The sequence below is a fragment of the Providencia sp. PROV205 genome (assembly GCF_028479505.1).
Taxonomy (GTDB): domain Bacteria; phylum Pseudomonadota; class Gammaproteobacteria; order Enterobacterales; family Enterobacteriaceae; genus Providencia; species Providencia huaxiensis.
The window spans coordinates 1-57671 of the sequence record NZ_JAMPNU010000027.1; the positions used below are offsets into that span (position 1 = coordinate 1).

The 57671-nt window shown below is 41.3% G+C and carries 48 protein-coding genes (1 of these 48 running past the window's edge); 12 read left to right on the top strand and 36 right to left on the bottom strand.

What is annotated here, in order from left to right; translation table 11 throughout:
• Positions 1-376 precede the first annotated feature (376 nt).
• Complete coding sequence (yfbR, locus tag PR800_RS15680) at positions 377-958, top strand: 5'-deoxynucleotidase (RefSeq protein ID WP_102137639.1); 582 nt, start codon at positions 377-379, stop codon at positions 956-958.
• Positions 959-1008: 50 nt separating this feature from the next.
• Here yfbR and PR800_RS15685 read toward each other — a convergent pair whose 3' ends face one another.
• The 5 genes from PR800_RS15685 to yfbV form a co-directional block, all read right to left on the bottom strand.
• A complete protein-coding gene (locus PR800_RS15685; protein WP_229597463.1) occupies positions 1009-1425 on the bottom strand; it encodes a hypothetical protein in 417 nt (138 codons plus the stop codon).
• A gap of 166 nt (positions 1426-1591) precedes the next feature.
• Complete coding sequence (locus PR800_RS15690; RefSeq protein ID WP_102137638.1) at positions 1592-3424, bottom strand: SLC13 family permease; 1833 nt, start codon at positions 3422-3424, stop codon at positions 1592-1594.
• 88 nt (positions 3425-3512) lie between these two features.
• Positions 3513-4187 (bottom strand): sugar phosphatase, encoded by a 675-nt coding sequence (locus tag PR800_RS15695; protein ID WP_166264563.1) that lies wholly within the window; start codon positions 4185-4187, stop codon positions 3513-3515.
• 392 nt (positions 4188-4579) lie between these two features.
• A complete protein-coding gene (locus PR800_RS15700) occupies positions 4580-5074 on the bottom strand; it encodes a YfbU family protein (protein ID WP_102137636.1) in 495 nt (164 codons plus the stop codon).
• A gap of 139 nt (positions 5075-5213) precedes the next feature.
• Positions 5214-5669 carry a terminus macrodomain insulation protein YfbV gene (yfbV, locus tag PR800_RS15705; protein ID WP_102137635.1) on the bottom strand — a complete coding sequence of 152 codons (456 nt, stop codon included), beginning with the start codon at positions 5667-5669 and terminating at the stop codon, positions 5214-5216.
• 594 nt (positions 5670-6263) lie between these two features.
• Here yfbV and ackA point away from each other — a divergent pair.
• From ackA to PR800_RS15720, 3 genes are all read left to right on the top strand, one after another.
• Positions 6264-7466 (top strand): acetate kinase, encoded by a 1203-nt coding sequence (gene ackA / locus PR800_RS15710; protein WP_272531124.1) that lies wholly within the window; start codon positions 6264-6266, stop codon positions 7464-7466.
• A gap of 87 nt (positions 7467-7553) precedes the next feature.
• Positions 7554-9683 carry a phosphate acetyltransferase gene (gene pta, locus PR800_RS15715; protein ID WP_272531135.1) on the top strand — a complete coding sequence of 710 codons (2130 nt, stop codon included), beginning with the start codon at positions 7554-7556 and terminating at the stop codon, positions 9681-9683.
• Positions 9684-10043: 360 nt separating this feature from the next.
• A complete protein-coding gene (locus PR800_RS15720; protein WP_272531125.1) occupies positions 10044-10694 on the top strand; it encodes a DUF3313 domain-containing protein in 651 nt (216 codons plus the stop codon).
• Positions 10695-10742: 48 nt separating this feature from the next.
• Here PR800_RS15720 and PR800_RS15725 read toward each other — a convergent pair whose 3' ends face one another.
• The 4 genes from PR800_RS15725 to yfcD all read right to left on the bottom strand — a co-directional run bounded on the left by PR800_RS15725 (position 10743) and on the right by yfcD (position 14414).
• Positions 10743-12185 carry a sodium:solute symporter family protein gene (locus PR800_RS15725; protein WP_102137631.1) on the bottom strand — a complete coding sequence of 481 codons (1443 nt, stop codon included), beginning with the start codon at positions 12183-12185 and terminating at the stop codon, positions 10743-10745.
• Entirely contained in the window at positions 12182-12379 is a 198-nt protein-coding gene (locus tag PR800_RS15730; protein ID WP_102137630.1) for a DUF3311 domain-containing protein, read from the bottom strand. Before PR800_RS15730 ends, PR800_RS15725 begins: the two co-directional genes overlap by 4 nt.
• 18 nt (positions 12380-12397) lie before the next feature.
• Positions 12398-13627, bottom strand: a complete 1230-nt coding sequence (locus PR800_RS15735) for a M24 family metallopeptidase (protein WP_181490111.1) — start codon at positions 13625-13627, stop codon at positions 12398-12400.
• A 244-nt stretch (positions 13628-13871) separates the two neighbouring features.
• Positions 13872-14414: an NUDIX hydrolase YfcD gene (yfcD, locus tag PR800_RS15740; protein WP_102137628.1), complete on the bottom strand. Its 543-nt coding sequence runs from the start codon at positions 14412-14414 to the stop codon at positions 13872-13874.
• A gap of 482 nt (positions 14415-14896) precedes the next feature.
• Between yfcD and PR800_RS15745 the strand changes: the two genes are divergently transcribed.
• Complete coding sequence (locus PR800_RS15745; protein WP_272531126.1) at positions 14897-15808, top strand: TIGR01777 family oxidoreductase; 912 nt, start codon at positions 14897-14899, stop codon at positions 15806-15808.
• Positions 15809-15811: 3 nt separating this feature from the next.
• Here the strand turns inward: PR800_RS15745 and PR800_RS15750 are convergent, their stop codons facing one another.
• The 12 genes from PR800_RS15750 to PR800_RS15805 form a co-directional block, all read right to left on the bottom strand.
• Complete coding sequence (locus PR800_RS15750) at positions 15812-16384, bottom strand: UbiX family flavin prenyltransferase (RefSeq protein ID WP_102137626.1); 573 nt, start codon at positions 16382-16384, stop codon at positions 15812-15814.
• A gap of 104 nt (positions 16385-16488) precedes the next feature.
• Entirely contained in the window at positions 16489-17313 is an 825-nt protein-coding gene (locus PR800_RS15755) for a YwqG family protein (RefSeq protein ID WP_272531127.1), read from the bottom strand.
• A gap of 266 nt (positions 17314-17579) precedes the next feature.
• Positions 17580-19097 (bottom strand): amidophosphoribosyltransferase, encoded by a 1518-nt coding sequence (purF, locus tag PR800_RS15760; protein ID WP_102137624.1) that lies wholly within the window; start codon positions 19095-19097, stop codon positions 17580-17582.
• Positions 19098-19111: 14 nt separating this feature from the next.
• The gene (gene cvpA, locus PR800_RS15765; protein ID WP_004912301.1) at positions 19112-19615 is read right to left on the bottom strand and encodes a colicin V production protein; all 504 of its coding nucleotides are present in this window, start codon (positions 19613-19615) and stop codon (positions 19112-19114) included.
• A gap of 179 nt (positions 19616-19794) precedes the next feature.
• A complete protein-coding gene (gene dedD, locus PR800_RS15770) occupies positions 19795-20436 on the bottom strand; it encodes a cell division protein DedD (protein WP_102137623.1) in 642 nt (213 codons plus the stop codon).
• A 5-nt stretch (positions 20437-20441) separates the two neighbouring features.
• Complete coding sequence (gene folC, locus PR800_RS15775) at positions 20442-21731, bottom strand: bifunctional tetrahydrofolate synthase/dihydrofolate synthase (RefSeq protein ID WP_210842785.1); 1290 nt, start codon at positions 21729-21731, stop codon at positions 20442-20444.
• Positions 21721-22692 carry an acetyl-CoA carboxylase, carboxyltransferase subunit beta gene (accD, locus tag PR800_RS15780; RefSeq protein WP_102137621.1) on the bottom strand — a complete coding sequence of 324 codons (972 nt, stop codon included), beginning with the start codon at positions 22690-22692 and terminating at the stop codon, positions 21721-21723. Before accD ends, folC begins: the two co-directional genes overlap by 11 nt.
• A gap of 117 nt (positions 22693-22809) precedes the next feature.
• Complete coding sequence (locus PR800_RS15785) at positions 22810-23496, bottom strand: DedA family protein (protein WP_042851864.1); 687 nt, start codon at positions 23494-23496, stop codon at positions 22810-22812.
• Between the two features lie 65 nt (positions 23497-23561).
• On the bottom strand, positions 23562-24377 hold the full coding sequence (gene truA, locus PR800_RS15790) for a tRNA pseudouridine(38-40) synthase TruA (RefSeq protein WP_166264557.1): 816 nt from the start codon (positions 24375-24377) through the stop codon (positions 23562-23564).
• Positions 24377-25387, bottom strand: coding sequence for an aspartate-semialdehyde dehydrogenase (locus PR800_RS15795; protein ID WP_166264556.1), 1011 nt, complete (start codon positions 25385-25387; stop codon positions 24377-24379). The genes truA and PR800_RS15795 overlap by 1 nt, the downstream gene beginning before the upstream one ends.
• A gap of 86 nt (positions 25388-25473) precedes the next feature.
• On the bottom strand, positions 25474-26607 hold the full coding sequence (pdxB, locus tag PR800_RS15800) for a 4-phosphoerythronate dehydrogenase PdxB (RefSeq protein ID WP_210842783.1): 1134 nt from the start codon (positions 26605-26607) through the stop codon (positions 25474-25476).
• A 93-nt stretch (positions 26608-26700) separates the two neighbouring features.
• Positions 26701-27510 (bottom strand): AraC family transcriptional regulator, encoded by an 810-nt coding sequence (locus PR800_RS15805; protein WP_195697404.1) that lies wholly within the window; start codon positions 27508-27510, stop codon positions 26701-26703.
• A 100-nt stretch (positions 27511-27610) separates the two neighbouring features.
• On the opposite strand from PR800_RS15805, the gene PR800_RS15810 reads away from it, so the two are divergent.
• From PR800_RS15810 to PR800_RS15820, 3 genes are all read left to right on the top strand, one after another.
• On the top strand, positions 27611-28531 hold the full coding sequence (locus tag PR800_RS15810; RefSeq protein WP_102137616.1) for a DMT family transporter: 921 nt from the start codon (positions 27611-27613) through the stop codon (positions 28529-28531).
• Between the two features lie 355 nt (positions 28532-28886).
• On the top strand, positions 28887-33551 hold the full coding sequence (locus tag PR800_RS15815) for an SEL1-like repeat protein (protein WP_246501172.1): 4665 nt from the start codon (positions 28887-28889) through the stop codon (positions 33549-33551).
• Between the two features lie 253 nt (positions 33552-33804).
• The gene (locus PR800_RS15820) at positions 33805-35847 is read left to right on the top strand and encodes a hypothetical protein (RefSeq protein ID WP_210842782.1); all 2043 of its coding nucleotides are present in this window, start codon (positions 33805-33807) and stop codon (positions 35845-35847) included.
• Positions 35848-35917: 70 nt separating this feature from the next.
• Here PR800_RS15820 and PR800_RS15825 read toward each other — a convergent pair whose 3' ends face one another.
• Positions 35918-37345 (bottom strand): sensor histidine kinase, encoded by a 1428-nt coding sequence (locus PR800_RS15825; protein WP_210842781.1) that lies wholly within the window; start codon positions 37343-37345, stop codon positions 35918-35920.
• Positions 37342-38010: a transcriptional regulator TctD gene (gene tctD / locus PR800_RS15830; RefSeq protein ID WP_210842780.1), complete on the bottom strand. Its 669-nt coding sequence runs from the start codon at positions 38008-38010 to the stop codon at positions 37342-37344. The genes PR800_RS15825 and tctD overlap by 4 nt, the downstream gene beginning before the upstream one ends.
• Before the next feature lie 311 nt (positions 38011-38321).
• Between tctD and PR800_RS15835 the strand changes: the two genes are divergently transcribed.
• Genes PR800_RS15835 through PR800_RS15845 form a run of 3 tightly spaced genes read left to right on the top strand, consistent with a single transcriptional unit; the run spans position 38322 to position 41259 of the window.
• On the top strand, positions 38322-39296 hold the full coding sequence (locus PR800_RS15835; RefSeq protein WP_094962690.1) for a Bug family tripartite tricarboxylate transporter substrate binding protein: 975 nt from the start codon (positions 38322-38324) through the stop codon (positions 39294-39296).
• Between the two features lie 11 nt (positions 39297-39307).
• Positions 39308-39739 (top strand): tripartite tricarboxylate transporter TctB family protein, encoded by a 432-nt coding sequence (locus tag PR800_RS15840; RefSeq protein ID WP_102137613.1) that lies wholly within the window; start codon positions 39308-39310, stop codon positions 39737-39739.
• A gap of 11 nt (positions 39740-39750) precedes the next feature.
• A complete protein-coding gene (locus PR800_RS15845) occupies positions 39751-41259 on the top strand; it encodes a tripartite tricarboxylate transporter permease (protein ID WP_102137612.1) in 1509 nt (502 codons plus the stop codon).
• Positions 41260-41319: 60 nt separating this feature from the next.
• Here the strand turns inward: PR800_RS15845 and PR800_RS15850 are convergent, their stop codons facing one another.
• Both PR800_RS15850 and fabB read right to left on the bottom strand, forming a co-directional pair.
• Complete coding sequence (locus tag PR800_RS15850) at positions 41320-42147, bottom strand: hypothetical protein (RefSeq protein ID WP_102137611.1); 828 nt, start codon at positions 42145-42147, stop codon at positions 41320-41322.
• A gap of 157 nt (positions 42148-42304) precedes the next feature.
• Positions 42305-43519 (bottom strand): beta-ketoacyl-ACP synthase I, encoded by a 1215-nt coding sequence (gene fabB / locus PR800_RS15855; protein ID WP_102137610.1) that lies wholly within the window; start codon positions 43517-43519, stop codon positions 42305-42307.
• A 201-nt stretch (positions 43520-43720) separates the two neighbouring features.
• Between fabB and mnmC the strand changes: the two genes are divergently transcribed.
• Complete coding sequence (mnmC, locus tag PR800_RS15860; protein ID WP_210842778.1) at positions 43721-45760, top strand: bifunctional tRNA (5-methylaminomethyl-2-thiouridine)(34)-methyltransferase MnmD/FAD-dependent 5-carboxymethylaminomethyl-2-thiouridine(34) oxidoreductase MnmC; 2040 nt, start codon at positions 43721-43723, stop codon at positions 45758-45760.
• 18 nt (positions 45761-45778) lie between these two features.
• Here the strand turns inward: mnmC and PR800_RS15865 are convergent, their stop codons facing one another.
• The 11 genes from PR800_RS15865 to hutI all read right to left on the bottom strand — a co-directional run.
• Positions 45779-46294, bottom strand: a complete 516-nt coding sequence (locus tag PR800_RS15865; RefSeq protein ID WP_102137608.1) for a GNAT family N-acetyltransferase — start codon at positions 46292-46294, stop codon at positions 45779-45781.
• A gap of 91 nt (positions 46295-46385) precedes the next feature.
• Complete coding sequence (locus PR800_RS15870; protein ID WP_102137607.1) at positions 46386-46658, bottom strand: YfcL family protein; 273 nt, start codon at positions 46656-46658, stop codon at positions 46386-46388.
• A 28-nt stretch (positions 46659-46686) separates the two neighbouring features.
• Positions 46687-47235: an elongation factor P hydroxylase gene (locus PR800_RS15875; RefSeq protein WP_102137606.1), complete on the bottom strand. Its 549-nt coding sequence runs from the start codon at positions 47233-47235 to the stop codon at positions 46687-46689.
• A 17-nt stretch (positions 47236-47252) separates the two neighbouring features.
• Positions 47253-48056, bottom strand: coding sequence for a TSUP family transporter (locus tag PR800_RS15880; RefSeq protein ID WP_004912371.1), 804 nt, complete (start codon positions 48054-48056; stop codon positions 47253-47255).
• Positions 48057-48231: 175 nt separating this feature from the next.
• Entirely contained in the window at positions 48232-49320 is a 1089-nt protein-coding gene (gene aroC / locus PR800_RS15885; protein WP_272531128.1) for a chorismate synthase, read from the bottom strand.
• Between the two features lie 115 nt (positions 49321-49435).
• Positions 49436-50368 (bottom strand): 50S ribosomal protein L3 N(5)-glutamine methyltransferase, encoded by a 933-nt coding sequence (gene prmB / locus PR800_RS15890; RefSeq protein ID WP_004257202.1) that lies wholly within the window; start codon positions 50366-50368, stop codon positions 49436-49438.
• 211 nt (positions 50369-50579) lie between these two features.
• Complete coding sequence (locus tag PR800_RS15895) at positions 50580-51971, bottom strand: amino acid permease (protein WP_272531129.1); 1392 nt, start codon at positions 51969-51971, stop codon at positions 50580-50582.
• A gap of 89 nt (positions 51972-52060) precedes the next feature.
• Positions 52061-53593 carry a histidine ammonia-lyase gene (gene hutH / locus PR800_RS15900; RefSeq protein WP_272531130.1) on the bottom strand — a complete coding sequence of 511 codons (1533 nt, stop codon included), beginning with the start codon at positions 53591-53593 and terminating at the stop codon, positions 52061-52063.
• Between the two features lie 12 nt (positions 53594-53605).
• Positions 53606-55285: a urocanate hydratase gene (gene hutU / locus PR800_RS15905; protein WP_102137602.1), complete on the bottom strand. Its 1680-nt coding sequence runs from the start codon at positions 55283-55285 to the stop codon at positions 53606-53608.
• Between the two features lie 322 nt (positions 55286-55607).
• Positions 55608-56345 carry a histidine utilization repressor gene (gene hutC, locus PR800_RS15910; protein ID WP_181490110.1) on the bottom strand — a complete coding sequence of 246 codons (738 nt, stop codon included), beginning with the start codon at positions 56343-56345 and terminating at the stop codon, positions 55608-55610.
• Between the two features lie 270 nt (positions 56346-56615).
• Positions 56616-57671 carry the 3' portion of an imidazolonepropionase gene (gene hutI / locus PR800_RS15915; RefSeq protein ID WP_102137600.1) on the bottom strand. 183 nt of this gene lie beyond the right edge of the window, so the window shows 1056 of its 1239 coding nt (coding positions 184-1239); the start codon falls outside the window, past its right edge; the stop codon is at positions 56616-56618.

Consider the following 57671-nt stretch of genomic DNA (forward strand, 5'->3'; position numbering starts at 1 on the left):
ACTCTGGAGGCTTTTTTATTCTAAATCTAGCCATCACTAATAGACTGTATTATTCTGATAATCAAAGAATGGAAATAAAATAAATTGCCACAAGGAAAAAGCCCAATAATATAAATGGAAAATATTTCATACTGCCTCTTTATTTATGAATTGAATATTCATTATATTTTTTTGATTACATAATTCAACACAATTAAAATATCAGTTAATTTATAATCTAAATTAGATAATATTATTAAGACGCTCTTAATTTGACAAAATAACATTAAAATACAGTCACTAAGTAGTAACCAATTAAAAAACAATAAATTTATATCACTGTCACTTTATTTCCGTTATAATTTTTGTTGTTTGTAGACACCATAAAAGAGGACTTATGAGCTACTTTTTCGCCCACCTTGCTAGAATGAAATTAATCCATCGTTGGCCGTTAATGCGTAATGTCCGAACTGAAAACGTTTCGGAACATAGCTTGCAAGTGGCTATGGTTGCCCATGCTCTTGCTATCATCAAGAATCGTCGATTCGGTGGTCAGGTTAATGCAGAACGAATAGCTATGTTAGCCATGTACCATGATGCGAGCGAAGTTATCACTGGGGATTTACCAACTCCGATTAAATATCATAATCAGCAAATTGCTCATGAATATAAAAAAATAGAGAAGTTCGCCCAGCAAAAATTACTCGAAATGCTACCAGAAGAACTGCGAGATGACTTCCGTGAGCTAATTATTGAAGATTTACAAACTGCTGAAGAACATTCATTGGTTAAACAAGCTGATTCACTATGTGCTTATTTAAAATGTTTAGAGGAACTTTCCGCAGGTAATAGTGAATTTAAACTTGCAAAAAAACGCCTAGAGAAAATATTAGAAGAAAGAAAAAGCCCTGAAATGAACTATTTTATGGAAAAATTTGTCCCAGGCTTTAAACTTTCCCTTGATGAAATCAGTAATTAATTTTTTAGTAGGAATAATAAATATTCCTACTCTGCATAAGCAGTTATTAATTATATTTCGTTAAATGCGGTAGAACAGTCAGACGATGACGGGAAATGCACATACAGCCGCTTGGAGTCCCCATTAACCCCCAATACCATTTTTCCTTTATCTTCGAAGGTAATAGAACAATAAAAACTCGATTTTGTACGATATTTTTTGCCACTTTTAGTTGTTATTTCAACAACCCAATAATCATATGAATCATTAACACCGAGCTCATATTTAAATGCAAAAATATCTTTCATAACAGCTTTATTTGCAATATTAGACAACGTTTGTGACCTAGGGTATTTTTTCGCACTGCTATTACTAAGGTTATTAATATAGTGTTCAATGACAACAGAACTTAAATCTTCCCCCCAAAAATTTTCAAATGTTGCCAAGCCCAAATAATATCTTTCTGGTGTAGCAGTTTCTTTATTCATATTAGATATTCCTCACATTAATTTGTCAGAAATAAGCTAGCATTTAGTTTATCAAATGAAAAAACGAATAAATATTAACGCTTACGTTTTTTTAATATAAACCATCAATAACGATTTACTTTTCATTCGTTATTGATGGTAATTTTGAGATTATAAATAACAAGAATTAATTAAAGGGAAATAATACCGGTACGACCAAAATACTAATAAACATCACAATAATAGTGAATGGCACTCCCACTTTCAAAAAGTCAGAAAATTTATAACCCCCTGGCCCTAATACCAAGGTGTTAACAGGTGATGAAACAGGGGTCATAAACGCAGCTGATGCAGCAATACCAACAACCATAGCAAATGGCAGCGGAGAAACCTCCATTTGACGTGCTGCAGCAATGGCAATTGGCGCCATCAATACCGCTGTTGCAGTGTTAGAAATAAACAAACCAATCGTAGCGCAAAGAATAAATAAACACAGCAGCATGACGTGCGGACCTAACCCACCCGCTATCTTCATCAAGGCATCAACTGCAAGTGCTATCCCGCCCGTTTCTTGCAAGGCGAGCGCAAAAGGCATCATCCCAACAATTAATATGATACTCGGCCAGTGAATTGACTTATACGCACTTTCCATGTCGATACAGCGAAATTTTCCCATTAATAAACAGGCAATCAGCGCCGCAATAAAATTAGGAATTTCATTGGTCACCATCATCGCGACCATTAGTGCCAGACAAAATAAAGCATGAGGAGCTTGAGAGGCGGCAGGGGCAACCGCTTCGACTTCAGCAGCTAGATTCAGGACAATAAAGTTCCGTGGCTTAGTCGATAAAACCCGGATTAATTTCCAATCACCAATGACTAATAAAATATCCCCTAATCTAAGCGGTTCATCAACTAGTTTTCCATCCAATGCCTTGCCATCACGACGAATACCAACCACGTTTAAACCATAGCGAGTACGAAATTTAATATCCTTTAACGATTTACCCAATAGTTCGGAATCTGGGTTCATCGATACTTCAGCCATGCCTACGTCTCGTGATTGCTCTGAAAAATAATCACCTCGTAAAATCATGGGTTCAAGGAGTTGTTCGCTACAAAACTGACGTAAGTCGTCATCACTCACAGAAATATCAATTAATAAGACATCTCGCTCGCGTAACTCCGTTCCCCCCGTCGCGCTCACCATCACACGACGGAATTTACGCCAACGCTCAATCCCTACCACGTTAGCTTCGTAGCGAGAGCGAAGATGCAGTTCATCAAGGGTATGGCCAATAAGCGGGGAACCTTTGCGGATAGCAAGACGGCGAGCTCTGCCTGTCAGCTTGTAATCTCGAATTAAATCACGGAAAGTACGCTGATATTTAACTGGTTGTTTATCAGGTTCGTTACTGCCTAGCCAGCGCCTTGTCAGCCACATGTAGGCGATACCCGCGAATAAAATTAAAATACCAATCGGGGTAATAGAGAAAAATTGAAAGCCTTTGATCCCTTCTCGTACCAATTCACTGTTCACCACCATATTAGGTGGCGTGGCCACCAGTGTCATCATCCCACTGATTAGCCCAGCGAAGCCTAATGGCATCATTAACCGGCTAGGGGACGTTTTCATGCGTGATGCGACACTTAAAACGACGGGGATGAAAATCGCCACCACCCCAGTGGAGCTCATAAAAGCCCCTAACCCAGCGACGGTGAGCATTAAGAAAACCAGCATTTTGCTTTCGCTGCTTCCTGCAACGCGAACAAGCCAGTCTCCCATTTGATAGGCTATCCCTGTGCGAACAAGGCCATCACCGATGACAAATAATGCAGCGATTAGCAAGACGTTAGGGTCAGCAAAACCGGCTGTAGCTTGTTCTAGCGTTAAAGTATCGCTCAATACAAACGCGACAATGACAAGTAACGCTACCACATCCATACGGATCTTATTTGTGGTAAATAAAACTATCGCAATTAATAGGAGGGTCAAGACCCACAGCAATTCTCCGTTCAAAATATCCCCTTTCGACGAAAAAAAACATTGCTAAGAATTTTATTCAGTTAAGCATGTTTTACGGAGAATTTCTTTGATTAAATCACCATTAAGTCAAATTAGACACGAAAAGTTCATAATCACCATTATTGTCAGGCCCCGTAACGGAAATTTGTGCCAGTGAACTCACAATTACTTGAATTTCATCACGACGCGGCATGCCTTCTGGCGCATGGACTGCGACCACTTGGCAGCCTGCTGTTAATGCAGAATGGATGCCTGCCTGCGCATCTTCAAAGGCAATGCAGGATTTTGTAGGAAGAGAAAGTGCTTGTGCCCCAAGTAAAAACGGTTCTGGATCTGGCTTACCTTTGGACACTTTTTCAAATGTTATCCAATGTTTAGGCTCTGGTAACCCTGCCGCTTGTTGACGGCCATGGGCAATTGGTACAGTACCAGAGGTGACAATCGCCCACGGCGCGCCAATTTCATTTAAACGCGATAGCAAAGCAATAGCGCCGGGTAAAGCAATAACGCCTTCAGTATCTTCACTTTCCATTTTTTCTAACCAGCGAAAATAACCCATAATTTCTTCATCACTCGCCTCAGGTAAAAAGTGACGCAAACTGGTTAATGCTGGCTTTCCATGAATAAAGTTAATAATTTCTTCAGGGCTTTTTCCTATTCGCTCACCAAATTTACACCAGCAACGCTCAACAACTGCCAGCGAATCCGCCAATGTGCCATCTAAATCAAATAGAAACCCTTTTGCCTTTAACTTCACATCTCCCCCTTTACCCTTTAATTGTGCAATTCGCATAACATAAAAAGTTGAATCGATTCTAGCCCACTAGTTAACGCTAAATAGGCATATATACGCAACCTCAATATTAAAAATAATTAAGAATTGAGCCTAAGACTTAGATTTGAATGCACTAGAGAGTTAAAACAGGAAAGAAATGTTAATTTGAAGTTGAAATTTTATACCTATTAATCCCATTTACTCTAAATAATTTGCCTTGTCTCTAGGCGATAAAGTGAAGTATGACGAGATTGCTCTAAATATTCACGCTGTAGCTAGGCGACTAGAGAAGATATCTCGGGGAACATACAAAAGTATGTAACCCGAGTAGCCGAATGTAGTCAACAACACTACAGCGCGAAGAATGATGAGTACTAAGCGTTGAAGATTTGGGATATCTCTACTGCTGATAAATGATACTGCCTTGGACATGCATGCCAAATCGCTAACATACGATTATATTTTTCCCACATTGGTGTTTGTGAGTTAAACCCATGCGTTCCACTGTCAAAGTGGGTATAACGCCCTTCTGTATTGACCATAAAACGAACATAGCTCAGATAACGCGCTTCTGTTGCCGCATCAAAGCCCAAAAATTGCACACGGCGGCCATCAATGTCTTCTTTATTAGCCATGTTGCTATAAGAGACTTGCAGTGCATGGTACATTTCCATGATATCAATAACAGTACGGCAGGTGTCTTCACTTAAATGGCCAAAGTCTCTGTCTAACTCACGCATTTGTAAACCGAAACCACGTTCAATAATGGTTTGTAAGCGGCGATAACGTTCTGCATTATCGGGGTCAAGCATGGTCATCATTTTATATTGATTAGATAAGATCAAGCGTTGTGCGTTAGTCATTTCCATCATGGTTCTCCCACTAAAAAGTATGGCTTATCTTCGCATTCAACATCAATCATAGACAGTGAAAACATCGCTTTTATTGATCTAAACACGTTTTTTGCATTACTTATTGTTAAATCTACCTTTTAATGGAAATCATCTCTTAGATATCTTCCAAAAAGGAACGATCCAGCTGCTTAAACGCACGTTTTAGTAAATCAGCTAACGCCATATAATCGGGTTGCTGTTCAATCGGTGCCATGACAATACCCGCTTCGGTAAATTTATCACGGATCTCGTGAAACCAGCTCAACAAGCTCGATGGCAGAGGCGTCGCAGCACGTTTTCCTAACCACCATAAACCTTGCATTGGCAAACTACAGGCAAACAGTGCCGTTGCAATGGCGGGACCAAGTTGCCCACCTAATGCGATTTGCCATGCTAATGTGAAAATTGCAATGGGTGGCATAAAACGAATACCAAAGCGAACAGCCTTGTTAATGCGAATTTCGGGGAAGATTGGCGACAGTTTTTTCTCCATAGGAAAAGTCTTCAGATAGTGGTTACCTAATCTAAAGCGTTTAAAAAAACCGGGCGGTGTACTTTGTAATGTACTCATGAAACGTTTCCTATCGACTTCTTAAAAACTGAGGCAATAATTTATAGATTGCACGATGGTAAAATGATAGCACATTTAAGATAACGAAATTATTTCATTACATTTACCTTAAGTTAAGTCATTTTACTAAATATCAGCTATTCTAATAGCAATGTAACCCTGTGCTATAACACCACTTTATACGTCACTTATGATTTTAATCAATCAAAGCCCCTATTTTTAAAAAAAACGTATAAAATATAAAATAATTTTAGTAGAATCTACCGCATTTAGAATTGCTGTTGCATTTGTTACTTTTTAGCTTTATCCATCTTCAAAACGGAAGATAGACAACAGTTATATATTGGGGTTATTGCTCGTTATTTCAACACTAGATGCAAAGATTTACTTTTATAACCCTTTGCTGGAAAGAATAGCGCCTGTTTTATCAACCCCATAAAGGTCTCACGATCTTTAACTTTTTCGCCTTTAACATGATATCAATCATGATGTTTCAGGTCATAAATACGCTAGGCTTTAGCAGTATATTTTTAATCTGAGTCTTTTCATGTTGTTTAAAAGGCTTCACAACAACAATTAACGATAGGTATTTCCATGTCAAGTAAGCTGGTACTGGTTCTAAACTGCGGTAGCTCCTCACTGAAATTCGCCATCATCGACCCAACTAATGGCGATGAATTTTTATCTGGATTAGCTGAGTGCTTTAACCTCCCGGAAGCCCGTATTAAGTGGAAAATGGATGGTGCTAAGAAAGAAGCGCCTTTAGGTGCTGGTGCAGCGCATAGCGAAGCATTGGATTTCATTGTTAACACTATTCTTGCTGAAAAACCTGAGCTATCAGAGCAAATCACCTCCATTGGCCACCGTATTGTTCATGGTGGTGAGAAATTCACCTCTTCTGTATTAATTACAGACGAAGTGATTGAAGGCATCGAAGCGGCTATTCCATTCGCGCCATTACATAACCCTGCTCACCTTATCGGTATTGAAGAAGCAAGAAAATCTTTCCCGCATCTGATCAACAAGAATGTCGCTGTCTTTGATACCGCATTCCATCAGACCATGCCGCAGGAAGCTTATCTGTATGCATTGCCATACGAATTATATTCAGAGCATAGTATCCGCCGTTATGGTGCGCACGGTACAAGCCATTACTATGTTTCCCGTGAAGCCGCGAAAAAACTCAACAAATCTGTTGATGATCTAAACGTTATCACTTGCCACTTAGGCAACGGTGGTTCTGTTACTGCTATTGTTAATGGTAAATGTGTAGATACGTCAATGGGCTTAACGCCATTAGAAGGTCTGGTAATGGGAACTCGTAGTGGTGATATCGACCCTGCAATTATTTTCCATTTACATGATTCTTTAGGCATGAGCGTTGATCAAATCAACAAAATGCTGACCAAAGAGTCTGGTTTATTAGGTTTAACTGGCGTAACTAGCGACTGCCGCTACCTTGAAGACAACTACGGCACTAAAGAAGATGCCACTCGCGCAATGGATGTTTTCTGCCATCGTTTAGCTAAATACGTTGGTGCATACAGTGCACTGATGGAAGGCCGTCTTGACGCTATCATCTTCACAGGTGGTATTGGTGAAAACTCAGCGCAAGTTCGTGAAATTACTTTGAAGAAACTGGCTATCCTTGGTTTCGAATATGACCATGAGCGTAACTTAGCAGCACGCTTCGGTAAAGAAGGTTTAATCACCACCGATAACAGCCGCCCTGCTCTGGTTATCGCAACCAATGAAGAGTTGGTTATCGCCCAAGATACTGCGCGTTTAACCGCATAAGCAACTTCTACCGCCAGCAACATGCTGGCGGTATCGTTTTGTCATTAGAGTAACCGAAATAAAGAGGTTCCCGTGTCCCGTACAATTATGTTAATACCTACTGGCACCAGCGTTGGCTTAACTAGCGTTAGCCTAGGTGTCGTTCGCTCAATGGAACAAAAAGGTGTTCAATTAAGCGTTTTCAAACCTATCGCACAGCCACGCGTCTCTGGCAACAAAGACCAAACCACTGAAGTCCTGCGCTCTCATTCAAGTATTACTACCATTGTTGAACCCTTAACAATGGAATACGTTGAATCGCTACTGACCTCTTCCAAAAAAGATGTGTTAATGGAAGAAATCGTCGCTCGCTATCATGACCACACAAAAAATGCGGAAGTGATTTTAATTGAAGGTTTAGTGCCAACACGTAAACATTCATTTGCTCAATCATTAAACTATGAAATTGCCAAAACATTAGGCGCAGAGATTGTTTTTGTCACTGCACCAGGCAATAGCTCCATTACGCAAATGCAAGAACGTTTAGAGTTAGTACGCAACGAATTCGGCGGCCAACGTAATAAAAATATTATCGGTGTTATTATCAACAAGGTGAATGCGCCTGTTGATGAGCAAGGCCGTACTCGCCCTGATCTGTCTGAAATCTTTGATGATTCAACTAAAGCGACAGTGACTAACCTCGATACCAAGCAACTTTCTGCGCTGAATTTACCTGTACTTGCATCCATTCCATGGAACTTTGATTTAATTGCCACTCGTGCTATGGACATGGCAAGGCACTTAGGTGCAGAAGTTGTTAACGAAGGTGAAATCAAAACCCGTCGCGTTAAATCTGTGACTTTCTGCGCACGTAGCATCCCTCACATGCTTGAGCACTTCCGCCCTGGCTCACTATTAGTGACCTCCGCAGATCGCCCTGATGTGTTAGTTTCTGCATCACTAGCGGCAATGAATGGTGTTGAAATCGGTGCGGTTCTACTTACGGGTGGCTACAACATTGACCCGCCTATTCGCCAACTGTGTGAACAAGCGTTCGAAACAGGCCTGCCGGTGTTTATGGTGAAAAGCAATACATGGCAAACATCACTGAATCTGCAAAGCTTTAGCTTAGAAGTCCCTGCAGATGACCACGAACGTATTGAAAAAATTCAAAACTACGTGGCTCGTCATATTAGTAGCGATTGGATCGAATCACTGGTTGCAGACTCTGAGCGCCCTAACCGCCTCTCACCACCTGCTTTCCGTTATCAGTTAACTGAATTAGCGCGTAAAGCTGGCAAACGTATCGTTCTTCCTGAAGGCGACGAGCCACGTACCGTTAAAGCTGCATCTATCTGTGCAGAACGCGGCATCGCAACTTGTGTACTGTTAGGTAACCCAGAAGACATTCGTCGCGTTGCGGCAGCGCAAGGTATTGAGCTCGGCACTGGCATTGAAATTGTCGACCCAGTTAAAGTACGTGAAGAGTACGTTGCTCGCCTCGTTGAATTACGTAAGAGCAAAGGAATGACTGAGGTTGTTGCTCGCGAGCAATTAGAAGATAACGTCGTATTAGGGACATTAATGCTGGAAAAAGGCGAAGTTGATGGCCTAGTTTCTGGTGCAGTTCATACGACGGCAAATACTATTCGTCCACCGCTACAATTAATTAAAACAGCACCGGGCAGCTCATTAGTTTCTTCTGTTTTCTTTATGCTATTACCTGAGCAAGTGTTTGTTTATGGTGACTGCGCTATCAATCCAGATCCAACTGCAGAGCAATTATCAGAAATCGCTATCCAATCTGCTGATTCCGCAAAAGCGTTTGGTATTGACCCACGTGTTGCGATGATCTCTTATTCTACTGGTGATTCAGGTGCAGGTAGTGACGTTGAGAAAGTGCGTGAAGCAACACGTTTAGCGAAAGAAAAACGCCCAGACTTAATCATCGATGGCCCATTACAATATGATGCGGCAGTGATGGCTGACGTTGCTAAATCTAAAGCGCCTAACTCGCCAGTTGCAGGTAAAGCGACCGTATTTATCTTCCCTGACTTGAATACCGGTAATACCACTTATAAAGCAGTACAACGTTCTGCTGACTTAGTGTCTATTGGTCCAATGCTGCAAGGTATGCGTAAGCCTGTCAATGACTTGTCTCGTGGTGCATTAGTTGATGACATCGTTTATACGGTTGCATTAACTGCAATCCAAGCCGTACAAAACGAAAACGCATAATTCATCTCTATGATGTAAAAAAGCGCTCAGTTGAGCGCTTTGTGGTTGTTGACAAAGCGGGATAAAAGCGTGGTTTTTCCCGCTTTGTGTTATCAGCCGAAAATCAAAAAATTGATTTTCCTAATTTATTTTCAAAACCTATTCGACTTGCAGCCAAACATAATATGTTTGTCAGCAGTCTGAAAGCGCTCAGTTGAGCGCTTTTTTTATATTTGAAACCAATAAGCACAAATAAACAAATTAATTACCATAAAAACTATCATCTAGTTTATTAGTCGCATTTTTTATTAACTATATCAAATTTACAGATGATAGCATTCGCACTAATTTTTTGTGTCGCATCATAGCAATGGTAATAATATGAATCACCTAACTAAAAATCTTATAATCATAATCGGTACTTTATTCCTAGCATCTTGTTCTAGTCGCCTTCCTTCCTCAACAGAACAATCAAATTTTTTGAGTAACTATGACCGTTTATCTGAAGTTAAAACGCCGTCTGGCAATATAATCAAAGCATGGCATTCAGACCAACTAAATACAACTCAAAAAAATAAGCTTATTTTTACCCCTATAAAATTTAAACCGCTTAATGAACATAATAAAATAAATGAAAAATTCGCAACGGTTCTACTTAATTACACGAATCAACAGGTCAAAAAAGAGCTAGAAAAGCACTTTGAATTAACCCAAACACCAGGGCCTAATACATTACAATTTGCAGGTGTCATTACCTCTGTTAGCGCAACTGCTGAAGAACTCAAACCCTATGAAGTTTTACCTGTTATGTTAGTGATAGCAGGAACCCAACTTGCAGTAGGAAGCCGAGATGCTGACACGAATATTTATTTTGAATGGAAAGTCACTGACTCACAAACTGGGTTGCCTTTATATGAAGCCATTAGGAAAAACAGTGGGAACCAATTAAGTAATACTGAACAGATGATAACCTTAGAAGACTTAAAGGATGCTGTTGATATTATCGCGGATGAAGTTGTTCCAAACGCATAATATGTCATTACGGATGGTAAATAAAATTACCATCCGTAATTTAATAGACTATCTTTTACGCGTAAATAATGACACCACTACTGCAACAATAATATTCAGAATAAATGCCGCAATACCGATATTCATGAAACTTAAACTTTCCCCTAACCAAGGGAACAATTGTGCTAACGAAATTTTCTCGATATAGGTTACCGCAAGGAATAAAACTCCCGCAGAAATCCCACAAATAGCACCTGCTGGTGTCATTGGGTTTTGTTGTTTAAAGCTCATCAATAAAGCAGGGAAAAACTGTGCAACAATATTCACGCCGAGTAACATAATCGCTACGAGAGTATCGTTACTGTGGAAAATAAAATACAAGCTGACTAACGCAACCACAGGCACCATAAAGCGTGCATAAACACCAGACTGGCGTTTTTCTTCACTTACACCCATCGCTTTTTGCACAACGCCTGCTAACATATTGGAGGTGGTTAACAACAACATCGATCCTGGAACTAATGCCGTTAGCATACCCGCAGCGCCAATAAAACCGACCACAATAGGTGAGAAGGTGCTTTTAGATATCTCAAACAGCGATAAATCCACCGCGGCCCCTTCAAGATGCGGAATTTGCAATATAGACGCATAGCCGACAAAAAAAGCAAATAGCATAATCAAGCTGTAAGCTGGGATCAAAATACTATTACGTTTCAGAGATTTCTCATCTTTTGCGGTAAACACTGCGGCCATATAGTGTGGCCAACAGAAATAGGCAACCACAGATAAGAATATTGTCGAAATATACCAAGGAATATTAAGCCCTGTTTCGGAGAAGGTTAAAAAGCTTGGCATTGCCGTATCTATCGCTTTAAACATCTCCCCAAAGCTACCGTAATAATGAAGTGGGATATAAATACCGATAAACACCACCACAATTAAAATCATTAGATCTTTCAGAGCTGATGTCCAAGCTGAGCCATGAATACCTGAAATCATCACAAACAACGTCACTGCGATAATTCCAATCCAAATGGCAATATCAGCTGGAATTGCACCATAAGACGCTTGAGAAACAATTATGCCTAATCCTTTGAGCTGCAAAACAAATAAAGGCACCATCGCAGCAATAGAAATTAAGCTAATTAATAACCCTAACCCCGGGCTTTGATATTTCTTGGTAAATAACTCAGAAATCGTTCTGACATCATTATCTTTTGCGAAGCGCCATACTCTTGGGTGTACCCAATATAAAAAGATCCCCATAAACGCATTGACCGCTAAGGTATATAGGATTGCAGGGCCTTTTCCGTAAGCCCAGCCGCTCCCACCGAGGAAGGTAAATGTGGTATATATTTCCCCTGCACTTAATAAGAAAACCAGCAGTGCGCCGTAACTACGTCCACCGACAGACCATCCTTCGTGATCCATCGTTTTTCCTTTTTTAGCGCGGATAGCTAAATAAATACTAAAAAAGAAAAATGCAGTGATGATAATTAATGAGGAACTCATGATGTTTCCTTAGTATTTTTATTATCTAATACATTGATTAGTAACATCACTAAAGCTGTAATAATCACCCATGCCACAATCCAAAACATTAAAAATGGCAAGCCCATCACAAAAGGCTCTACTTGGTTAACGAAATAAATGCCCACGGTTAATGCTAGGATTGGGAAAATAACTAAATAATGATACCACTTCATAGAAAATTCCTTATTCCATTACCCTAAAGAGACCAATTCACGGGGCAGATGACTTAGCATTTCAACACCATCTTCAGTGATGAGTAGCATATCTTCAATCATAATGCCGCCCACACCAATCCCGTAATATGGCGTTTCTAAACTCATGACCATCCCAGCTCGAAAGACTTCTGTCGTCGCAGCACTCACAAAAGGGGCTTCTTCTAACCCGACAAACACGCCATCCCCATGGCCTAAGTGCCCACGGTTATAATAAGGCAATCCCGAGGAACGGATCAGTGCCATTGTTTCATTAAAAACATCACTCAATGCGACACCGGGTGCAACTCGGCTTAACATATATTGATGACCTTTTAAAATGGTTTGATAAATAGCAGCGACTTTTTCATTCGGTTTACCAACCACAAATGTGCGTGCAATATCAGCGCCATAGCCTGCCACATCAACACCACAGTCAAATTTAATTAAATCACCTTCTTTTGCCGGCTGGTCATCTGGGATCATTTTGGGTGAAAAATCACTGCCAACTGAAATTAAATTGAAGCGGCTATAGTTCGTTTCAGGGAATTCCATCACTTTCGCTTTAAAAGCTGCGGTTAATTCTGCTGAAGTACAGCCAACTCTAATTAATTTACTCGCAGCAGCAATACCAGCTTCTGTAATTTGTGCAGACTTTCTGAGGTGAGCGATTTCCCACTCACTTTTAATCATGCGTAATTCATTAAATAACGGTGAAGAGTCAACCAAATTTAGCCCAGGGATAACCTTATCCAGCCATACTTTTCCAGTATGTGTAATTTGGTTTAATTCAATCGCAACCGGTTTTCCATAAACGCCTGCATCTGACAACGCCTCTTTAAGTATATTAAAAATCGTTTCTATTGGGCTATTAATTGGCCTAGCTTTCATTACTTTGCCATTTTCAGGATTGTAAGGGTCGTCTACATCCACCCAAATTGGAAATGTTTTAATCTTTGCATTAGGCATTTGAAGTGACAAATTCGCCGCTTCAAATTCATTCATAATAACCAATGATTCAATAGAGGGATCACGAAAAATAACCGCGATCGCAGAGCCTGTTTGCCTGAAAGTATACATAAAGAAGCTCGCAAAACCGGTTAAGTGATAGAAATTATCACCCACTGTTGCGATTAATGCTTCAATCCCTTCACGCTCCATAATCTCACGAGCTTTGTGGGTTACGTTCTCAAGGTGTTGTTGTTTCAAAAAAGTATTCTGTTTATTCATTATCATTTTTATTCTCTCGAAGCGTCATATCTACATCACGCAGTGCATCATATCGCAAACGATAAATGTTAAGATCTGCCACATTATATCTAGTGTGGAAATGAATACATCGTTTAACATACAAGTTTTTTATAACTAATAGTTATATATTAGCCAGAAATTAACTTTGCTAGAGATTTGATTTTAGGAAAAATAAAGAAAAGGACTAAATAAATTAGCCCTTTAATCATTTAAGTCTGAGTAGTTATAAGTTTTCAGCACAAGTGATGGTTTTTTCTAACTCATTATTACGCGTTAACCATAAAGAAAGCGCTTTGAGTGAATCTGGCGTAAATTCGTCACAGCGTGCACTGATCTCTTTCGGGGTCAACCAACTGACCTCAGCCACTTCAGACTCTTGTAAAGCGAATGGGCCATGGCTTACACAACTAAACAACCCGCCCCATACACGACAATGCGCATCTTCAAAATAAAAATGGCCATGTTCAGCAAAAGGAACACCTGCAATACCCAGCTCTTCTTCCGCTTCGCGCTTTGCAGAATCAAGGATGTTTTCACCTTTTGTAACGACTCCTCCTGCTGTTGCATCAAGGAAGCCGGGGTGAAAATCTTTAATGTCTGTGCGTCGTTGAACCAGTATTTTTCCCATTCCATCATGGACAACGATGTAAGTTGCACGATGGCGTAGGTTTTCTGCTCGCATTTGGCTACGTGTTGCCTGAGCAATCACCGTATTGTCTTCATCAACAATATCGACCCACTCAACGACTTCGGTTGGTTGTTCCATCCTGTAAACCTTTTATTTTTAAGCTAAAACTGCTTATATCATTAGACTGATTATTATTGTGTGCCAAACAATACTAATCTGCATTGATCCACAACTATAGAAACGATCCTAGCTGAATTTGTGATGGGTTGCCATCATAAAAAAACACTTCTTTATTACAATGATAATGAAATCCTGTTTCTTTAAGGTAGCCCAAGCAAATCATACAAATTGTGTTCACAAATGCTATAGTTAAATCATAACGCTGTAGTTTGTGACACTAATGAAAAGTTAATACGCAAAGTTGGTGTATTGTGACTAAGGTGACAGAACGTAGGCAACAACGCTGCGGTTTGAGTATATTGACAGGGGGTATCCCCTAAATAGTTCAAATTGCAGCTAGGCGCTAAGAGATGGCATCCTTAGGAGCATACACAAGTATGTGACTAAGGTGACAGAACGTAGGCAACAACGCTGCGGTTTGAAATATGACGGGGATGGCGATGAAGATACTCATAACAGGCGGCACCGGGCTAATCGGAACACCACTTATCCAAAAACTGATCTCTCTAGAGCATCAGGTTACTGTATTAAGCCGCTCTCCACAAAAAGTTTATAGCCATTTTTGCAAGGCTGTTGAGTGCTGGACGACGCTCAATGATCAAACTCACTTAAATGACTTTGATGCTGTCATTAACCTTGCTGGCGAACCCATCGCGGACAAGCGCTGGACAGAGGAACAAAAAAAATTATTGTGTGACAGCCGCTGGAAATTAACTCAACAGCTTAGTGAATTAATTACGGCCAGTGAAACACCACCTCGCGTATTTTTATCGGGTTCAGCCGTTGGTTATTATGGTAACCAAGGCCAATCAGTCGTCACAGAAGACGAACAGCCCCACGATGAATTTACTCACCAACTCACACAGCATTGGGAAGCTTTAGCCGCTAATGCACAATCAGAAAAAACGCGTGTTTGTTTATTACGCACCGGCTTAGTGTTATCAGCGAATGGCGGTTTACTTGCCAAAATTCTCCCCATTTTTAAAATGGGTGCGGGAGGTCCAATTGGTGACGGGAAACAATACATGCCATGGATACATATCAATGATATGGTTCGTGCGATTTGTTTTCTATTAGAGACCCCAACGCTCTCTGGCCCTTTTAATATGACCTCACCTTATCCAGTTCATAATGACTTATTTTCTGCCACATTAGGTGATGTTCTCAATCGCCCTTCATTTGTGCGAACACCCGCTTTTGTGATTAAGACCATTATGGGTGAATCTGCAGCGCTGGTCTTGGGTGGCCAACAGGCGATCCCCAAACGATTAGAAGAGGCAGGCTTTCAATTTGAACATATCGAATTAAAAGAAGCGCTTACTGACTTGCTTATTCCACATGCTGATCAGTAAATATTATTTCGCCCCCTGCCAGCGGTGAAATAGGTCTTGTTCTAGTTCGATATCAAACTGATCAAGAATGCGGTTAACCGTTTGGTCAATAATATCTTGGATTGTTTCAGGTTGGTGATAAAACGCAGGCATTGGGGGCATGATCACGGCTCCCATTTCTGCAGCTTGAACCATTAATTTCAAATGCCCAACATGCAATGGCGTTTCACGGACACCTAAAAGTAATTTTTTACCTTCTTTCAGTACCACGTCCGCAGCTCTAGTGACCAACGTATCTGTATAACTATGAACAATACCTGATAACGTCTTCATGGTACAAGGCATGATCACCATGCCAGCAGTACGGAACGACCCCGAAGAGATCGCAGCTGCGATATCGCGGCTATCATAGTTATGGTCAGCGAGCTGTTGAACCTCTTTGACACTGTAATCTGTTTCTAATGCTAATGTTTGTCGGGCAGCCGCACTCATCACCAAATGGGTTTCTACCTCTTTGACAGGTTTCAACACTTCAAGCAAGCGGACACCATAAATAGCCCCACTTGCCCCGGTTAACCCAATGATCAGTTTTTTCATTTCGCTGCCCTATTCACGATAACTCACCGTATTATATACAAATCTCACTAGAATGGCAGATATCAACGACGCTGTAGCTCTAGCTATGACGAATTTTTTGGCTATCAGCCGCAATCCCAATTATACACGACTCGACTAAAATCACGTTTTTTCAGATCATCAGGGTGAATAAAGAAATTACCCACACCGATATCCCCCCAAAGGATCCCAATTTCATAATCACTATTGATTTGCAGAAGTAATTCATATTGTTGAATTTTTTCTTCATATTCCCTTGGGTCACTTTGGGTAAAAAATGGATAACCGCCAATGCAGTGAACGCCTGACTCGAATGCATCACTATAAGGTTCAACCCATTCGTCGTAAAAGTCTTCACCTTCAAATTGGTCTTCATAATCGTAGAGGTTGTCGACCCCTAAAATTTTCTGACCAAATTGGAAATCATCGATACTGATGTACTGCTCCGCGAGCGCATATTCAATATGGCATTGACAGTCTATCGGTGTATAATAATCATCGCTGTGCGCTGCAATAACCTCAGAGAAATCTTGGGTTAATTGCTCTTGGTCTTCAATAATATCTTCCCAATAGATAACCCTGAAATCTTCTTGGTTTTGTCTGTCATTGAAATCGGCACCATATAAATCATCACCGCCAATAAAAAATTGCAAAATACCCTTTTCTGGATAATTTTCGAGTTTAGGCATTTGTGCAAAATTAATTTGTGCCAACAACTTTAAAGGAGTTCCTTCACTATTCGTCGGGTATTTTTCATTCAGTGGCAAATATGGCATACCACCGACTCGACTCTCCCATAACACAGTGTTTTCAATTGGGGCTAAGGCCATTGTAACAAGCGGCTTTTTAGTAGCTTTGATTTTATCTGCGAAAGGTTTAATTACATCAGGAAGGGAATTGAAGTCGACCATATAGCATTCCAAATAGACAGTTAATGTCCCTTTAGACTACTTGATTTTTACGTATTTAAAATCAGATATAACTGTAACTTATCCTTTCATTTCAAATCATAGTTATAATCATAGTTATAAAACTATAACTAATTTTCTAAATAGTTTCGGTTACAGCTAGGCGGCGAATGAAGCTATCCCAAGGAGCATACAAAAGTATGTGACTTGGGTAGCTGAATGAAGCCAACAACGCTGTAGCCTACACTATGACGAAAATTGACGAAAATTTAGCCTTCGTTGTAAATTTCCAGATCCTCAACCTCACTCTGGTCCTTCAACTTTAACTCATCGTCTTTCCGTAAGTTTTCTAAGTAGTCTAAATAACTTTGGTCGATATCCTTTGTCACATAAATACCATCAAATACCGAGCATTCAAACTCCGTGATTTCCGGATTTTCTTCTTTAACAGCATCCACCAAATCACTTAAATCTTGGAATATCAGGCCATCTGCACCGATAAGCTTACGAATTTCATCCACTTCACGACCGTGTGCAATCAATTCATTTGCATTTGGCATATCAATACCATACACGTTCGGGAAACGCACTTCGGGTGCCGCTGAGGCAAAATAAACATTTTTTGCTCCAGCTTCGCGCGCTAGCTCAACAATTTGCTCAGATGTTGTTCCGCGCACAATTGAGTCATCGATGAGTAAGACGTTTTTATCACGAAACTCTGCACGGTTCGCATTAAGTTTACGACGTACGGATTTACGACGTTCTTGCTGACCCGGCATGATAAATGTACGGCCTACATAGCGGTTTTTCACAAAACCTTGGCGATAGGGTTTATCAAGAATATGTGCGATTTCTAGCGCAATATCACACGATGTTTCTGGGATAGGGATCACCACATCAATATTTAAATCTTCCCATTCACGGGCAATTTTGGCACCCAGTTTTTGTCCCATACGTAATCTTGCGTTATATACCGACACTTTATCAATAAAAGAGTCTTGGCGAGCAAAATAGACATATTCAAAGATACATGGGGTTAATTGTGGGTTATCAGAGCATTGGCGTGTAAATAATTGCCCTCTTTCTGTCACATATACCGCTTCACCCGGAGCGACATCGCGTAAAAATTCGAAGCCTAAAGTATCAAGCGCGACACTCTCTGAAGCGACCATATATTCATGCTCACCGCTTTCAGTAATGCGGCGCCCTAATACTAACGGACGGATACCATGAGGGTCACGGAAGGCTAACATGCCATGCCCAATAATTAATGCCACGCATGCATATGCACCGCGTATTTTCTTATGCATGGCTGCCACTGCACTGAAAACATTGTCTGGCTCGAGAGGAAAATGGTCAAACCTATCCAGCTCATGCGCTAATACGTTCAGTAGTATTTCAGAATCAGAGGTGGTGTTAACATGGCGGCGAGCAGTTTCAAATAAGCTTCGCGTTAGTTCGTGAGCGTTTGTCAGATTACCATTATGTGCAAGGGTAATACCAAAAGGTGAGTTTACATAGAAAGGCTGTGCTTCTGATGCACTCGAACTGCCTGCTGTAGGATAACGAACATGGCCCAACCCCATACAACCTTGTAGTCTGAGCATATGTCGGGTTTCAAAGACGTCTTTTACAAGGCCATTCGCTTTACGTAAACGAATATTATTTTTGCCATCAATTGTGGCAATACCTGCTGCATCTTGCCCACGATGCTGAAGCACCGTGAGAGCATCATAAATTGATTGGTTTACCGGTGTAACACCGGCGATACCGACAATACCGCACATTTAGTCTTTCCTCATCAGCCAGACGGAGAAATGTTCTCCGGTAGGAAACTTGACGCATTTTGCAGGTAGTCAAAAAACCACCTGATTATATGACTGAACTGCGGAATAAGTTCCGAACGCTGCCAGTCCTCACTTTGAGGTAATGGTGTAAATGTATCGAGAAAAAACAGCAATGCCGAAACAATCAGTACACCACGCAACGCGCCGAAGCAGATCCCCAGAACCCGATCTGTGCCTGATAACCCGGTTTTTTGTACCAACGAGCTAATCACATAGTTCACCACCGCGCCAACAATTAATGTGGCGATAAACAGAGCAGCGATAGCAATGCCATTTCTAACCAGCACATCCTCAAAGCGAGTAAAATAGCCCGCTAAATAAGGATAAAACGTACTCGCAACAAAAAAAGCACAGCCCCATGTAACCAATGAGAGCGCCTCTCGTACAAACCCACGGATCAAGCTAACTAGTGCCGAGAAGCCAATAATGGCGATAATTGTGTAATCTATCCAGACCATATTTTATTCCAAAATTCGCACTCACGACATCAGCGAAGTGCATTCTAACAGAAAACGAAAACGTTTGCGTAACCATTTTTCTATCAATTTTAAAAAAATAGCGGCGAAAAGAAAAAATCATAATCGCCGCAGTAAGTTACTAAATCCCCTTACCTTTTAGGGATTATTGAAATTCTATTTTAAGGTTTATAGCTTTGAATTATTCCTTTTGTTCCCGTAATCTTGTTCAATTCAGGTAAAGCTGCTTCTAAGCGCTGCCTTGAGGCCTCTGGCCCTACGTAAATACGTGTGAGTTTATTATTCACCGGTTTTGCTGGCACCGTATAAACTTGGTAGCCAGACAACCTTAGTTTAGCGACTATCTCCTCAACTTTACTTGCATTGTTCAATGCAATCACTTGTACCACAAATGCTTTGCCCTGTGGCTGAGGTTTTGGCTCGGGCTTAGGTTCAGGCTTCGGTTGTGGCTTCGGTTCAACTTTAGGTTCAGGCTTAGGATCCGGCTTGACTGGTTCAACTACGCTCGGTGCAGGGCTTGTTGTCGATGGCCGTGTTTCAACCTGTTCGTTTTGCTGCTGCGTAATGGCTTCTGACAACATGGCTTCAGAAGCCCCTTCTGAAGAAGCGGTGGTTGTCGTACTCACAATAGGCGCTATTGCCTCAATATCTTCTTCATCACCCGGTTTAGGGATAATAGGAATGGCCGCAAATTCATTTTCATTGTATTTTTTATCGCCATCAAGCAGAGCAGGAAGCACAATGACACCTACTGCTACGAGCACAATGGCGCCAGCAAGTCGATTCTGAAATTTACTAGCCACCGGCACTATCCTTCTTGATTTTCCAATAACATCATGACGTGAGCGACGGTATGAAATGACCCGCACACCACAATCACATCTTGCTCGTTTGCATCGATGCAAGCTTGTTGCCACGCTTTTTCTACACTGCCAAACTGGTTAGCTGCTGGTAAATATTGACTAAGTTGGGCCACATCGGCTCCCCTAAACTCAGTTAATGGCGCAAGGTACCAGTCGGTGACTTGTTGTGATAAGCACTCAAGCGTCCCTTTGATATCTTTATCGCCTAGCATCCCAACCACCGCGCGAATGCGACGGTTTTTAGTTTCCGGTAAGGTGGCTAATTTACTGACTAAGTACCCAGCTGCATGTGGGTTATGAGCGACATCCAATATCATTAACGGTTTTTCACTGACAATTTGGAATCGACCCGGTAATTGAGCCGATTTCAAACCTTGATGAATAGCGGATTCAGTCACTTTCTGGGCAATATCAGTGTCAATTTCCAGTAAGCAACTTACCACACCCAGTGCCGTCGCGGCATTCGCTAAAGGGACATTGGGTAACGGCAAATTATGCCATTCACGCTGTGAACTTTTCCATGACCAACTATTTTCTTGCTCACTGTATTGCCAATCCACACCACGACGAAATAACCGCGTACCTAACTGCTCAGCCACTTGAGCAATTGAAGCTGGCATGTCTGGCTCACCAACGACACCATAGTGATCTTTGCGAAAAATGCCGGCTTTTTCATAACCAATGTGCTCACGGTCTGCGCCTAACCAATCAATATGGTCTAAGGCAATACTGGTGATCGCTGCAATGTCAGCATCAACGATATTTGTCGCATCTAACCGCCCGCCTAAACCGACTTCTAAAATCACAATATCGAGTTTAGCTTGTTTAAATAACTGTAACGCAGCCAAGGTGCCATATTCAAAATAGGTCAGCGAAATATCTGCACGCTGGGCTTCAATTGTGGCAAATGCCTCACAGAAATCAGATTCGGGAAGTTCTTGCCCTTGAATACGAACGCGCTCGGTATAACGGATAAGATGTGGTGAACTGTAAACCCCAACGTTTAGCCCAGAAGCCATAAAAATGGACTCTAGCGTATGACAGGTTGTTCCTTTGCCGTTGGTTCCAGTGACAGTGATAACTTTGGGGGCAGGTTGCGTTAGGTTCATTTTCCTAGCAACTTGACCGACTCGCTCCAACCCCATATCAATATTTTGGCTATGTAGGTCGGTGAGATAAGAAAGCCAAGCCTCCAAAGGAGACTTGGCGTTAGGAATGATTAGATTACTCATCATCTTTTTTATGCTTTTCAGAATCCTTTTTTGGCTCTTGGGCATCAAGTTCATCAACGGCGTTAATGTCGATTTCAACCGTTTCCGCTACGATGATAGGTGTCTCATTAAAGCTTGGTTTATTGGTTAACATTGCCAATATTTCAGCTAAACGGTCACGCATCTCAGGGCGGCGAACTATCATATCAATCGCGCCTTTCTCAAGTAAGAATTCACTGCGTTGGAAGCCTTGTGGTAATTTTTCGCGAACCGTCTGTTCGATAACACGCGGCCCCGCAAAACCGATTAATGCTTTCGGCTCAGCCACGTTAATATCACCTAACATAGCTAAACTTGCAGATACCCCACCCATGGTTGGGTCGGTCAATACTGAAATATAAGGTAAACCACGTTCTTGCATTTTTGCTAATGCGGCACTGGTTTTTGCCATCTGCATCAATGATAACAGTGCTTCTTGCATACGCGCACCGCCACTTGAAGAGAAACAAACCAATGGGCAGTTATCTTCCAGAGCTTGTTCAACCGCACGCACAAAACGCGCACCGACAACAGAGGCCATTGAACCGCCCATAAAGGCGAATTCAAACGCTGCAGCCACAACAGGCATGCCTTTCAATGTGCCTTTTAGCACGATGATCGCATCTTTTTCACCTGTTTCTTTTTGCGCAGCAGCAATACGGTCTTTATATTTTTTTGAATCTTTGAACTTAAGGATATCTTTTGGCTCAAGTTCGCTACCTAATTCCGTTGTTGAGTTTTCATCAAGGAAGGTTTCTAAACGCTGACGTGCGTGAATTCGCATATGGTGGTCACATTTTGGACACACGGATAAATTACGCTCTAATTCAGCACCATATAATACTTGCCCACAGCTATCGCATTTAGTCCAAACCCCTTCTGGGATATTGGCTTTGTGTGATTGGGTCAAGTTACCTTTCTTTAAAATTTTTTCAATCCAGCTCATTAATGGACCTTTTTGTCTGATTCACTCTGGTTATCACCAGTATGTAATTTTTTGCCATTAAACCACAATGATATCTCACTGTAGATAAAAACTTGTTAAACCACCTTGCTAAACGGCTTAGTGGTTATCGATTTTTTGCGCTGCCGCACGCTTTTCTTTTGCAGCGATCCGGCGATGACGAATAATTTCAACCACACCCGGCAAAATTGAAACAAAGATAATCGCGACTATCAGTAATTTCAAATTCTTTTGTACGAACGGTAATTCACCAAAGAAATAACCTGCATAGGTGAATAATAATACCCAAATAAACGCGCCCGTCACATTATAAAACGCAAAGTGACGATAAGACATTTTACCCATTCCTGCAACGAATGGCGCAAAAGTTCTGACTATCGGCACAAAGCGTGCCAGTATAATCGCTTTACCGCCATGTTTTTCATAAAAAGCATGGGTTTTATCTAAATAAACACGACGAAAAATCTTCGAATCTGGATTTTTGAATAGTTTCTCACCAAAAATACGCCCGATTGTGTAGTTCACTGCATCACCAATAATTGCCGCGGTGATCATTAAAGCGACCATTAAATGGACATTCAAGTCATTGCTGTCTAATGACGAAATCGCGCCAGCAACAAATAATAACGAATCTCCAGGTAAAAATGGTGTGACCACTAACCCTGTTTCACAAAATAGGATCAGAAACAGGATACCATAGACCCATGTACCATAATCTCTGACCAGTTCAGCAAGGTGTACATCGATATGTAAAATAAAGTCGATAATAAAAGTGATAAATTCCATATAATCCTCATTAATAATAGCATCCATGCTATTTGCAATAATTATGAGATAGATAAAAATTCGCTTTACATCAGTTCATCTGCCAGAAAAAGAGGCCCCATCACATTCTGAGGTAACTCAAATTTCTCTGGGTAATCGACACTCACTAAATACAACCCTTCCGCTTTGGCGGTTGCAGCTGCCTTCGTGCGATCTTTTAACTCAAGAAGATGTGCCATCCAATCAATATTTTGATTGCCACAGCCAATCTCCAACAGACTTCCGACAATATTTCTTACCATATGGTGAACAAACGCATTGGCTTTGATGTCTACCACCACATAATTACCGTGGCGGCTGACATTCACATGCATCACATTACGCCATGGCGACTTCGACTGACACTGGACTGCTCTGAATGAGGTAAAATCACGCTCACCCAATAGCGCCTGTGCCGCTTCATGCATTCTTTTTTCATCGAGCGGGTAATGAAAATGTGTTACGCCATTCGACAAAATTGCAGGCCGATAACGGTGATTAAAAATCACATAGCGATATCGGCGCGCTGTCGCACTAAAGCGTGCATGAAATTCCTCGGCCACTGGTTTACACCAGCGGACAGCGATATCCGCAGGTAAATGGGTATTCGTCCCCATCGTCCAAGCCGCCTCTTTACGGATGGCCGAGGTTTCAAAATGCACCACTTGCCCTGTGGCATGCACACCTGCATCGGTACGCCCTGCGCAAAACACGCTAATTGGCTCCGCAGCAATTTTTGATAAAGCTTCTTCTAAGCAGCCTTGAACACTTTTAACTTCTTGCTGACGTTGCCAACCAAAATAACGACTGCCGTTGTATTCAATACCTAAGGCGATTCGATACAACTGTGTAGACTCAGACATTAGTAAAACAGCTCCTGAGCCAGTTTTTCTGCTGTTTCTACTGCCATCAATGCCCCACCGAAACGCACGTTATCTGCCACTGACCAAAACTGTAAAATTTCAGGTATGCCGTAATCATTGCGAACACAACCAATGCTTAATTGGTCATGACCTGACGCTTCTGTCACCTGTGTGGGATAATCACCCTCTTCTGAGACCTGAATATCCTCAAAACGTTCAAGTTCGTCGTTAGCTTCTTCTGCACTCATTGGACGCAATGTTTCTAAATGAACGACTTGCGCATTACCATAAAAAACAGGGGATTGAATGAAGCTCACCGCAACTGGCAAGCCATCATCTTGCAATACCTTACGCACTTGCTCAACCAAACGACGTTCGTGAACCACACTGCCTTCCATGTCAGCCAATAATGGCAACATATTGAACGCGAGTTGCTTACTAAAACGACCCTCTTCGGCAGGAATACCATTTAATAAACGCGCACTTTGCCCGGCCAGTTCGTCGACTGCGGCTTTACCATAGCTGGAAACCGACAGCATATTTGTCAAGGTAATACGGCCTAACCCTGCGGCATCCACCAGCGGTTTAATCGCTGTTAATAATTGGCTCACAGAGCTATCTGCCAATGAAATAATATTACGGTTGCGATAATCAGCTAACACTTGCGGATTCACATTTGGGACAATCAATGGCACGTCCGGTTCTTGGGCAAATACACCGCTAGTATCGATGACAATACACCCTTCTTGCGCTGCTAAATCGGCATATTCTCGGCTCACACCTTCATTGGCGGCAAAAAAAGCTATTTGTGCCTGTGACCAATCAAAATCGGCCACATTTTCAACTTGAATACTTTTACCATTAAAGCGCACGCTCTCCCCTGCACTACGCTCGCTGGCAAGTAAATACAATTCGCCGACTGGGAATTCTCTTTCTTGTAACAGTGAAATAATGGCTTCACCTACAGCACCGGTTGCGCCTAATACTGCAATATTCCAACCTTCAGTCATGGCTATTCCTCTAAAAAATAAAAAAAATCAAACAACCCCCAATAATTAGGGGCTATTTAATTAGATGTTCATTTTAACTACATTTATTATGCGTGGGTTAAACGTGCCTTAAAACCCAGCGCATTCAGTTTCGATGCCGTTTGTTCATTATCACAAATAATTTCAAGGGATGACCATTCACGGCGTTCTTGGTAATTTTTGCGCAGTTTATCAAATTCGCCTTTTACCCCTGCAACCGCTCTTAACGCTGCGTCATCTCGGCGCACATCATACACGAGATGCACTAACCTTTTGAGCTGGTTTTGCGTTAATTTACCATTGAAAGTCAATTGATTGATATCTGGCTTAGGCAGTAAGGATGAAAGGCAAACTTGTGACGATTTGCCGAGAAACTGACAGTAAGCTTCATAAACTTGCGTGGTTCCTCGCGCTTTGCCTTCTAGCGTATAACCTGCAATATGCGGCGTGCCGATATCCACTAATGCTAAAAGTGCGGTGTCTAAATCAGGCTCTGGCTCCCACACATCTAAGATAACACTGAGTTTTTTCCCGCGGTTAAGTACAGATAATAGTGCTTTATTATCAACTACCTCACCCCGGCTTGCGTTAATCAAAATGGTGCCAGCCTGTAATTTTGCTAAACGCGCTTCATCCATTAAATGGAAAGTTTGATATTCCCCTGACATATTCAGCGGAGTATGGAAGGTAATGACGTCAGCGCGCTCGAGGACATCGTCAAAAGAAACAAATGGCTCGTCGTCCCCCTTGGCTGCTCTCGGTGGATCACAAAGTAATGTTTTGACGCCCCAAGCCGATAACCTAGCGGCTAAGCGCCCTCCGACATTGCCAACGCCAATAATTCCTACTGTTTTATCACGTAAATCAAAGTTATCGCGCTCCGCTAGCAATAATAGTGAGGAAATAACATATTCAACAACCGCTATCGCATTACAACCCGGCGCTGATGAAAAACCGATATTTGCCGTTGATAACCACTCGGTATCAATATGATCAAAACCAGCAGTCGCGGTTCCAACAAACTTAACCGGGGTATTATTGAGTAGTGATTCATTAACCTTAGTGATAGAACGCACCATTAGTGCATCTGCATCAATTAATTCTTGTTCTGGTATAGGGCGTCCTGGTACCGCTTTTACCTCACCAAGCTCACTAAATAAAGTTTGAGCATAGGGCATATTCTCATCGACTAAAATTTTCACGCTGTTGTCCTAATCAATCACTTTTTTGTTTTGTGTCGTTATTTATATAGATAAGTGGAATAATATTTTGCCACGGTTTAAGCCAGATGCCTATTAGAGGTTGCCTTCTACGGCAAATTCTTTCACTCGAAAACGGTCTGGTGTCACGCCAGATATTTGCTGGAACATTGCAATAAAAGCGGATGCGGAGCTATATCCCACATCCAGTGCGACTTCATGTACACTCTTCCCTTTTTCTAGCCCTGCAACCGCATGTAAATATCGCAAGCGTTGGCGCCATTCACTAAATGACATACCTAGCTCCTGCTGGCAACGTCTTGATAACGTGCGTTCCGATGTGTAATAGCGTTTTGCCCATTGTGCTAATGTCGTGTTATCGGCTGGGTCGCTTTGTAACTCTAATAAAATGGGGGCAAGAAATTTGTCTTTTGAAACAGGCAAATAGGTGTCTTGGCAGGAAGACAATGGAAATTGGTCAATCAACACATGCGCCAAACGCAAGTCTTGCGCGGTTTCAGGTTGAACAATACCGCGTTGATACATGTCCGTCATAATTGATTGAAATATAGGGCTAAGCTTAATCACACAAGGCCGCTGGGCGAGCACTTGGTTGTATTCATGTGCAAAATCTATGATCCGAAATTTGACACTTTCTTTATTAAAGCTAGCATGGGGGATGTTCGCTGGGATCCAAATGCAAAATTCTGGTGGTGCTAAATAATGTTGACCTGCCACCTCCATTTCCATGATGCCACAAACCACATACAGCATTTGTCCAAAGGGGTGCGAATGGGATTTATACTCAGTGAGAGCTGCCGTTTGCTCGTGCCGAAAAGCCACCAATTCGGGTTCTGCAATATTACATTCACTGATTTGCCAAATGTCTGATTTTAAGTTTTCCATAGTCCTGTCTGAAAAGCGTTATCGATTGTCTGGTTATCAGTATATATAAAAAATCGGACAGATGTATACTAGCGCCCATTCAATATGGGAGAATGTTTTAATGAAAAATCTTCTTTTTCCGCTAATCGCGGTTTTATTATGGTCAATTAACGCCATTGTTAACAAAGCGGCATCAACTGCCATTGACCCTGCGGCAATCTCATTTTACCGTTGGGCACTGGCATTTCTTGTCATGACCCCTTTTGTATTACGTTCTGTGCTTCGAAATTTTAAAATGGTCATGAAACATTGGTGGCAACTCGCCATTTTAGGCGCTTTAGGGATGATGTTATACCAAAGCTTGGCTTATTATGCCGCACATAGCGTGAGTGCCACCTTTATGGGAATTATGAACTCGTTGATCCCATTATTGACAGTCATTATTAGTATCTTTGTGCTACGCGTTATTCCTACCGTGGGGATTGTGCTAGGTTCAATCCTCTCATTATGTGGATTAGTGTGGCTAGTGAGCCAAGGAAGCCCAAGTGCGTTGTTCTCTCAAGGCTTAGGCCAAGGGGAAGCCATGATGTTGGTTGCGTCTGCGGCATACGCCCTGTACGGTGTTCTGACTAAGCGTTGGTCAATTCAGTTATCGAGTTGGGATGCCCTTTACGTTCAAATTTTCTTTGGCGTGATCATGCTGCTCCCTAATTTCTTATTAGCTGAAGATGTCTCTCTGAACAGCCAAAATATTGGTTTAGTGGTATTTGCAGGTATTGCAGCTTCTATCATCGCCCCAGCTTTATGGATCAAAGGGGTTATAAAACTCGGCGCAAATACAACTTCCATATTTATGAACCTTGCCCCTGTATTTACCGCCATTATTGCCATTTTCGCCTTGGGTGAAGAATTAAAAAGCTACCATTTAATCGGTGGTGGTGTGGTCTTACTCGGGGTAATGTTAGCGCAACAACTACGTACTCCACTGACAGAATTATTCCGCCGTGAAAAAAAGGTGGTTCAAGAGGATTCTTGCCAGTAGAATAGAATTATAAAAGCAATAAATGCAATGTCGTCACTCATATGCCCCACTCTGTGGGGCTATGTTTGAAATCCCCTCTATTTCCTCTTCAATTTCTCCTTAATTTTCTTCACCATTCATACTTTGTGACATTTAAAATACCTTCAATTCACCTTTAATTCGCTCATCATTGATATGATTTATCGGATTACCATTTTCCAGATAAGGGAAAATCCGATTGAATCTTCTGGAATTACAATTAGACTTAAACAAAATTAAATACCCCTTTAGGAGTAGTAACTCCACTCAATAAGCCGTGATAACGCGATAAATCTAAATGGAGCGTGGCAAGTAACCACTATAATAAGGAATAACAATGACTAAGCCGTTTAAAGTTGGGTTGTTCATATTGATAATAATTGCTGTAGCCACTGGCATTTATTTTATCAATAACACCAACCCATCCTCTCCCTCCCAATTAGGCTATGATTTATATCAACAAGGTGAGTCTCAAGCTGCCTTTGAACAGTTCCAAAAAACAGCAGAGCAAGACTCACAATCCGCTTTTGCATTAGCCATGATGTATAAAGACGGTATTGGTACAAATGTCGATGATGTGGCAGCTCAAAACTGGTTAATTAAGTCAGCAGAAGCTAACAATAAAAATGCGTTATATAACCTTGGTTTTTTCCGCTATAAGCACATGATAGAAGACACTTCTACAGATGAAAACGGGTTAGCTTCTTTAACGAAAGCGGCTGATCTCGGTGTAAAAGAAGCACAAGAAATGGTTGGTGGTATTTATTTAGCTGATAAATACGAAGAAGTTCCGCAAAATATTGAACTTTCTCGCCAATATTTCACTTTAGCTTCTGACCAAGGCTCAAAACTGGCCAAATTTGCTTTAGGTTATATCGCCCATGACTTTGACAATGACAGTAAGAAAGCCGTTGATATATTAACGCCACTTGTCAGCAACGATTTTCCCTTACCCGCTATGCTGCTTGCCTCGATTTATAAGGATGGCGGTAACGGTGTGCCACCTAACCCATCACTCGCTAAAAAGTACGAACGCCTCTCTTTCTCCTCTACATTAGAATACATTTCTGACGCGGATGAATTAGAACCTGGGGCTTTATCATTGTATGGTTCACAAACAGAAGAAGAAAAACAAAAGGTCATTTCTAATTTAGAAGAGCGGGCAAGCCGTGGTGATGAGAACGCCATCTATGTGTTGTACCAAAAATACATGACTGGCGATGGTGTTCGGAGAAATAAAAACCGTGCAATGGCTTATATCCGCCCCCTTGTCGACGCAAAAAAACCTAAAGCCTTATATTTAAATTACAAAGCTGACACCGACCGTATTCAGGATTTAACTGATGCCGCTGATGGTCAATACCCTCCCGCGATGTATCAAGCCTATAACGTGTATTCTGGCCGTACATTTAGCGATGTTAAGCGAAATGATGCTTTAGCTGAAAAATATCTCACCGCTGCCGCAGACCTTGGTGATTTAAACGCACTTGTTATCATCAACCAGAGAGCAATTTCAAGTTACGATTTTCCAAACAAAAAACTGAGTGATATTGTCGCCAAATATACCCCTATTTTAATGGAAAAGTACCCGAACTCCGCGGAAGCGTTAGTGGCGGCAAGTGATGTTTATAGTGTTAAGGGTAGCCCATTATTTTCGCCAGAAAAAGCCTTCGCCGCTTTAGAAAAAGCAAATCTCATTGACCCCACTTATGATGCTCAGATGCAATTAGCGCGTTATTATATTAATGCTTTTGGTACTAAGCAGGATGTGCAGAAAGCCGCTAAATTACTCATCGACAACCTTAATGAAAACGGTTACCCATCAACCGCTGAGCGCTTATTGGTTCAAATATATTATCGCTATGATATTAAAGCACTTATCGATGAAAAAACGATTATCGATATCCTCAAAGAGGATGTGATTAAACGCGAAAATTATTCCTTAGCTTATTTGTATGCTGACTATTTACTAAAGGAAGATGCTGAGAAAAATAGTGATCAGGCTTTTGATTTATATGAAAAATCAATCAAGCAAAATTATAATAGCCAGGTTTATTATGCTGCTGCATTATTAAAATATCGCCCAACAGAAACCAATAAAATAGCTAACTTGATAGTCAATGTGCTCCATTCATCCCAAGCACGAGCCGAATTACTTCCAAGCCAGTTACAAATCGCTAAAGATATTTTATTAAAAACAGGTTTAAACCGAGCTGACACCAAAAAAATATTAGTGCAACTTGCCTTATATGATAACAATGTTGAGGCTCAAAAATTAATTGAACCGCTTATTAATAATGATGCTGATATCACCTATTTATATGGGATAAACAAGCTTACTCAATTAACGAATGTTGACTCTTTAAGTGATGCTGAAATAAAACCATTGTATGATTATATTTTAAAAGCGGGAGAGTTAGGTAGTTCATCTGCTTATTTATATATCGCACAGAACCTTGATGGCGTCACTTACCACAATGATAAGGCATATTATAAATCTCGCTTCCAAAAAATTACTGGGCTTAGCGCAAAAGATTTAATTTCTCAATATAAAAAATGTGCTGCACTCAAAAACAACCGCTGCTTATATGAATTAGGGGAAATATACCAAGAAGGTAACTACGGGGAAGATGCCAATTATGACACCGCCCTCTCCTATTACAATCAGATTTCTGATCCTGACTTTAGCTTCTTAAAATCACGTAAAAGAGAAATTGAAAAATCCAAAGCTTCGTTTGCCAATATTCAAGAAAAAGTGAAACAGAATGACCCAGATGCGTTACGTACACTCGCCAATGCTTATAAATATGGTAATTATGGGCAGAAAATCGATCAGAAAAAGTGGCTTGAATATTTAGAGAAAAGTGCAAAATTCAATCAAGAAAGTGCGCTTGAAGAGCTTATTGATTATTACCAACAAGATCAATTTATCAATGCAAATAAAGCAAAAATATTAGGTTATTACGACCAATTAGCCGCCATTGGCAGTAAAGACTATACCCGTAAACTGGCACACCAGTATTTAAAAGGCAGCCAGCTTGTTGAGCTTAACCGACAAAAAGCACGTGAGTATTACCTAAAAGCAGGAAGTTGGGGCAATGAATTCATCAAATATATGGATGATTATGATATTGGCATGAAAATGCTCAATGATAGCCCTTCTGCGAAATACAAAGTGGGTCGAGCTTATTTCTATGGGCAAGGTGTCAAAGAAGACCTTTTAGAAGCGGCTAAATACCTAAAACAAGCGAGTGATGAAGGCAATGACTACGCCATCGCACTCTATAGTGAAATGCGATATATGGGCGTACTGAATGAAGAAAAAAATGCTTGGGTAATGGAACCTGATTGGGACGAAGCCATTGTTTATCTAAGAAAACATTCTAATCCAAAACGGGTTGATGATTATATTGAAGCCTATGAAACCCTCGTGGTTCCTGCCCAAAAAGGTGATACCACCGCTTATATTAAACTCGGGGATTGGTATAGTACACGCGGCCGAAGCCTAGCAGCGCAAGGTTGGTATAAGAAAAGTATCGACGCTGGCAATTTAGCCGCTTATCAACCTCTTGATTCCGTGACTGAAGATAACCAAGCAAAACGCCAAAATTATATTGATGGCACAGCGAAAGGTGACCTTTTCTCTAAAGTTCAATTAGCCGAAACGTATTTATATGATAACAAAATTCTCACGAACTCTCCTGAATATGATTTAGCGATTCAATATCTTCAAGAAGGGATAAAATCAACCGATGAGGCGCTTTCTAATAACGCCTTCAATGCATTGGTGAATTTATATCGAGATGGGATCAAAAATACAAAAAGGGAGCTTAATCGCCCCAAAGATGAACAAAAGTATTTAGCATTGCTACTCAGTGAAGAAAACAATCGTACCGTAGCATTGGTGAACTTGTATTACTATTATGTAAATAGTGATAACGCTAAAGCCTTAGCCTATTTACAACGGGCTTATGATAAGGGTGATTTAGCGGCAACGAAAAAACTCTATCAAATCTATTATCCTGGCCAATACTGTAGTAACAGCGATAATGTCGACATGGATAAAGCGAGCCGATATTTGAAGGAGTGGATTGAGAAAAGCAATTTCCAGAAAAATACCGACAAACATTATATCCATTATCCTGAGAGCCTTTCCGAAGAGATGGGAACCATCTATTTAAAAGGCGATTGTAATGTTGATCAAAATATCGACAAAGCCATCGAATGGTACCAAATTTCGCTAAATTACCATCCAACTCATGCACTTGGTTCGATTTATCAGGCTTATGTAGAAAAAGGTGATGCCAAGCAGGCCTATTACTATGCATTGCTACTTGATAAAAAACCAAGTTCCATCGAGCTACTGGATACACTTTCAGCCCAAGACAAACAAGCGATTGAGAAACAAGTTACCGATGAAAAAGCCTATGAGAAATATGGCCGCTTTGCCGAGCAAATTGAAAAACAGCGCGTCGAAGCTGAGGCCGGTGACAAAATGTCAGCCTTCTCCTTAGGTGTCGCCTATGCGCGTGGTGAACGTGTGCCTGAAGATACGCAAAAGATGATCTATTATTATGAATTAGCAGGGAAAAATGGCTATCCTCGTGCTTATAATATTTTAGGCAATCTGTATCGTAAAGATAACGAACGCGGCATTGAAAAAGACTTCCCTAAAGCACTTTATTATTTTGATTTAGGTGCGCAACAAAATGACAGTAATACGGCTCACCTCGCTGGTGACATGCTCTATTTTGGCCAAGGCATACCAAAAGATTATGTCCGAGCAGCGAAATATTATGACATTACAAGCCTAGAACAAGGCACCCACCATGCAATGGCAAAATACAAGCTTGCTTATATGTATTATAACGGCTGGGTCGGTAACAAGAGTAAAGAAGATATCCAAAAAGCCCATGATTACCTTGAACTTGGTGCTAAATACTTAGATGATGACTCAATCAAAGCCCTAAAAGAGTGGGACTTTAGTATGTTAAATCAATAAATCATGACTCTAAGGCGCTAATTAACTTTAGCGCCTTCATCCGTCTACAATTATCATTTTACATCCACGCAAAATATCTTTTATAACACCCACTTATAATATAACTAAAAAATTATTAGCTAATGATTTTTGATTATATTAATGAGATTTCCATACTAAATAAAAATTAGTCTTCCTCCTATCGTTAGATTATATTTTACTTGCGTCTGCACATCTGCAGATTTAAATAATCTATTAACAAGGAGTGTTTACTATGATTTCAATATTTAATAAAGACCATAAATCATTGGGAAGTATAAAAATACAAGATATATATAAGGAGATAGACTATTCAACAATTTTATCAATTAGTAAAAAGCCACCCCAAAATACCATTTACCTAGAAAAAACATATCAAAGCATTAGAGAGAATACAGAACAGAATAGTACAAGAATTCGTCATTTACTTAATAAAGTTGATGATTTAAAACATAAATTTAAGACGACGGGTTCTGATGAATTGAATGAATTAAAAAACATAGAGTATAAACTTCACAAACAAGCCGAAAACCAAGAGAAAAATTTCGAAACGCTACAGTTTTTAGACAGTAAACATACAAATAAGCAAGGCCATTATACGATTTCAGGAACTTCAGAGTCTATGAGTCTCAATAAATCCAATTTAATTGACCGATATGGAGCTGATTTATCGAGTTTACTGAATGATATTAACGGTCATTTTATTTTTCCTAATGAAATTTCACATCAAGAAAATCCTATTATTCTAAACGCCATAAATTCAGAGCTTAACCAAATTAACACCAACCTAAATAATAGTTACAATTTATCCCAAAAATATCTGCATAAAACCACTGAAAACATGCAGTCTAGGCTTAGACTTATGCAAAAAACATTTTATGCAGAAGAAGATATACATAATTTATACGCAAACGCTAAAGAAAGTAAAAATAACATAGAAAAACTGCTAAAAAAACTTAATAATGAAGGAGCAATGCACTCCTCTAGCAATAATACCATCAATAAATTAATAAAACACACGACAAAACTAAATACTCAATATGCAAAAATTCAATATTTACACCATAGTTTTGATAAAATCAAAAATTTTGAATACTTAGATGATGTTCATAATTACATTGAACAAGACAAAGGTTTCGACAGTAGCTATCTTGAAAGCCATTTTCAAAAAAATAAAGAGTTTAAATTACTAACTGAGTTATCCAAATCCGCTGATAATTTAAAAAATTTAAAAATTGACGCTCAAAAAAAACTGGAAAATCATATATTACCCGTTGATAAGCTATTCACACATCACTCTGATAGACAAAAAGAATACCAGCAAGATATAGAAAATAAATTAGAAAAATTATTCAATAAGATTGAATTACGTATCAACATAGAAATAAAAAAAGAGGCGGGTTTATATTACGACCAATCCACATACTTGATCCACAGGGCTCAGTTAGAAAAAAACATACTGAATATAAAAGAAGATTTAGCAAGTTATATCATTAAAAATAGGATGTTAGTTCAGGAGAAAAAGACCCATGATAGCATTGACGAGTTAGCAACGCAGTTTTCTGATGAATTACTTAGGGCAAAAACTCTCCAAAAATTTATTAACTTAGAGTTTAATAATCATCTACAACAATTTTCTCAGCCAAATAAGGTAGGTTCTTACATTAATAACTTTGGTGAAAATAAAGATAATATCTACATGCTAGCCGTGGAAAAGAAGCTATTGAAAAATGAAATAAATAGTTTAATTTCTAACATTCGTATAAAGATCCCCTTAAAATCAGCGTCGTCTACGATTGATGAAAATACATATTACCAAACGGTTCAAGATAAAATGTATACATTATTAGGCTTAACTGACCAATTAGGGTCGTTAACAAAACTGTATAACTCAAAAGGGCATGCAGAAATAGTAGAATACATTAATGATATACATTCTTTAGAGAAACAAATTGCTCAGACAGAAAAAGAGATATCTCAATACATTTATACCCATTCGGAAAATAAAGATAAGAAATCAATTTCTTCAGAGATCACACCACTACTTATTGAATTAATTAACAAAAAAACAAAAGTAATGTCAATTGAAAGCACGATTAACAAGGGATCAGATAAAATCAATCTCAACTTCGCTGATAGCGATGGAAATGATAAAGACCTAGAATCTCTATTATCGTCAATCATCGCAGAGTTTCCACAAGATACGATAACGAGTGATGTAAACCACCAACCATTACATAGTAAATCAACGCCTATATTTGCCCCATTACGCGACTAACACGCATTTTTATTATCACCAGTTGCAGTTTACTGTTATTTAAACCACCTATTTTACTAGGTGGTTTCTCTTATAACGGCGCTTGGCTGGCTTTAAATGCGATTCTGACCAACAATCCATTGAGTAATTTACTTTTTAATAATTGAGGCTCAGAACCATGATAGCTTGCAATATCTTTCACGAGCGCCAATCCAAGCCCTGCCCCTTCCTTCCCTAGCGCATTATTGAAACGCGTAAAGGCTTCCATAGAACGGTTAATTTTAGCATCAGGGATCCCAGGCCCCGAGTCCTCCACCTCCAAGACCCAATGAAGATGGTCGTCACTGCTAACCACACGGACGGTGACCACCCCATTTTCGGGTGTATATTTGATGGCATTATCAATTAGATTTGCACACATCTCTGCTAATAAAATCGGCTCGCCTTTGATCCATGCCGTTTCCGCGCCTTCATAACCTAAATCAATATTTTGGCTTTCAGCTTGGGGCAGACGAGTAAAACAAACTTGATGAACAATTTCTACCAAATTTATGGCTCGATACTGTGTAATCGCCTCTTTTTCATGAGCTTTTAATCGTGATAGCTGCAAGAGCCTATCCGTCAGGATAATCGTATTATCGAGCGTTTTTTCAATGGCTTGCAAACTCTGTTGCCGTTGGGTTTCGTCCGTACTATTAATCGCTACGGAAACTTGAGTTTTGAGAACAGTTAGTGGCGTTTTAAGTTGATGAGAAGCATCTGCACTGAATCGCTCTTGTCGTCTAACCATCCGCTTTAGGCGGGAAATATAACGATTTAATGCATCAATGAGTGGTGATAAATCAGACCACGGCAGTAAATCTGGCAATGGGGTTAAATCATTAGCAGAACGGCCTAGCATTAAATGGGACAATTTTTTCAACGGTGCCAGTAGCTTACTCAGTAGGATATAGGCAAGGGCCAAGGTTAATAATACCACCGTACCTTGGCTCATCAGGGCAGAGATTAACAATTGGTTAGCGAGATCTTGCCGTGAATAGACCGTTTCCGCCACTCGGATTTCAACCATTCCTGTTATCCCACCTTCGTTAATCGGTTGATAAAACGCAGCAATACGAATAGGAAGCCCCTTATACTGCGCATCATAAAAATAAACTAGCGCAGTATAGTGTTGTGAACGCATCCAATAAGGGGGAATTGGCGGTAAATCATCATAACCAGAGATGGTTTCACCGTCAGGGGAGATCACTTGATAAAAAATTCGGTCATTATTATTTAATTCGAAACTATCAAGCACGACATAAGGCACGCTCACAGAAAGATGACCATCAACGACTTGCAAGCGTTCCGCGACGGTTCGTGCTGAAGCTAATAAGGTTCGATCATAGGCTAAGTTTGCGGCATTTTTTGCACTGTAATAGTGGGTATAAACCGAGAAACTTCCCAACAAAATGAGCGGGATACCGAAAAAGAGCAGCAACTGATGAAAGAGAGAGCGTGGATGAGAGACTAATTTCATACACTACACTGCTCTAATCGGTATCCCAATCCGCGTAAGGTATTGATGTTAACGTCTGAACCGGCAAGCTTTTTTCTTACACGATGAACATATAACTCAATACTTTGTAAATTGGCTTCATCTGACAACGAAAAAACCTGTTCAAATAATTGCATTTTAGAAACAGGACGTCCTCGTCGATGAAATAAGGTGTTTAACACCGCATATTCTCTTGGTGTTAAGCCTAGAGGCTCTTCGCCTAATAGAAAATAGCCATCCTCATGGTAACTCAGTAACCCAAACTGTTGTGACTCATTGACTTTGCCTTGGCTACGTCGTAATAAAGCGCGAAGGCGTGCTTCTAATTCCGCAATATCAAAAGGTTTTGTCAAGTAGTCATCAGCCCCTGCATTTAGCCCTTGCACTCGGTCGGCTACGTCTGAATTCGCCGTTAATAACAAGACAGGGGTTTCTTGATGACGCTTGCGCATTTGCGCCAATACCTCAAGCCCACTCATTCTCGGAAGTGATACATCTAACACGACTAATTCATAGTGTTCGCTTTGTAATAGTTGGTCTGCTATCGCGCCATCACTGGCAACATCAACCGCAAACCCGGATGACGATAACGCTTTTTGTAACCATAATGACAATTCGTCATGGTCTTCAACCAATAAAATTCTCATTCCGCATACTCATTATAATTATTTATCAGTATACGTTGGCATTCCATTGGATGAATGGAAAGCAAATGTGACCATTTTTACTGTATCCATCACAACTATTATCAGTAAACACCATTAACGTGATTAAATTAACATTAAGTTAACATAACAAAAAAGCAAAAATACAAAACAATCTGATATATATCACATAAAAATAATAATATTTGTTAATGAAAGGTAAATGAAAGCTTCATAGGGCAATGATGTCATACGAATACAACAAGAAGTAAACAATTTTTACCTCTAATTATTGTCTTAGTAAGGAAAAAAGAATGAAAAAATTCACACTGAAGGCCTTAGCAACAGCAATATTTTTAGTTGGCATCAACCCTGCAAACGCCCTACCTGAACGTACAGAATGTATTGCTCCCGCCAAACCTGGAGGTGGTTTTGATTTAACTTGTAAGTTAGTACAAGTGTCTCTTCTTGAAACCAAAGAAATTGAAAAACCGATGCGAGTGACCTATATGCCTGGCGGTATTGGCGCGGTTGCTTATAACGCTATTGTTGCTCAGCGCCCTGCAGAACCCGGCACCATCGTCGCGTTCTCAGGAGGCTCATTACTCAACCTTGCACAAGGTAAATTTGGCCGCTATAACGAAAATGACGTGCGTTGGCTTGCCAGCGTTGGTAGTGACTACGGCATGATTGCGGTTCGTGCAGACTCCCCTTATAAAGACCTTAAAGATTTAATGGATACCTTCAAGAAAGACCCTAACAGCATCGTGTTTGGTGCGGGAGGATCTATTGGTAGCCAAGATTGGATGAAAACCGCTTTACTCGCAAAAGCGATAGACATTGACCCTCGCAAAATGCGTTATGTGGCTTTTGAGGGCGGTGGTGAAACCTTAACCGCGCTACTGGGCAACCATATTCAAGTACTTTCAGGGGATATCAGCGAAATGACCCCATATATCAATGAAGGTAAAATTCGTATTCTTGCCGTCTATGCAGACAAACGCCTTGGTGATGGGTTATCCGATATCCCTACAGCAAAAGAACAAGGGTATGACATTGTCTGGCCAATCATTCGCGGTTTCTATATGGGCCCCAAAGTGTCTGATGCCGATTATAACCAATGGGTTGAAGCCTTCCAAAAACTGCAACAAACCGACGAATTCAAAAAACAACGCGAACTCCGTGGTTTATTTGAGTACAACTTAACCGGGCAAGAACTCGATAGCTATGTCAAAAAAGAAATTGAGCAGTATCGTGAACAAGCCCGCGCTTTCGGTTTAGCTAAATAACGGAGCGAACGATGAGTCAACGCATATTTGCCATAGTTTGGCTAATACTGTGTGCTATCGGAATTTATATTGGTTGGGGGATCCAAAGTGAGTTTACCTATGAACCACTGGGCCCCCGCCCTTTTCCGGTTGTCATACTCTCCTTAATGGCCCTTTGTGCTCTTGCCTTATTATTTGGCAAGCAAGAAGCCGTTGAGTGGCCAAAACCCTATGTATTACGTCGTCTAGTTTTATTAGTCATTGCACTTGTTATCTATGCATGGGCTTTTGAATGGTTAGGGTTTCCAATTGCAACCAGTTTAGTCACCATCAGTATCGCCCTGCTATTTGGTGCGACACCTATTGCCGCGATTATTTCGGGCCCGGTCTTAGGTATCTTTTTGTTCTATGCCTTTGATAAATGGCTAGATGTTACCTTGCCTATTGGCAGCCTGCTAAGTTAAGGAGCGAAGTCATGGAAACTTGGATGTACCTATCGCAAGGTTTTGAGGTCGCTCTGGTTCCTCAAAATATCTTGATCGCCTTAATTGGCTGTTTTATCGGAACAATCGTGGGCATGCTTCCCGGCCTCGGCCCTATCAATGGCGTGGCAATTTTACTGCCGTTGGCTTTTGCGCTTAAATTACCGGCTGAGTCTGCATTAATCTTACTCGCCACGGTTTATTTAGGCTGTGAATATGGAGGACGCATATCATCAATCTTACTTAATGTCCCCGGCGATGCCGCAGCAATCATGACCACGCTAGATGGTTATCCTATGGCAAAACAGGGAAAAGGTGGCGTTGCGCTCTCTATTTCCGCGGTCAGTTCATTTATTGGTTCAACGATTGCAATTGTAGGGATAATTCTATTCGCTCCTTTGCTTGCTCAATGGTCACTCGCCTTTGGTCCTGCCGAATATTTCGCCTTAATGGTTTTTGCCATTGCCTGCTTAGGTAGCATGATGAGCCAAAACCCAATTAAATCACTACTGGCTGCACTAATTGGTCTATCACTTGCCACTGTGGGGGTGGATGCCAACTCTGGGGAATATCGTTTTACGTTTGATAGCGTACATTTATCAGATGGCGTACAGTTTATCGTCGTGGTTATTGGTTTGTTCTCTGTCAGCGAAATTTTATTGATGCTCGAAGGTACCGCGACAGGCCAAGGGCTGATCCGCAAAACAGGCCGAATGCTATTCAATCGCAAAGAAGCTAAAGCGTGTGCAGGTCCAGCTTTACGCTCCTCTTTTATCGGTTTCTTTGTTGGTGTTCTACCAGGAGCTGGTGCCACCATCGCCAGTGCTATCACCTACATGACTGAAAAGAAAATCAGTGGTGAAAAAGGGGATTTTGGAAATGGTGATGTGCGTGGTGTTGCCGCACCAGAAGCGGCCAATAATGCCTCTGCATGTGGCTCATTTATCCCAATGTTAACCCTTGGTGTGCCGGGTTCAGGAACCACAGCAGTAATGATGGGGGCGCTAACGCTCTATAATATCACCCCAGGCCCAGGGATGTTTACTGAGCAACCTGATATTGTTTGGGGGTTAATTGCGGCTCTGTTGATTGCTAACGTGGTTCTGCTCATCATGAATATTCCATTAATTGGCCTATTCACACGAATGCTAACAGTTCCATTATGGTTTTTAGTCCCTGCTATTGCTTGCATTTCTGCTGTAGGTGTATATGCCGTTCATAGTACAACGTTTGATTTGTTACTCATGATGGGGCTAGGTGTATTTGGGTTTATTCTACGAAAAATGAACTTCCCACTTTCACCATTAATTTTAGGGTTTGTACTCGGTGAAATGTTAGAACAAAACTTACGCCGTTCACTGTCCATTAGTAATGGTAATTTCGATATTCTTTGGAGCAGTACGATTTCTCAAAGCTTATTAACACTTGCGGTATTAGTGCTAATTCTACCACCGATTGTAAAGCGTATTCGTAAACGTAAACATTCCGCGGTTTCATCATAATTAAGTGTTCATACAATCTCTGTAAAACTTTGCCCCAGTGAATTTGGGGCAAAGCTTTATTTAATCAACCATTTGTTTAAAATAGTTATATTGCTTTAAAAACTCAGCTTCCACATTTTTATGCTTTTCAAAATATTTACGATTTGACTCATAAGCTTTATTTAGTTCACTCAACAATCCTAATTTTATATTTTTATCATTAATTGTTAGTATTGATTTGAAAGCACTACTGTTAATGTAATTACCGTCCTCACCAAATAAAGACACTAAGTTTACCTCACTTAAATTTCCACTAGGGATACCTATTTCAATGTCTGTATTATTTAATTTGGCTCCCGTGAAATCATAATCAACACCTAATTTAATGGGCAATTTAATCTTTACATCATTCAGATTTGCATTAGAGAAATCAGCTCTAACTAGTGCTTTATTTCCATCATATTTTATTATCGCGCCAGATAATGTTGAGTTAGAAAAATCAATATTAACATTAGTAGACATTAAATTATTTCGATCTACCCCATCAAAAAAAATATAATCTATATCTTTTCTTCCTAACTGACGACATGACGAATCATAATGTAGTGAAATGCGGTCAAGAAGATGATGAGATTTAATTTCCACTGAACTAGCAATACCATTTTTATTTAAATTAGATTTAAGAAACTCATTATGAATTATATTATCTAATACATTAATTGCCTTATCTATCTTATTCTTATCTTTTTCTTTAATATTCCAACCACGTGCATTATAAACATTCATCACCTTTAAAAGATGTTTCTTTAATAGCTTTATTTTAATTTCAGTGCTATTACTTTTCTCATACTCTTTAATCATCTTCGTCGAGCTATTGCTTAACATTACGAAATAATGTTTGATATTCATATTAACACGCCTCAATTCAATTTATTTTTAGAAGTTGAATTGAGTATCTCATGCTAATCACTTCTATAATTTAATAAAGTGATACTCCAACAATAACTTATTGAAAAAAAACGAGAACCGAAGTTCTCGCTTATTTAATACGTTAGCCTAATACAAATTACGCTTTGTATTTGCTCATCACTAATGTGGCGTTAGTTCCACCGAAACCAAAGCTGTTAGACATGACGGTTTCCAACTCTTGTTCCGTTGGTTTAGTCACGATATTCAAGCCAGCAGCTTTCTCGTCTAAATTTTCGACGTTAATGCTTGGTGCAATAAAGCCGTGCTCTAACATCAGTAAGCTGTAAATCGCTTCGTGTACACCCGCTGCACCTAATGAGTGGCCACTCATCGCTTTCGTTGCAGAAATTGCAGGAGAATGGCTACCAAACACTTCTTGGATAGCTTCTAACTCTTTGGTGTCACCCACTGGTGTTGACGTACCGTGTGTGTTGATATAATCAATTTTATCAACACCCTGCATAGCCATTTGCATACAACGCACCGCACCTTCACCTGATGGGGCAACCATGTCTGCACCGTCAGAGGTCGCACCATAGCCGACAATTTCAGCGTAGATATGTGCACCACGCGCTAACGCATGTTCTAATTCCTCGACAACAACGATACCACCACCACCTGCGATAACGAAACCATCACGGTCTTTATCGTAAGTTCTTGATGCTTTGTCTGGCGTTTCATTGTATTTAGTCGACAATGCGCCCATCGCATCAAACTCACAGGTCATTTCCCAGCTCAGCTCTTCACCGCCACCCGCGAAAACCACATCTTGTTTGCCTAATTGAATTAATTCAACTGCATGGCCGATACAGTGCGCTGATGTTGAGCATGCAGAACTGATTGAGTAGTTTACGCCTTTGATTTTAAATGGAGTCGCTAAACAGGCAGAAATACCCGATGCCATTGCACGGGTCACCATGTATGGGCCCACACCACGTAAACCTTTAGCACGCATACCGTCAGAACCCGCCACTTGGTTACGTGGAGAACCACCACCAGAGCCAACAACGATACCTGTACGTAAATTTGAAACTTGTTCTTCAGCTAAACCTGAATCCGCAATCGCTTGTTCCATCGATAAATAAGCATAGGCGGAGCAATCACTCATAAAACGGAAAATTTTACGGTCGATTAAGTCTTTTGGGTCTAAATTTTTGACATTACCCCAGACATGGCTACGTAGCCCTGCCTCTTTGAATTCTTCTGAGAAAGTGATCCCGGAACGACCTTCCTTCAGAGAAGCCAGTACTTCTTCCTGGTTATTACCAAGGCTGGAAACAATACCTAGACCAGTGATGACTGCACGCTTCATTCGTTACCTCATGACTATAATTATATGATTGCGGGATTACAGGATGTCACTTTAGCTTACACTTGTACGCTGAACAAGTCCGATCAGGGTAAATATTTGTATTTTTTTCTTTATGACACGGATAAGACTTTTTTATTGCGGTAGCCTTACAGTGATATCAGCGGTAAAATTTAGGGATTATATAAAAAGTGTAGGCATATCGTGAAAAAGAACGCTGTACAAACCGCACGCCTGAGTTGGAATGACGAAGGCACTCCCATGTCTGAACAGTTTGCAGATATCTATTTTTCTAACCAAGATGGCTTAGAAGAAGCTCGACATGTGTTTTTGCAAGGGAATCATTTTCCTGGCCGCTTTGCGACGCACCCTTTTGCAACCTGTGTCATTGCTGAAACTGGGTTTGGTACGGGTTTGAATTTCCTAGCATTGTGGCAATCTTTTAATCAGTTTAAAGCCGAAAACCCCAATGCAGCATTACAGCAATTACATTTCATCAGCTTCGAAAAATACCCTTTAACAAAAACAGATTTAATCGCTGCACATCGCTGCTGGCCTGAACTTGCTGGCTTATCGCAAACCCTTTGTGAAAGTTGGCCACAAGCTCTACCAGGCAACCAGCGGATCATATTAGAAAATGGCCATATCATATTAGATTTATGGTTTGGCGATGTTAATGAGCAAATATCTTTACTGAAAAACAACTTAAACAACAAGATAGACGCATGGTTTTTAGATGGTTTCGCCCCCTCAAAAAACCCCGAAATGTGGAGTGAACAGCTGTTCACTAACATGGCAAAGTTAGCCCGCCTCAATGGGACTTTTGCGACATTTACTGTGGCAGGTTCAGTTAAAAGAGGCCTACAGCAAGCTGGCTTCACCCTTAAAAAGGTTAAAGGCTTTGGCAACAAGAGAGAAATGTTAACTGGCGTATTAGCCGAAAAAGAAATTGATATCCCAACCCCTTGGTTTGCAAGACGAAAAGCCGATAACCCAACTGACGTTGCTATCATTGGCGGCGGGCTTGCCAGTTTAACAGTGGCCTACGCCCTTCATAACCGCGGTGCTAAAGTCACCTTATTCTGCCAAGATGCCCAAGTTGCACAGAATGCTTCCGGCAATCGCCAAGGGGCTATTTACCCCTTACTCACCGGTAATAACGACCCACTTGAGCGTTTTTTTGTCAGTGCTTTCCCCTTTGCCTCTCGCTTTTATCACCAATTAGCAAAACAAGGGCTCACATTTGAAGGCCAGTGGTGTGGCGTAAGCCAACTCGCTTATAACGACAAAATTGCTCACAAAATAGCAGGAATGTTAGAAACCGAGTGGCCTGCTGATTTTGCGATTGGTAAAAATCGTCAGCAATTGAGTGATATTTGCGGCGTTGATGTCAACCATGATGGTATTCACTACGCGTCTGGAGGATGGTTGTGCCCTGCCCAACTGTGTGAGAGTTTACAACAATATTTGCAACAGCAGGGTGTCACCTTCTGTTTTGAACATAATGTCGTTGAATTAAAACAAACAGAACAAAATTGGCAGTTATTAATTGAAACTGCACAACACAAACAGCTAACACGTGTTCACTCAACTGTCATCATTGCTAATGGGCACAAGCTGCGCCAATTTGCTCAAACCGTTAATTTACCCATTTCGCCTGTACGTGGGCAAGTCAGCCATATTCCAACCAATCACACCCTACAACAACTGAAAAATGTTTTGTGTTTTGAAGGGTATTTAACACCAGCCGATGCCACTGGTACACAACATTGCTTAGGCGCTAGCTACCAACGTGAACGTCTTGATTTCGATTATAGTGAAGAGGAACAGCAAGGAAACCGCCAGAAACTGGTTGATAACCTACCCGATGTAACTTGGCCTAGGGACATCGATATTTCACAGCAACATTCACGCCAAGGTATTCGTTGTGTTATTCGCGACCATTTTCCTTTATTAGGCAATGTGCCTGATTTCGAACAACATTTGGCACTCTATCACGATTTACCCACTCAAATCGCCAACAAACAGCCTATTGGACTCGCTCCTGTGCACCCAAATTTATTTATTTTTGGGGCGTTGGGGTCAAGAGGGTTATCAACTGCACCACTTTGTGCGGAATTGCTGGCTGCTCAAATTTTTGGGCAAGTACTCCCGCTCGATGATGAAACCCTTGCAGAACTCAACCCAAACCGTTTTTGGGTAAGGAAATTATTATTAGGTCGCCCTATTAAACTCCCTTATTAATACACTAATATTAATACATTAAGTTAATGAGATAGCCATTGCACAGCGGTCTTCAGCAGCAAACCCTGCATCGACCTCAGACTGTAAAATAGCCTGTAACTCGGTGGTTAGCTCATTAATTTCAAGAATTTTAAAACCCAAGCGTTGGTAATAAGGTGCATTCCAAGGCACATCGCGGCAAGTGGTCAATGTCACTACCGTGATTTTGCGTGCCAAAGCGGCATCAAGAACCTGCTTAATCAGCTTCTTACCCAGCCCCTGTCCTTGCCATTGCTGGCAAACAGACACTTCACAAATATGCAGGCTAGTATGGTGACTTTCAGCATTGATAAAACCAATTGGTTCATCACAATCATTCACAGCCACCCACTCTAATTGCTCAGAAATAAAACCGAGGTGGTCTTGCTCTGTTTGCCCATCACCTTCAGCAAGCCATTGATATTTTTCGATACTCGTGAACGCCTGCCCTGCGGAAGCTTCCACCGTAGGAAGGGATTTAGCATCAAGGGGGGTTGCTAAACGAACATTCGCCATAATGTGTACTCACAACAAAATTTAGCTAACAAAAAAGCGGGTTTCCCCGCTTTTCATGCAGAACTCAACAGATAATGCATAACACAATAAATTAAATTGCGTTATTTAATAAGCTTTTCCACATATCTAATACCAGTACTTGATCTGGTGGTGTCAATTCACCAGCTTTGATGGCATTTTGAATACTGACTTCAACACGTTGGTATAATGCTTCAGAACTGGTTTCGTTTTCTTCTTCCAGCTCAGCCACAGCAAGGGTTAAGTGACCACGCAAATAGCCGCCAGCGAAGAGTTCATCATCACTCGCGTGCTCAACCATATCATCAATTTTCGTTAGTATGCGTGTTTCTAAATCCGCAAGCATGCTTAATCCTTACTATATTGTGTGTTCATTAGGCAAAAATATCTTCCGGGTAAGGAAAAGCTTCTGCACAAAGAGGTGGCGTATTGTAAAACAATTGTAACGCATTAATAAAGCGTAATGGGCGCTCAGGGATACCATTTTCTAAATAAAGCATCACTTGGGCATGAACTTTGCGCATAAACGCAATGCGATCAGGCTCAAAATCCCCTTCTAAGTTGTCACAGCTGACATTAAATGGAATGCCAACAGCAACACAAAACAGCCAGTCTAGCGCTTGAGGTTTGATTTCCACCACTTCAAACTCACACTGTGTTTTTTCATCTCGCCCATCAGGGCAATACCAATAGCCGTAATCAACTTGCTGGCGCCTTGCTTCCCCTGCGATACACCAATGTGAGATTTCGTGTAATCCACTGGTGAAAAAGCCGTGTGCGAACACAATTCGGTGATAAGGCACTTCCTCATCTGCAGGTAAATAAATGGGTTCATCATCCCCTTTTACCAGTCTAGTGTTATATGTCACACCAAAGCATTCATCAAAGATATTGATTAGATCCTGATAATTATGTGTACTCATGAATAATTTAAATCATCTTAAAATAATGAGAGGAACCAAGCTTTAATCACGTCACCATGGCTATCATGGAGTAATTTAATACTCATCAGCAACGAAATCACCACGATCATCGGCCTGATCAGTTTCTGTCCTTTGGTTAATACCAAGCGCGCACCTAAACGAGCGCCAACCATTTGGCCAATTAGCATAACAAAACCTAATGCCCAAAGAACATGACCCCCGATAATAAAAAACACTAAAGAGCCAAAATTAGAGGCGAAATTAAGTAACTTCGCATGAGCAGTGGCTTTAGCAAGGTTATAGCCAAGCAACAAAACATAACCCAATGCCAAAAATGAACCAGTTCCGGGACCAAATGCACCATCATAAAAACCCAGTGTCATCCCAATTGCCACCCCGAAAAATGGCATACTGATACGTTGTTGACGGTCTTGCACACCAATTGACGGCGTTAATAAAAAGTATAAACCGACACAAATCACCAAAATGGGCAACAGTTGTTTTAAGAACGCAGTATCAATCATTTGAATAACAATCGCACCTAACATGGCACCAATCATTGTCATAATGAATGGAAACAATTGTTCTCGTAAATCTATGGCTTTTCGCCTGACAAAATAGAGCGTTGAAGAAAACGAACCGCCAACCGCTTGCAACTTATTGGTTGCTAAAGCTTCAACTGGAGTTATTCCCACAGATAACAGGGCTGGGATCGTTAATAGTCCCCCCCCACCCGCGATGGAGTCAATAAACCCTGCAAACAGCGCAACAAAGAAGAGTAAAGCATAAACTTCAGGTGCAACGGCAGTTAGCCAATCCATTTTACTATCCAAAGAGAAGAAATATCATGATGTTGATGTGAATATATCGCCAATCAGGTTTGGTGATATCACAACCTAGATGAGGTATTTTTAGGAGGCTTCATCCGAACCTTCATCATCAACAAAGCGACCTTATAGGCCGCTCAGTTGTCACTACATAAACACAGTAAAACGGTTACTCAAACGGTTCCATTGCTGGCGTTACATCCGCACATTGGCCACGATGACGTAAATAGTGATCCATTAGAACAATCGCCATCATCGCTTCCGCAATTGGTACCGCGCGAATGCCTACACAAGGGTCATGACGCCCTTTGGTGATCATTTCAACTTCTTCACCATCACGGTTTAGTGTTTTACCTGAAACGGTAATACTGGATGTCGGTTTTAACACAATATGCGCAATAATAGGCTGGCTGCTGCTAATACCGCCTAAAATGCCGCCTGCATGGTTTGAGGTGAAACCATTACGGGTAATTTCATCACGGTTTTCACTACCTTTCAGTGCAATAACACCGAAACCATCACCAATTTCCACGCCTTTTACCGCGTTAATACTCATCAACGCATGAGCGAGGTCGGCATCTAAACGGTCAAATACCGGCTCACCTAAGCCCGCAGGCACATGCTCTGCAATGACGGTAATTTTAGCACCAATCGAATCACCTTCTTTCTTTAAACCACGCAATAATTCGTCAAGTGCTTCTAACTTGCTTGGATCAGGACAGAAAAACGGGTTTTCTTCGACAATTGACCAGTCTTTAATTTCACAAGCGACTGACCCCATTTGCGTTAAACAACCATGAATTTGCACACCAAGCTTTTCTTGTAAATACTTTTTCGCAATCGCACCTGCCGCAACGCGCATGGCTGTTTCACGTGCTGATGAGCGACCACCACCACGGTAATCTCGCTGGCCATATTTTTGTTCGTAAGTGTAGTCTGCATGACCGGGCCTAAAAACATCTTTAATCGCGCCATAATCTTGTGAGCGTTGGTCGGTATTTTCAATCAGTAAACCAATACTCGTGCCCGTTGTCACACCATTAAACACACCAGATAAGATTTTGACTTGGTCAGGCTCCCGACGCGCTGTCGTATAACGAGATGTCCCCGGACGACGACGGTCTAAATCTTTTTGTAAATCTGCTTCTGTCAGTGCTAAGCCAGGGGGAACCCCATCGACGATGCAACCTAATGCAACCCCGTGTGACTCACCAAATGTGGTTACGCGGAAAAGTTGCCCAATTGAATTTCCTGCCATCGGAGTATCCTATTCTAAGCCATTCTTGTTTTACTAAGAATTTTGGTTGTTAATTATTATATCGTTGTGTCGTTATTATTGATTACATGATCTTGGAACATCACGCAACTGTTGATTAATCGATATAAAGCTCAAAATGTGCGTGGTGCTCAACAAGTTGTTCACGCGTTAACATAAACACACCGTCACCACCATATTCAAAGTCTAACCAAATAAATGGAATTTCAGGATATTGTTCAATCAGATGAACCATGCTGTTGCCCACTTCGCACACTAACACACCTTCTTCTGTCAGAAAACGCGGTGCATTGGCTAAAATACGGCGCACCAATTTCAACCCATCACTTCCAGCGGCTAGCGCTAATTCAGGCTCGACACGAAACTCTTCCGGTAAGTCATCCATATCTTCCGCATCAACATACGGTGGGTTCGTCACGATCAGGTCATATTTAACCTCTGGCATATCGCGGAATAAGTCAGAGCGGATCGGTATCACCCGGTGTTCTAAACCATGATTGGCAATATTTTGCTCAGCCACCGCCAGCACATCACTTGAAATATCAACCGCATCAACTTCTGCATCAGGGAATTCATACGCACAAGCAATCGCAATACAACCACTTCCGGTACATAAATCAAGAATAGTTTGTGGTTCATCCGCCACTAAACCAACAAAATGGTTATTGATTAATTCACCAATTGGCGAGCGTGGGATAAGCACTCGCTCATCAACATAAAACTCATGGCCACAAAACCATGAACGATTAGTCAGGTATGCAACCGGAATACGCTCATTAATGCGGCGTAAAACACGCTCAATAATGCGGTGGCGTTCTGTTGGTGTTAGGCGTGAGGTTAACAGCTCATCGGGCAGGTCTAGAGGCAGGTAAAGTGTTGGTAACACCAATTGTAGCGCCTCATCCCATGGGTTATCTGTACCGTGACCATAGTACACATTGGCTGCATTAAAGCGGCTCATCGTCCAACGTAAAATATCTTGAATGGTATGAAGTTCTGCAACGGCTTCATCAACGAAAATCTTTTCCAAGAAGGGGTTCTCCAGCCTGTATTTTGAAAGGGAATATATGAATAGTTAAAGTTTGCCACGAAGTGAAAGACAAATCAGCAGATTAATGCAATAAAATTTGCCAAGGGGATCTGCTCATCGCGCTTATTAATGCATGTTTTGACGTAAAAACGCCCTTTATTTAGCTAAAGGGCGTGAAGAAAATAACAAGTTCAGCAAGGAAGCAACGATATTAGCTTTCGTTTTGCAGTACGATTTCCGCCTCTTTCGCAGGTTTTTTTACCCAAAGTGCGTAGGCGATAGTCAGTAATACTAACCAAACAATGCCTACATAGAGTGCAATTCGTGTTGATTCAAAATACCCCAAGACACCAAAAACAAATACCATGAATGCGATGGCTAAAATAGGTGCCACAGGCCACATAGGCACAGGGAATTTTAATTGGCTAATTTCTTCTGGCGACATTTTTTTACGCATTGCAAACTGTGACAGCAAAATCATTAACCATACCCAAATGGTGGCAAATGTCGCAATTGACGCAATTACCACAAATACATCATCAGGGATGACATAGTTCAATACCACACCGACTAACAACACAGCGACCATCACTAATACCGTCATCCAAGGCACACCATTTTTTGTCAGCTTGGTAAAGGCTCTCGGCGCTTGCCCTTCATGTGCCATGCCATACATCATACGCCCTGCACCAAAGATATCGCTGTTAATCGCCGAAATTGCCGCCGTGATCACCACAACATTTAAGATATTCGCCGCAGATTGAATACCTAAGCTATCGAAAATTTGCACAAATGGGCTACCTTGCTGCCCAATTTGGTTCCACGGGTAAATGCACATCAAGACAAATAACGTTAGGACATAAAACAGTAAGATGCGAATTGGTACTGCATTAATCGCTCTTGGGATAGTCGTTTCAGGGTTCTTCGCTTCACTCGCGGTAATACCAATAACTTCAATTCCCCCGAAAGCAAACATCACGACAGCAAAGGATGCAATCACCCCACCAATACCATTTGGAATAAACCCATCGTGAATAAATAAGTTTGATACCCCAACCGCATGGTCTGCTGCTTGGCCAAAACCAAACATCATGATGGCTGCACCACCGACAATCATCGCAATAATCGCAATAACTTTAATGATTGACAGCCAAAACTCCATTTCACCGAAGGTTTTCACGTGACATAGGTTTATCGCGCCAATAAAGAAAATAATGCTTAACACCCAAATCCACTGTGCTACCTCTGGAAACCACAGTTTCATATAAACACCAAATGCCGTCACGTCCGCCAAACAAACGATGAGCATTTCAAAAACATAGGTCCATCCCGCAAAAAAACCCGCTCTAGCCCCTAAATAATGGCTGGCATACTGTGAGAACGACCCCGCAAGTGGCCGATGAACCGCCATTTCACCCAGCGCTCTCATAACCATAAATACTGCGGCGCCGCCGATAATATAGGCGAGTAATACCGCAGGCCCAGCGGTTTCTATTGCTTTCGCTGAACCATAAAATAAACCTGTACCAATCGCAGAACCTAAAGCCATAAATCGAATGTGGCGCGCAGAAAGCCCTCGCGCAAGTTGTGATGTGCTTTGCATGATTTATCCTTCGTATTATTTTATTGTCGTGCAGATAAATACTTCAGGTAGCCGATACTTTGCCGGCCACCTTTTATTTGCTTGATATGTTAGTTAGGGAAGACTGCGCCAGCCTTGAAGAGCGCAGACAGTTTATATTGGTTAATTAAATTAATTGCCGCTTCAATATCAGGGGCAAAATAACGGTCTTTATCATAGTAAGTCACTTGGTCACGTAACGTTTTACGTGCTTTTTCCAAGGTTTCGCTCGACGTCAAACCTTCACGGAAATCCATTCCCTGACACGCAGAAAGCCATTCAATGGCTAAAATACCTGTGACATTCTTTGCCATTTCCCATAATCGACGACCTGCTGCAGGCGCCATCGATACGTGGTCTTCTTGGTTAGCGGATGTAGGTAGGCTATCAACACTCGAAGGGTGTGCTAATGCTTTGTTTTCACTGGCTAATGCAGCCGCGGTCACTTGGGCTATCATAAAGCCTGAATTGACGCCGCCATTATTCACTAAGAAAGGTGGCAACTGCGACATGTGGGTATCCATCAATAATGCAATGCGACGTTCGGATAACGCGCCAATTTCTGCTAATGCAAGTGCAATATTATCGGCTGCCATCGCAACAGGTTCGGCATGGAAGTTACCGCCCGAAATAATATCGCCATTATCGGTAAAGACTAACGGGTTATCTGACACCGCATTAGATTCAATTAATATCACTTCGGCTGCTTGGCGAATTTGGGTTAAACAAGCCCCCATGACTTGTGGCTGACAACGTAGTGAATAAGGGTCTTGCACTTTCACGCAGTTCTCATGGGACTTCGCCAATTCACTCGTCGGTGATAAAATATCACGGAACATCGCCGCTACATCGATTTGCCCTTTTTGCCCTCGAACCTCTTGCACTCGTGCATCGAACGGTTTACGGGAGCCCAATGTGGCTTCAACACTAAGCGCACCACAAACAATGCCAGATAGCAGCAATTTTTCTGCTTCAAATAACCCTTTCAATGCAAAGGCCGTGGATGTTTGGGTGCCGTTTAATAACGCTAGCCCCTCTTTAGCTTCCAATTTTAGTGGCACTAACCCAGCTTTTTCTAACGCTTTTTTCGCTGAGATCCACTTGCCTTCATAACGCGCCTTTCCTTCTCCTAGCAGAATTAAACTCATATGCGCCAATGGTGCTAAGTCACCAGAAGCCCCTACAGAGCCCTTCGCAGGAATAAATGGATAAACTTGCGCATTCACTAATGCAATTAAAGCATTAATGACTTCGAGACGGATACCAGAGAAACCGCGAGCTAAACTATTAATTTTGAGCACCATGATTAAACGCACGAGGTCATCATCTAACGGCTCGCCAACACCCGCAGCATGAGACATCACAATAGAGCGTTGTAATGATTGCAAATCTTTAGTCGCGATGCGGGTATTGGCAAGTAAACCAAACCCCGTATTGATACCGTAAGCGGTTCTATCTTCTTCAATAATTTTATTGACCGTTGCAACACTTTTTTCAATAGCCGCATGAGCGCGTTTATCCAATGTCACTGTTACCGCTTGTTGGAAAACAATACGCAGGTCTTCGAGTGTCATTTTTCCTGGGTGAATAGTTAACTTAGTCATTAATGGCACTCCTTAACGTGTTTTAATCATTGGTAAATTAAGATTTTTTTCTTGCGCACAAGCAATCGCGATGTCATACCCTGCATCTGCGTGGCGCATGACGCCTGTAGCTGGGTCATTGTGTAGCACTCGAGCAATACGCTCTGCGGCTTCATCCGTTCCATCACAGACAATCACTACCCCAGAGTGCTGAGAGAAGCCCATACCGACGCCACCACCGTGATGTAAAGACACCCACGTTGCACCACTGGCTGTATTTAATAACGCATTGAGTAACGGCCAGTCTGAAACGGCATCAGAGCCATCTTTCATGGATTCTGTTTCACGGTTTGGGCTGGCCACTGAGCCTGAATCTAGGTGGTCGCGGCCGATAACAATTGGAGCCGAAACCTCACCGTTTCTGACCATCTCATTGAATGCTAAACCTAATTTAGCGCGGTCCCCAAGCCCTACCCAACAGATACGCGCTGGCAAACCTTGAAAGCTGATACGTTCACGCGCCATATCCAACCAGCGATGCAAGTGCTTATCATCCGGTAGAAGTTCTTTCACTTTCGCATCGGTTTTATAGATATCTTCAGGATCCCCTGATAACGCGACCCAACGGAATGGGCCAACACCGCGGCAAAATAGTGGGCGAATATAAGCAGGCACAAAACCAGGGAAATCAAACGCATTCTCTACGCCCATTTCCAACGCCATTTGGCGGATATTGTTCCCATAATCAAACGTTGGAATGCCTTGCTGTTTGAACGCCAGCATCGCTTTAACGTGTTCCGCCATGGATTTTTTTGCAGCCAATGCAGTCGCTTGCGGGTCTTGAACACTGCGTTCACGGTACTCTTCCCAGCTCATCCCAATTGGCAAATAACCATTTAGAGGGTCATGGGCACTTGTCTGGTCGGTCACCATATCCGGTTTAACACCGCGCTTGACGAGCTCAGGAAGAACTTCAGCGGCATTAGCACACAGTGCGATAGAAATGGCTTTGCCTTCCGATGTGTATTTTTTAAGGCGCGCTAGCGCATCATCAAGATCGACCGCTTGTTCATCCACATAATGGGTTCTTAAACGGAAATCGATACGGCTTTGTTGGCACTCAATATTCAATGAGCAAGCACCTGCCAGTGTCGCGGCTAGAGGTTGTGCGCCCCCCATGCCACCTAAACCCGCGGTAAGTACCCAGCGCCCAGTTAAATCACCGTTAAAGTGCTGACGAGCGGCTTCCACAAAGGTTTCATAGGTTCCTTGAACAATGCCTTGGCTGCCGATATAAATCCAGCTACCTGCCGTCATTTGGCCATACATGGCGAGGCCTTTCGCATCCAACTCATTAAAATGTTCCCAGTTTGCCCAATGTGGCACGAGATTTGAGTTAGCGATTAAAACACGTGGGGCATTTGCATGGGTTTTGAAAACACCGACAGGCTTACCTGACTGAACCAGCAGTGTTTCATCGCTCTCGAGTTGTTTCAGGGACTCAACAATTTGGTCATAGCATTGCCAATTCCGTGCCGCGCGCCCAATACCACCATAAACCACTAATTCATGAGGGTTTTCTGCAACATCTGGGTCAAGGTTATTCATTAACATACGTAATGGAGCTTCAGTGAGCCAACTTTTGGCACTTAAGGTATTCCCCCGCGGTGCCCTAATTTCGATATTTCGATATTTATTATTCAGTGCTGTCACTTGTATACCCTCTTTTATCTGTCCATTAGCTACCTTTTATTGTTCTTATAGATATAGTTGTATATACATGTACGATCAATTAATTTTTTAACATAAAGATTAAAAAAATGTGATATGAAAATGTTTTTATACAAATAAAACAATTAGATAAAAAACAAGGCTGATATTTTGGTGTGTTTTCTTTATTCTAAATATGCCTACCAGATCACATTTGATTTACAATAAATTCACACAAAATAGGTATGGAAGAGAATAACTCGATACGATAAGCGGAAAATAGGTTGTATATCATTCCGCCCATATTTTTACGTGGTGAAAGAACTTATGACGTGAAACTACCTTTAAGCTTATAGCGGTGACCAGGAAACAATAGTTTGGTACTTGTCACAGTGAAAGACTGGGACCAAGTACGCCTTGTAATTAACAAACAAGATGCGCCTGTGGTAATTTGCAATAACCTCGCTGAGCGCTCATCAGCTTCTACGGCCTCAACAATATGCTCCCCTTGTGTTAAAGGGGCGACTTGGGACAAATAATCATGGGGGGTAATCGATAAAAAGTTTTGCTGTAAATAATCAGGCGCTGCTAACGCATTGACATATCTGTCTTCAATTTGTACAGGGACATCATTTTCTAAATGTACAATAATAGAATGAAATATCACGGTATCTGGGCTAATATTTAACTCATTTGCGAGCGCGGGTGACGCTTGTATTTCTTCGAGTTTAATTATCCTGCAGCTGTACTTATGGTTTCTCGCCAGTATTTCCGCTTCAATACTGTGGATTTCAAATAGCGCAGATTGCCCCTTTGGCTCAGCCACGAACGTTCCCACACCTTGCAAGCGAACCAATAACCCTTCTGCGGTTAATTCACGTAGTGCTCGGTTTGCCGTCATTCGACTACATTGAAACTGTGTAACTAACTCAGCCTCAGATGGAATACGGTCATTTGCCTGCCACTCTGCGGTGTGGATTTTTTCAATAATCGATTGTTTTACTTGCAAATATAGCGGGAGCGGTACCCCCTGCTTATCCTTTTTATCGGCTGTCACAGTCATTTCCAATTTAATGATTAAAATCTTAAGTATTAATATGCTATTCATTGAATAGCATACAACACGACCTTAGTGCTATCGGACATTTTTTATCCTGACAGTCGCGAATAAAAACATCATGCTTAATTATTAAGCATTCACATAATTAAACGATGTAATTTTAATAGAAACAAACAAAAAACAGAAAATATTTAGGGCAAATTGCGGCAAACAACATTATTTACCGCTATTAATTATTATTATTTTCGTAGCTAGAACTGCGGGTCACATATATCACCCGTTTCGATGGGTAATTTTGCCTTCATGCACTCGAATGAACAATGGGTTACTCCCCTGCTCATAAATCATTTCGACTGGCTCTTGCGCGTTCCACACAACAAAATCAGCAACAAAGCCCGTTTTTAATTGCCCATGGCTACTTTCACGGCCTAACGCCTTCGCAGCGTGACGTGTCACACCTGCCCATATCTCCTCCGGTGTCAGCTTAAATAAGACGGCCGCCATATTCATAATAATACGTAACGAGGCAAAAGGACTGGTGCCCGGGTTAAAATCCGTTGAAACCGCCATAGGAACGTTGTGTTCCCTCAACAGCTCAATTGGCGGTAATTTGGTTTCCCTCAGAAAATAAAATGCCCCCGGTAGCAAGACCGCGACTGTTCCGCTCGCTTTAAGTGCTTTAACCCCTTCTAAATCTAAATATTCAATGTGGTCAACCGATAACCCTTTGTATCGGGCAACTAATTCGCTCCCACCTAGATTTGATAACTGCTCCATATGCCCTTTCACAGGAATGCCTAATTTCTGCGCTGCTGCAAATAACTTTTCGCTTTGAGCAAGGGAAAAACCCACGCTTTCACAGAAAACATCGACTGCTTCAAACAAGCCTTTTTCCCATAGTCTAGGCATGATTTTTTGGCAAATCAAATCAATGTATTCATCAGGTTTATCTTTATATTCAACGGGAACGGTGTGAGCGGAGAGCAAGGTTGAACTGACTGAAATAGGATATTGTGCAGATAACCGTTTTGCGACTTGTAACTGTTTTTCTTCATTTTCATAATCAAGCCCATAACCTGATTTCATTTCTATACTTGTCACACCTTCTCGAATTAATGCTTCGAGCCTTGGCTTAGCGCGTTCAAATAACTCGTTCTCGCTCATCTTACGGGTTTCACGCACAGTAGAATTAATTCCACCACCTTGAGAACTAATAGTTTCATAAGAGACCCCATTCATTCGCTGTTCCCATTCAGAAGCTCGGTCACCACCAAAAACTAAATGTGTATGGCAATCGATTAATCCTGGGGTTATTAATTTACCCTTTAC

What these genes read in the sequence shown, in the direction of transcription:
- yfbR (WP_102137639.1), top strand. Translation starts at nt 377, where the DNA reads ATGAGCTACTTTTTCGCCCACCTTGCTAGAATGAAATTAATCCATCGT.
- PR800_RS15685 (WP_229597463.1), bottom strand. Translation starts at nt 1,425, where the DNA reads ATGAATAAAGAAACTGCTACACCAGAAAGATATTATTTGGGCTTGGCA.
- PR800_RS15700 (WP_102137636.1), bottom strand. Translation starts at nt 5,074, where the DNA reads ATGGAAATGACTAACGCACAACGCTTGATCTTATCTAATCAATATAAA.
- yfbV (WP_102137635.1), bottom strand. Translation starts at nt 5,669, where the DNA reads ATGAGTACATTACAAAGTACACCGCCCGGTTTTTTTAAACGCTTTAGA.
- ackA (WP_272531124.1), top strand. Translation starts at nt 6,264, where the DNA reads ATGTCAAGTAAGCTGGTACTGGTTCTAAACTGCGGTAGCTCCTCACTG.
- pta (WP_272531135.1), top strand. Translation starts at nt 7,554, where the DNA reads ATGTTAATACCTACTGGCACCAGCGTTGGCTTAACTAGCGTTAGCCTA.
- PR800_RS15720 (WP_272531125.1), top strand. Translation starts at nt 10,044, where the DNA reads ATGAATCACCTAACTAAAAATCTTATAATCATAATCGGTACTTTATTC.
- PR800_RS15725 (WP_102137631.1), bottom strand. Translation starts at nt 12,185, where the DNA reads ATGAGTTCCTCATTAATTATCATCACTGCATTTTTCTTTTTTAGTATT.
- PR800_RS15730 (WP_102137630.1), bottom strand. Translation starts at nt 12,379, where the DNA reads ATGAAGTGGTATCATTATTTAGTTATTTTCCCAATCCTAGCATTAACC.
- PR800_RS15735 (WP_181490111.1), bottom strand. Translation starts at nt 13,627, where the DNA reads ATGAATAAACAGAATACTTTTTTGAAACAACAACACCTTGAGAACGTA.
- yfcD (WP_102137628.1), bottom strand. Translation starts at nt 14,414, where the DNA reads ATGGAACAACCAACCGAAGTCGTTGAGTGGGTCGATATTGTTGATGAA.
- PR800_RS15745 (WP_272531126.1), top strand. Translation starts at nt 14,897, where the DNA reads ATGAAGATACTCATAACAGGCGGCACCGGGCTAATCGGAACACCACTT.
- PR800_RS15750 (WP_102137626.1), bottom strand. Translation starts at nt 16,384, where the DNA reads ATGAAAAAACTGATCATTGGGTTAACCGGGGCAAGTGGGGCTATTTAT.
- PR800_RS15755 (WP_272531127.1), bottom strand. Translation starts at nt 17,313, where the DNA reads ATGGTCGACTTCAATTCCCTTCCTGATGTAATTAAACCTTTCGCAGAT.
- purF (WP_102137624.1), bottom strand. Translation starts at nt 19,097, where the DNA reads ATGTGCGGTATTGTCGGTATCGCCGGTGTTACACCGGTAAACCAATCA.
- cvpA (WP_004912301.1), bottom strand. Translation starts at nt 19,615, where the DNA reads ATGGTCTGGATAGATTACACAATTATCGCCATTATTGGCTTCTCGGCA.
- folC (WP_210842785.1), bottom strand. Translation starts at nt 21,731, where the DNA reads ATGATGAGTAATCTAATCATTCCTAACGCCAAGTCTCCTTTGGAGGCT.
- accD (WP_102137621.1), bottom strand. Translation starts at nt 22,692, where the DNA reads ATGAGCTGGATTGAAAAAATTTTAAAGAAAGGTAACTTGACCCAATCA.
- PR800_RS15785 (WP_042851864.1), bottom strand. Translation starts at nt 23,496, where the DNA reads ATGGAATTTATCACTTTTATTATCGACTTTATTTTACATATCGATGTA.
- truA (WP_166264557.1), bottom strand. Translation starts at nt 24,377, where the DNA reads ATGTCTGAGTCTACACAGTTGTATCGAATCGCCTTAGGTATTGAATAC.
- PR800_RS15795 (WP_166264556.1), bottom strand. Translation starts at nt 25,387, where the DNA reads ATGACTGAAGGTTGGAATATTGCAGTATTAGGCGCAACCGGTGCTGTA.
- PR800_RS15805 (WP_195697404.1), bottom strand. Translation starts at nt 27,510, where the DNA reads ATGGAAAACTTAAAATCAGACATTTGGCAAATCAGTGAATGTAATATT.
- PR800_RS15810 (WP_102137616.1), top strand. Translation starts at nt 27,611, where the DNA reads ATGAAAAATCTTCTTTTTCCGCTAATCGCGGTTTTATTATGGTCAATT.
- PR800_RS15815 (WP_246501172.1), top strand. Translation starts at nt 28,887, where the DNA reads ATGACTAAGCCGTTTAAAGTTGGGTTGTTCATATTGATAATAATTGCT.
- PR800_RS15820 (WP_210842782.1), top strand. Translation starts at nt 33,805, where the DNA reads ATGATTTCAATATTTAATAAAGACCATAAATCATTGGGAAGTATAAAA.
- PR800_RS15825 (WP_210842781.1), bottom strand. Translation starts at nt 37,345, where the DNA reads ATGAAATTAGTCTCTCATCCACGCTCTCTCTTTCATCAGTTGCTGCTC.
- tctD (WP_210842780.1), bottom strand. Translation starts at nt 38,010, where the DNA reads ATGAGAATTTTATTGGTTGAAGACCATGACGAATTGTCATTATGGTTA.
- PR800_RS15835 (WP_094962690.1), top strand. Translation starts at nt 38,322, where the DNA reads ATGAAAAAATTCACACTGAAGGCCTTAGCAACAGCAATATTTTTAGTT.
- PR800_RS15840 (WP_102137613.1), top strand. Translation starts at nt 39,308, where the DNA reads ATGAGTCAACGCATATTTGCCATAGTTTGGCTAATACTGTGTGCTATC.
- PR800_RS15845 (WP_102137612.1), top strand. Translation starts at nt 39,751, where the DNA reads ATGGAAACTTGGATGTACCTATCGCAAGGTTTTGAGGTCGCTCTGGTT.
- PR800_RS15850 (WP_102137611.1), bottom strand. Translation starts at nt 42,147, where the DNA reads ATGAATATCAAACATTATTTCGTAATGTTAAGCAATAGCTCGACGAAG.
- fabB (WP_102137610.1), bottom strand. Translation starts at nt 43,519, where the DNA reads ATGAAGCGTGCAGTCATCACTGGTCTAGGTATTGTTTCCAGCCTTGGT.
- PR800_RS15865 (WP_102137608.1), bottom strand. Translation starts at nt 46,294, where the DNA reads ATGGCGAATGTTCGTTTAGCAACCCCCCTTGATGCTAAATCCCTTCCT.
- PR800_RS15870 (WP_102137607.1), bottom strand. Translation starts at nt 46,658, where the DNA reads ATGCTTGCGGATTTAGAAACACGCATACTAACGAAAATTGATGATATG.
- PR800_RS15875 (WP_102137606.1), bottom strand. Translation starts at nt 47,235, where the DNA reads ATGAGTACACATAATTATCAGGATCTAATCAATATCTTTGATGAATGC.
- PR800_RS15880 (WP_004912371.1), bottom strand. Translation starts at nt 48,056, where the DNA reads ATGGATTGGCTAACTGCCGTTGCACCTGAAGTTTATGCTTTACTCTTC.
- aroC (WP_272531128.1), bottom strand. Translation starts at nt 49,320, where the DNA reads ATGGCAGGAAATTCAATTGGGCAACTTTTCCGCGTAACCACATTTGGT.
- PR800_RS15895 (WP_272531129.1), bottom strand. Translation starts at nt 51,971, where the DNA reads ATGCAAAGCACATCACAACTTGCGCGAGGGCTTTCTGCGCGCCACATT.
- hutH (WP_272531130.1), bottom strand. Translation starts at nt 53,593, where the DNA reads ATGACTAAGTTAACTATTCACCCAGGAAAAATGACACTCGAAGACCTG.
- hutC (WP_181490110.1), bottom strand. Translation starts at nt 56,345, where the DNA reads ATGACTGTGACAGCCGATAAAAAGGATAAGCAGGGGGTACCGCTCCCG.